This is a genomic window from Lelliottia jeotgali (assembly GCF_977070485.1).
This window is the reverse complement of sequence record NZ_CDRVFO010000006.1, coordinates 281579-338098: the sequence shown is the minus strand read 5'-3', so window position 1 is coordinate 338098 and position 56520 is coordinate 281579. Positions and strand designations below refer to the sequence as shown.

Genomic DNA, 56520 nt, shown 5'->3' with positions numbered 1-56520 from the left:
CAGCGCTCAACGCGCTGATTCGCCCGATCGACTTTCCTTTCGCCGCGCCACGCCTGGAGTATTGCCATGCTGACCTTTCTCGGCTTTGCCATGGTCATCACCTTCATGTACCTGATCATGACCAAGCGCCTGTCGGCCTTGATCGCGCTGATCCTGGTACCGATCCTGTTCGCCCTGTTCGGTGGTTTTTCCGCCAAGATCGGCCCGATGATGCTCGAAGGCATCAGCAAGCTCGCCCCCACCGGCGTCATGCTGATGTTCGCCATCCTTTACTTCGCCCTGATGATCGACTCCGGCCTGTTCGACCCGGCGGTGCGCAAGATCCTCAAGCTGGTCAAGGGCGACCCGCTGAAAGTCTCGGTCGGTACCGCCGTGCTGGCCCTGGTGGTCTCGCTGGACGGTGACGGCGCCACCACCTACATGATCTGCTGCGCCGCCATGCTGCCTCTGTACAGCCGCCTGGGCATGAGCCCGCGGATCATGGCCGGCCTGATCATACTCGCCGGTGGGGTAATGAACATGACCCCATGGGGCGGCCCCACTGCCCGCGCAGCCAGTGCCCTGCACGTAGACCCTTCGGACATTTTCGTACCGATGATCCCGGCCATGGTCTTCGGCGTGCTGGCGATCCTGGCCATCGCCTACATGTACGGCAAGCGTGAACGTGCCCGCCTGGGTGAACTGCACCTGCCTACCGACGACATCGATCACAGCGAAATCACCGTGTCGCAGTTCCCCGACGCACGCCGGCCGAAGCTTCTGTGGTTCAACGGTGCGCTCACCGCTGCGCTGATGGCTGCGCTGATCGCAGGCCTGCTGCCACTGCCGGTGCTGTTCATGATCGCCTTCAGCATCGCCATGATCGTCAACTACCCTTGCCTTCAGCAGCAGAAGGACCGTATTGCCGCCCACGCAGGCAGCGTACTCGCCGTGACCGGGCTGATCTTCGCTGCCGGTATCTTCACCGGCATCCTGTCGGGCACCGGCATGGTCGAGGCCATGTCCAAAAGCTTGCTGGCGGTCATTCCCGAAGCACTGGGCCCTTACCTGGCGGTGATCACCGCGATCGTAAGCATGCCGTTCACCTTCTTCATGTCCAACGACGCCTTCTATTACGGGGTGCTGCCGGTGCTGGCCGAAGCGGCCAGCCACTACGGCATCAGCCCGGTGGAAATGGCCCGCGCTTCGATCGTCGGCCAACCGGTACACCTGCTGAGCCCGCTGGTACCCTCGACCTACCTGCTGGTGGCGCTGGCAGGCATCGAATTCGGTGATCATCAGCGCTTCACCCTCAAGTGGGCAGTACTGGTGTGCATGTGCATAATGCTCGCCGCACTGCTGATGGGCATTTTTCCGCTGTTCAGCAGTCTGTAAATAAACGCCTGTCACCGCAACGCGAAGTGTCCCGTGCAGGGGCGCTTCGCCACTATCGCTCGAAGGAATATTCATGGAATGGCTGACCAGCCCGGAAATCTGGGTTGCCTTTTTCACCCTCACTGCGCTTGAGATCGTTCTCGGTATCGACAACATCATCATGATCTCGATTCTGGTCAGCCGCATGCCTAAGCACATGCAGGCGCGCACCAGAATCTTCGGCCTGGCCCTGGCCATGGTCACCCGCATTTTGCTGTTGCTGTCGATCACCTGGGTCATGCGCCTGACTGCCGACCTGTTCGTGGTATTTGGCCAGGGCATCTCGGGCCGCGACCTGATTCTGTTCTTTGGCGGCCTGTTCCTGCTGTGGAAAAGCTCGCAGGAGATCTACCACGGCCTGGAAGGCGAGGACGAAAGCGGTGACGAGCCCAAGGGCAAGGGCGGCACGTTCCTCTTCACCATCATTCAGATCGCCATCATCGACATCGTCTTCTCCCTGGACTCGGTGATCACTGCTGTAGGCATGGTTTCGCATGTGCCGGTGATGGTCGCCGCAATCATCGTGGCAGTACTGGTGATGATGTTGTGCGCCGGTGCAATCAGCAACTTCATCGACAAACACCCTTCGCTGAAGATGCTTGCGCTTTCGTTCCTGATCGTTGTAGGCACCGTGCTGATCGCCGAATCTTTCGATGTGCACGTGCCCAAAGGCTACGTCTACTTCGCCATGGCGTTCTCCCTGGGGGTGGAGGCCATCAACATCCGCATGCGCACGGCCATGGCGCGCAAGCGTGGCAAGGAGCAAGACGCAGTGAAATTGCGCAAGGACATTCCGGGTCAGTAAGCACCGCGAACTCAGTATTCGAGGGCCCTCATCAGGGCCCTTTTTCATGCCTTGGATTTCATGACAGACAGGTTTCAAATGCTGGCCGAGCATGCCAAGCTGGCGATAGGTCCGCAAAACAACTAAAGCTTGAGTAAGCACTGGATAAAAACACCCACCCCCGGGCCAGGCTTACCGCTTCACCCATTGGCTCCGCCTTTGGAGCCCGGATAAGAGGGGGGCTACACCATGCTGACCCTGCTCAACCTGCTTTCCGCCGTCGCGTTGCTGGTATGGGGCACGCACATCGTCCGTACCGGCATCCTGAGAGTGTTCGGCTCCAACCTGCGCCGGGTCCTGAGCCAGAACATGAACCGGCGACCATTTGCGTTCATCGCCGGTATCTTGGTCACGGCCGTGGTACAGAGCAGCAACGCCACCGCCATGCTGGTGACGTCATTCGTGGGTCAGGGCCTTATGGCAATGACCCCGGCACTGGCAATCATGCTCGGTGCCGATGTCGGTACCGCGCTGATGGCCAGGGTGCTTACCCTGGACCTTTCATGGCTTTCGCCGTTGCTGATATTCCTGGGCGTGATCTTTTTTCTGTCGCGCAAGCAGACGCGCGCGGGCCAGCTGGGCCGGGTAGGCATCGGCCTGGGCCTGATCATTCTGGCGCTGGAACTGATCGTTCAGGCGGCCACCCCGATCACCCAGGCTCAAGGTGTGAAAGTACTGTTCGCCTCATTGACCGGAGACATCCTGCTCGATGCGTTGGTTGGCGCAGTGTTCGCCATGGTTTCGTACTCCAGCCTGGCGGCAGTGCTGCTGACCGCCACCTTGGCCGGCGCTGAACTGATCAGCCTGCCAGTGGCCATCGGCCTGGTGGTCGGCGCCAACATCGGCAGCGGGCTGCTGGCCTTTCTCAGCACCAGCATGCAGAACCCCGCGGGCCGGCGAGTAGCCTTGGGCAGCCTGTTGTACAAGCTGATCGGCCTGGTGCTGATCATCCCGGTGCTGAATCCGCTGGTGGCGTGGATGGACTCGCTGAGCTTCAGCCCCCAGGAGCTGGTGATCGGCTTCCACCTGCTTTACAACACACTGCGGTGTCTGGTCCTGCTGCCCACCGTCAAGCCCATGGGGCGCCTGTGCAACTGCTTGTTGCCGGAGCGCGAGAACGGCAACGGCCAAGTACGCCCACGCCACCTGGACGCCTCGGCACTCACCACACCCAGCCTTGCCCTAGCCAATGCTGCCCGCGAAACGTTGCGCCTGGGCGATATCGTCGACAGCCTGCTCGAGGCCATGCTCAACGCCCTGCGCGGCACTCAGACCGCCCTCCCACAGCAGGTCCGTGCCCTGGGCGAAGATGCCGAAGCGCTGTACAGCGCCATCAAACTGTACCTGGCCCAAATGCCCCGGGAGGACCTCAGCGATCAGGACAACAGGCGCTGGGCCGAAATCATCGAGCTGGCGATCAACCTCAAGCTGGCCTGTGACCTGGTCGAACGCATGCTGCGCAAGGTCCAACAGCAGAAGACCAGCCAACGCCGGGAGTTTTCCCAGGTCGGCCTGCAAGAACTGACCGGCCTACAAGAGCAATTGCTGACCAACCTGCGCCTGGGCCTTTCGGTATTTCTCAGCGCCGACCCGGAAAGCGCACGCTTGCTGTTGCGGGAAAAACGCCGCTTCCGAGCCCAGGAAAGGCGCCTGGCCCATGCCCATGTCAGCCGCTTGCAACGCAAGGTGGTGCAAAGTATCGAGACCAGTTCGCTACACTTGGAGCTGATCGCTGACATGAAGCGGTTGAACTCTTTGTTCTGCAGCAGTGCCTATGTGGTACTGGGTGGCTCGGACACCGGCGGGCTATTGCTCGACAGCGTGCCGGACGAAGCCCGCCTACCCTGATCTCGCCTACCTGGAGACCCAAGCTCGCCCATGCGTTGCCTGACCTTCGTTTGCCTGCTGATCTGTAGCCTGCACTCATTCGCCCTCGACCGTTCGCGGGTCGAGGGCTACCTGCTGCCCAACGGTCTGCAGGTTGTCCTTAAATCCGGCTACGAACGCGATCATGTGGCGATCCGCCTGGTGGTGGGTGTGGGCCTGGACGACTTCGACTGCGAGCAGAAAGAGTTGCCGCACCTGCTCGAGCACTTGCTGTTCAGCGGCATCGACGAGACCGGTGAGGGCGGCTTGGAAGAGCGCCTGCAGGCTTTGGGCGGCGAATGGAATGCCTTCACCAGCAGCGCCGACACCACCTTCGTCATCGAGGCCCCCGCGCGCAACCAGCGCAAAGTGCTCGACCTGCTGCTGGCGGTACTGCGCGACACCCGCATCGACGCCAAGGCGCTGGCCACGGCCAAGCGCATCATCGAACGTGAAGACGGCGGCCACTACGGCCACCTGCAACGCTGGCTCGACCGCCAGGACATCGGCCATCCGGCCAGCGATCAGTTGGCAACCGAGCTGGGCCTCAAATGCCCGGAACGCTCCAACCTCGATGACATGACACTAGAGCAGGTTCAGGCCCTGCGTGATCGCTGGTACGCCGCCAACAACATGACCTTGATCATGGTTGGCGGTCTCGATCGGCTACTGCCGGCCTACCTGGAGCGCACCTACGGCGAGCTGCCGGCCACCGAGCCGCAGGAGCGGCGCAATCTGGAAAGCATCAGCCAGCAGGCCGAACAGCGACGCGACCTGACCCGTGGTTTTCTGGGCGACAGCGTCAAACTGCACTGGCTGTTCATCGAGCCGGTACTGGACAACGACCACCAGTCGACACTCGACCTGCTCTCACGCTATCTGGACTGGGCCCTGTACGACCAGTTGCGCCTGCGTAACGGCCTGTCCTATGGGCCTTCGGCACAACGCGAAAGCTTTGGTGACAGTGGCCTGCTCAGCCTGAACGCTGACCTTGAGCGCGGCGACGTCGACAAGGCGGTCAAGGTGATGCAGGAACTGTTCGACCACTTGCGCGAGGATGGCCTTGATCCGGATACATTCGCCCGTATCAAGGAGGCCGCCGTCGCCAAGGAAAGCTGGAGTACCCAGGGCAATAGCGCGCTGGCCGATTATTACTGGGGGGCACTCAACGCCTACAGCAACGGGCGGTTTGCCGACCCGGCCCGGCAGCTACGACAGGTCAGCCTGGAGCAGGCCAACGAGGCACTGAAGGCATTGCTCAAGGATGAAGGTTATCTGCGTATCGAGAAGCCTTTGCTTGGATATGACGAGCTGTATGGGCTGATTGCGCTGTTACTGGGGGTGATCCTGGCTGCCGGGCTGCTGCGGCGCCGGCGTACTTCACCCCAACCACCGAGCGGTGCTACACGGCAGCGGTGATTCGGCGGTATCCTTTCGCCAGTACCGGCCTCTTCGCGGGTTTACCCGCGACGGCGCGGCACAGTCACCCTACCACTCTGTTGTATACCCATGCCCCCTATTCCCCGTATCGTCCAGCGCGTCATCGAACTGCTCAAACGCTACCCCGGCATCATCGCGCTCGGCGGTTTCCTCTCAGGTATCGGCAGCTTCATTCTGGTCGACCGCCAAGCCAGCCTGGCCAGCTGGGTAGCCATTCTCATGCTGGTCAGCTGGATCTGGCTGATGCTGGAGAACACCCTGACAGGCCTGTTCGCCCGCACCTTCAAACGGGAAATTCCTCAGCCGCTGCTGCGCTACGCGACGCAGATGATCCACCAGGAAAGCCTGTTCTTCGTACTGCCGTTCTTTTTCATCACCACCACCTGGAACAGTGGCCAATTGGTGTTCACCGGCCTGCTCGGTGCCGCCGGGCTGGTCTCGATCGTCGACCCGCTGTACTACAAGTGGCTCGCACCGCGGCGCTGGCTGTTCATGGCGCTGCACACCCTCACCCTGTTCGCCGCGCTGTTGACGGCACTGCCGATCATCCTGCACCTGACCACTGCGCAAAGCTTCAAGCTGGCACTGATTGCCGCCATGGTGCTGTCGTTCCCGAGCCTGGCCAGCAGTTTCCCGATCAACACTTGGCGCCGTGGCGTGGCGCTGGTACTGATGACCCTGGCGGTGGGCGGGGGCGGTTGGTTACTGCGCTCGTGGGTCCCACCGGCCACCCTGTGGATGACCGAAGTGGCGGTCAGCACTGAGGTATTGAACCGCCAGCCCGGTGAATCGCTGGATGAAGTTGCCGCCAGCCGCATTCGCAGCAGTGGCCTGTATGCCTACACCGCTATCAACGCACCGCGCGGCCTCAACGAGCGCATCTACCATGTGTGGCAGAAGGACGGCAAGGAAGTGGACCGTATCGCCCTGGATATCCATGGCGGGCGCAAGGAGGGCTACCGTGCGTGGACCCACAAGCAGAACTTCCCGCCAAACCCCGCAGGTAAATGGCAGGTGCGCGTGCTGACCGAAGATGGCCAAGTGATCGGTGTGCTGCGCTTCAAGGTGGTAGACGACGCGCCGGCGAAGTAAGCGCTCCTGGGGGCCGGCTTGCCGGCGATTGGGCCGCAACGCGGCCCCACAATACTCAGCACATTCTCAACAAACCCCGCCATGCCTGCTGCGCTATGATCAGTCTCTACGCCTGTCAGATGCATGGAGCCTATGACTACCCCCAGCGCCACCCTGGATACCAGTAGCCAACCGCCCTGCCTGCGCATTGCCGGTGACTGGACCCTGGCCCACTACGCCAGCCTCAAGCGCGACAGCGAACGCCTGCGTACCCAATACGACGCCGACGCCGTAGCCGATCTCAGCCAACTGGGCCAGCTCGATACCGCCGGCGCCTCGCTACTGGCTGAGCTGCTGGGCTCTGAGCGCCTGTCGCACTGCACTCAAGAGCTGCCCGATGCCAGCCGCGCCCTGCTCAAGAACGTCTACTGCTCGGTTCAAGACTACTGCATCCCGGTAAAGGAACCCGAGCGCCATGTCCTGATCCTGCTGCTGGAGCGCATCGGCCGCGCGGTCAATACATTGTGGCAAGACACCCTGCAGTTGCTCGGCTTCATCGGCCTGATCCTCGAGACCCTGCTGCGCCGGGCCTTGCAACCGCATCGCTGGCGCCTCACCCCGGTTGTCTCGCATATCGAGCAGACCGGCCTGGACGCAGCGCCTATCGTCGCATTGCTGACGTTTCTGGTGGGCGCGGTGGTCGCCTTCCTCGGGGCGACCGTGCTGGCCGATTTCGGCGCAACCGTATTCACCGTCGACCTGGTGGCGTTCTCGTTCCTGCGCGAATTTGCCGTATTGCTGACCGCCATCCTGATGGCCGGCCGCACAGCCAGTGCCTTCACTGCGCAGATCGGCTCGATGAAGGCCAACGAAGAAATCGACGCCATCCGTACCCTGGGCCTGAACCCGATCGAACTGCTGGTCGTACCCCGGGTCTTGGCACTGCTGATCTCACTGCCGCTGCTGACCTTCGTCGCGATGATCTGCGGCATCGTCGGCGGTGCTGTGGTCTGCGCGCTTTCACTGGATATTTCGCCGGCCATGTTCCTCTCGCTGCTGCAAAGCGATATTGGCGTGCAGCACTTTCTCGTCGGCTTGGCCAAGGCCCCCTTCTTTGCCTTCCTGATCGCGGCCATTGGCTGCCTGGAAGGCTTCAAGGTCAGCGGCAGCGCTGAGTCGGTAGGCGCCCACACCACCTCCAGCGTGGTTCAGTCGATCTTCGTGGTCATCGTGCTCGATGCAGTGGCTGCGCTGTTCTGCATGGAGATGGGCTGGTGAGTGCCCCGGAAGCAGTGATCCAGGCGCGGGGCATCTGCAACCGCTTCGGCAGCCAGAGCGTGCACGAGAACCTCGATCTGGACCTTTACCGTGGTGAAATCCTGGCCGTGGTTGGCGGATCGGGTAGCGGCAAGTCGGTGCTGCTGCGCAGCATCATTGGGCTAAGGCTGCCGAACGAAGGCCAGATCAAGGTGTTTGGCCAGAACCTGGCCGGCCTGCATGAAGAGCAACGCTCATTGGTCGAACGACGCTTTGGCGTGTTGTTCCAGAAGGGTGCGCTGTTCTCCTCGCTGACCGTCACCGAGAACGTCGCGTTACCACTGATCGAGCATGCAGGCCTGTCGCGCGCCGATGCAGAACATCTGGCCGGGGTGAAGCTAGCCTTGGCCGGCCTGCCGATTTCAGCCGCAGACAAGTACCCCTCTTCACTGTCTGGCGGCATGATCAAGCGCGCCGCACTTGCCCGCGCACTGGCCCTGGACCCGGACATCCTGTTCCTTGACGAACCCACTGCCGGCCTCGACCCGATCGGCGCCGCCGCCTTCGACCAACTGATCCTCACCCTGCGCGACGCCTTGGGCCTGAGCGTGTTCCTCATCACCCACGATCTGGACACGCTCTACACCATCACTGACCGCATTGCGGTGCTGTCGCAGAAGAAAGTGCTGGTGGCAGGCCCGCTGGCCCAAGTCGAACAGACCAACGACCCGTGGATTCACGATTACTTTCACGGCCCACGCGGGCGGGCGGCTGAACAGGCCGCCAACCGTGCCGGGCAGGAGCGCTGAACGATGGAAACCCGAGCTCATCACGTCCTCATCGGCCTGGTCACCGTGCTGGTGGTGGCCGGTGCCATGCTGTTTGGCCTGTGGCTGACCAAGTCCAGCGTCGACGACGCCTTCAAGGACTACGAAGTGATCTTCAACGAAGCCGTGTCCGGGCTGTCCCGCGGCAGCCCCGTGCAATACAACGGCATCAAGGTCGGTGACGTGACCAGCCTGCGCCTGGACCCCAAGGATCCGCGCCGGGTGCTGGCCCGGGTTCGTCTGAGCGGCGATACGCCGGTCAAGGAAGACACCCAGGCGAAACTGACCCTCGCCGGCGTCACTGGCAACTCATTCATCCAGCTCAGCGGCGGCACTCCGAAAAGCCCAGAGCTCAAGGGCAAGGACGGCAAGTTGCCAGTGATAATCGCCTCGCCCTCCCCCATCTCGCAGCTACTCAATGACAGCAGCGACCTGGTCACCAACATCAACCTGCTGCTGCACAATGCGAACCAGATGTTCTCGGAAAACAATATCGACCGCCTGAGCAACACCCTGGCCAATCTGGAACAGACCACCAGTGCGTTCGCCAACCACAAAGGCGGCATTTCCCAGGCCATAGAGCAGCTGGCCCAGGTCGGCAAACAGGCCAACGCCACGCTGGCCGAAACCCAAGCGCTGATGCGCAATGCCAACAGCCTGCTCGGCACCCAGGGCAAACAGGCCATCGGCAGCGCCGAGCAGGCCATGCAATCGCTGGCCGCCAGCACTGCGACCATCAACAGCCTGCTCAATGACAACCGCCAGTCCATCGACGACGGCGCGCAAGGCCTCAACCAGCTGACACCGGCCATCCGCGAACTGCGTGAAACCCTCAACTCACTCAAGGGCATTTCCCGACGCCTGGAAGCCGACCCGAGCGGCTACCTGCTTGGCCGCGACAATAACAAGGAGTTCCAGCCATGAAGCTGTCGCTGCGCCTGCTGGCCTTGACGGCCGCGCTGAGCCTGTCTGCCGCCTGCTCGATCCTGCCCCAGAGCGAGCCTGTGGATATCTACCGGCTACCGGTCAACCAAGCCAGCCACAGCGCGACCCCGGTGCCATGGTCGTTACGCTTGAACAAGCCGCTGGCAAGCGAAGTGCTGGCCGGGCCACGCATCGCTGTGATCCCCAAGGGCGACGTGGTCAGCAGCTACAAAGGCGCCCGCTGGAGCGACCCGGTGCCGTTGCTGTTACGCAACCGCCTGCTCGATGGCTTCCAGCGCGACGGGCGTGTACAGCGTCTGAGCGCCGACGACAGCAACCTACAGGCCGACTATGAACTGGCCGGTGAACTGCAGGCGTTTCAGAGCGAGTACCGGCCAACCGGTACGGTGGAGGTAGTGATCCGCTATGACGCGCGTCTGGTTCAGGGGCGCAGCCAGCGAATCCTTGCCAGCAAGCGTTTCGAGGTGCGTCAGCCGCTGGTAGATACGCAGGTTTCGGCCGTGGTGGCCGGCTTCGGCGTGGCCAACGATCAACTCGCCGCGCAGGTGGTGAACTGGACCGTGGCGCAAAGTGCTCAGGCTCAGGCAAAGAACCAGTAGCAGACCAGGATGGCAGCAATGACACCGGACAGTTCGGCCAGCAAGGCGCACCCTACTGCATGGCGTACGCGCTGGATGCCGACAGCACCGAAATATACCGCCAGCACGTAGAACGTGGTTTCGGTGCTGCCCTGAACGGTAGCGGCTACAAGTGCCGGGAAACTGTCCACACCATGGGTCTGCATGGTCTCGATCAGCATCGCCCGCGCCGCACTGCCGGAGAACGGCTTGACCAATGCGGTCGGCAGGCCCTCGACGAAGCGGGTGTCCATACCCATCCAACTCACCGCGTGACGAATGCCATCCAATGCCAGCTCAAGGGCCCCGGAGGCGCGCAGGACACCAACGGCCACCAGCATGGCCACCAGGTAGGGCAGCAGGCTCTTGGCCACGTCGAACCCTTCCTTGGCGCCTTCGACAAAGGCTTCATACACCTTCACCCGCTTCAGCGCACCGATTACCAGGAACAGCATGATCACACCAAACAGCGTGAGGTTGCCGAGGACAGACGACAGGCTGGCGAGCGCAGCAGCCGACAGGGTACCGAGGAAAGCCATGAAGCCGCCCAGCAGCAGAGCACCCGGGATCATATAGGCCAGCACCACAGGGTCCCACAGGCGCAAGCGCTGCATCACCGCCACCGATAGCAGACCGACCAGGGTCGAAACGCTGGTCGCCAGGAGGATCGGCAGGAACACCAGGGTCGGGTCAGTAGCGCCCTGCTGGGCGCGGTACATGAAGATGGTCACCGGCAGCAGAGTCAGCGATGAGGCATTGAGCACCAGAAACAGGATCTGCGCGTTGCTCGCGGTGGTGCTGCTGGGGTTGAGCTCCTGCAGGGCGCGCATGGCTTTCAGGCCGATCGGAGTAGCGGCGTTGTCCAGGCCCAGACCGTTGGCAGCAAAGTTCATGGTGATGAGGCCCAGTGCCGGGTGGCCGGGCGGCACTTGCGGCATCAGCCGGGCGAACAGCGGGCCGAGCACTTTGGCCAGCCATTCCACGATACCGGCCTTTTCCGCGATCTTGAGGAAACCCAGCCAGAGGGTAAGGGTGCCGAACAGCAGGATCATGACCTCGACCGACAGCTTGGCCATGGCGAAGATGCTCTCGACCATCGCGGCGAAAATGCCGGCATTGCCGCCGACCAGCCATTGGGCCAGGGCCGATACGGCCGCCACCAGGAAAAAGCCAAGCCAAAGGCCATTGAGCATCCGTGTGTTCCCCCAGAAAAGTGCCTGAATGATAACGCACCAACGGCTGCTTTAGCCTGCTCTGGCCATTTCGCCGGTTCGCCGGCGATATGATCCCTACACATAGCAAAAAGCCCCGAATGAATCGGGGCTCAATGTTCAACGCGTCAGGTTCAGCGCTTGGCGGTCTCGCCAACCAGCGCCGCTTCCTTCTTGTCCGCAATCAGCGAGGCGTAGTACTGCTCGCCCTTGGCGGCGTCGTACATGCCTTCCCAACGAGCGATCACCAGGGCAGCCAAGGCATTGCCGACCACGTTCAGAGCGGTACGCGCCATGTCCATGATCCGGTCGACACCCGCGATGAAGGCCAGGCCTTCCAGCGGAATGCCTACGCTGCCCAAAGTTGCCAGCAGGACCACGAACGATACGCCCGGCACACCGGCAATACCCTTGGAGGTCACCATCAGGGTCAGCACCAGCAGCAATTGCTGGCTCCAGGACAGGTCAATGCCGTACAGCTGGGCGATGAAGATCGCCGCGATGCTCTGGTACAGGGTCGAGCCGTCGAGGTTGAACGAGTAACCGGTCGGTACCACGAACGAGCAGATCGACTTCGGTGCACCGTACTTTTCCATCTTCTCGATGACGCGCGGCAGCACGGTCTCGGAGCTGGAAGTGGAGTAAGCCAGGATCAGCTCATCTTTCATGATGCGCATGATCTTGATTACCGAGAAGCCGAACAGGCGGGCTACAAGGCCCAGCACCATGAAGGCGAAGAAGGCGATGGCGAAGTACACCAGCAGCACCAGCTTGGCCAGAGGCAGCAGCGAGCTGAAGCCGAAGTTGGCGACCGTCACGGCGATCAGTGCGAATACGCCGATCGGGGCGTAGTTCATGATCATGTGGGTGACCTTGAACATGGTCTCCGACACGCCCTGGAACGTACGCACCAGTGGTTCACGCAGGTCTGCCTGCAGGCTCGACAGGCCCAGGCCGAAGAGCACCGAGAAGAAGATGATCGGCAGCATCTCGCCACGCATCAGCGCCGCGAAGATGTTCGACGGGATCAGGTTCAGCAGGGTCTCGATGAACGCATGCTCATGCTGCACCTCGGCGGCGGTCGCCTGGTACTTGGAGATGTCCACGGTGCCCAGGGTGCTCATGTCGATGCCGGCGCCCGGGTGGAACAGATTTGCCAGGACCAGGCCGACAACGATGGCGATGGTCGTCACCACCTCGAAGTAGATGATGGTCTTCAGGCCGATGCTGCCCAGTTTCTTCGCGTCGCCAACCCCGGCGATGCCCACGATCAGCGACGAAATCACGATCGGGACGACGATCATCTTGATCAGGCGAATGAAGATGTCACCGGCGGGCTGGAGAACGTTGCTGATCCACCATGCCTTTTCTGCACTGAAATGATTCAGTAGCGCGCCGATTGCAACGCCCAGGACCAGACCGATGACGATCTGCCAGGCGAGGCTCAGTTTTGCCTTCTTCATGTCTTTACCCTTTGTTCTAGTGATCACGGGCACCGACCGGAAAAGCACGTAACAGAGCCGTTGGCAACGTCACGGGCATCGTACAGCTTCCGTCCGGAGGCCTCATGTAAGGACACCGCAAGCGAGCGACAGGGCGCTCGGGCCAGCGAAAAGGCGGCAACTATTGCGATGGGCAAGGACGAAATCTAATGCCGGAAGCGCATGCCCCATACCGATTCGGCATACAGCAATGCGTCAAAATGGGGCATACGCAAGTCATTGATTTATAACGTTCGGAAACCCGAACAAGACCAAACCGCCAGATCTCGGCTGATTTGGCAGTATGCAGAAGAAGGAATTGATGGCCTGTTCGACAATCCGAATGGCCGAAATGACACTTAGCCACGACAGGGCTGGACGAAAAAAAATTGATGTGCGGTCAAGACAAAATGTGTCTCAGCAAGAAAAAGCTGAAAGCAAGACGTGGAAACGAAGATGGCATCTCGGAAGCCAGGCCAGGTTTCTGTGGAAAAAACACTCCCTGACCTGAACCTCCGATATTGCCTTGCCTGACCCGGCCCATTGCTGGAGGTACTCCCTGTACCCCTAGGCCACTCCGATCCTGCAACAATCAGAACAGCCCGGCCCCTTGGTCATGTGCAGCCCCTCCTCGGGGCGGCGCATCATAGAAGCGAGAACTATAGAAAGGTTCCGCGTCTATTACGTGACAGTGCGCGACCTATCGTCCGTGACACTCAGTACCAGTTCGGGTCACGCTTGAGCTGCTCCTTCAGCATCGCCTGCATGCCTTCGTCCGGCTCACCCAGCCAACGATACTGCGCATGGCGGGTTGGAGCCTTGTCACTCGGCAGGCCCTCGGGTACCTCAACCAGCATCCCGTAGGCGTCATCCTTGTCCCAGCTGAACGCTACGATCAGGCGTTTATAGGTGCATTTGTCCTTCGATTCACACAGCGGGCCGACCAGGTATTTATCACCATCCTCGGTCACTGCGGACATCTGCTCCTGCGCACTGCCCGTAAGGTTCATCACCCAGTCGGGCAGGCGTTCCTCGCCTTTGATCGCGTCCTGCCAGGTTTCCCGGTACTCAGGGTCAGAGCCGAGCAAGTTGTCGGCGCTGACCTGGCCATCATTGGCCGCCATCGCCGCTGCGCTACCACCCAACAGCAGAGCGGCAGCTACGGCGTTGCAAAGCTTCCTGCTCATCTTCAACCTCGACCACGTCCAAAGAAGAAGGAGGCTACGAACAGGACCAGGAAGACAATGAACAGGATCTTCGCGATACCCGTGGCAGCGCCGGCGATACCACCGAAGCCGAGTACGGCGGCGACAATGGCGATGATGAGGAAAGTGATAGCCCAACTCAGCATGATGCTTCTCCTTTCTTTTTCTGAAATCGATCCGGTCGGTGTCGAAACCGCAGCGCCTTAGAACACCCAGCGTTGCTGGGGCACGACTTTTTCAACTGTGGCCGGCGAGGGGTTGGCCGAAGGCAGCTTTTGGGCTGCCCTCACCAATGTGTTGGCACGTGTCGCCTGGATCTGCGCCAGCAGCGCAGTCTGCGCCGCAACCTGTTCAGTGAGTCGCGCGGTCTGCCAGCTGTAGTAAAAAAGGCCTGCGGCCAAAGCCAGCAGCAACGCCATACCCAATATCAGGAACTGGCGCAGTGGCAGTGCGGCGATCTGCGAACGGTTGACGGATTGGCGGTTCATGCCGGCTTCTCCTGCTGTAATTTTTCTATTCAAACCTGAACAGGTAATTGCAGCCTGCGTGCCAGCCGTTCGATTTCTAATAATTCTTTATAAATCAGTCACTTAGGCAATCATATGATTGGGCCTGAGGACGTATCCTGCACGATGCCCGCCTTAGCGTCGTGCGTATTGCACGATTCATCCTTCAACCTTGGTCGCCACCTTGAGCAGATCGGCATCCACCCCACGTACCCCAATGATTTGCCGCGCGATCTCAACGGCGATGGTTTTCTGCTCGCTGCTGACCACCTCACCCGACAGCCGCACCATGCCGCCCTCACTGGCCACCTTGATGTTCAGGCCATCAAGGTTGCGGCTGAAACGGAAGCTGTTCTGGATCTTGTCGATCACCCAACTGTCACTTGGCTGCGGCCCGGTGGACACGCCCACTGGCGTTTCGCGAGCCTGGGCCATGGCTGCGGAATCCAGACTGACCAGGTTGTTGACCAGATGCACACCGTCAGTGGTCCGCGCCACCACCCCAGCCAGTTCCTTGGCTTCAGCGCTGTCGACCTTGCCGCGCAGGGTGATCACACCTTCACTGCTCTGTACCTCGATAGGCGCCTTCTGCGTCGTACGGCTCCACAGCAGACGCGCACGGATGACGGCAGCCAGGGTGGCATCCTCAAGACGCTGAGCGTAAGCCCGCAATTCGAGCGGGCGCTCGACCAGACCGGCGTTGACCTGCAACTGGTTATCGACCTGCTCGATGCCTCGAGTCGCCTGTGCGACGTGTTCGGCCAGCTGACGCTCAACCTCATTCTCGACCTCACCCGTCAGGCGTGCCCGCTTTCCATCCACCTCGACCTCAATGCGAAACGGGTTGAGCATGCGATTGAGCGCCAGCGCCGTCTGTAGGGAGCCCTCCAGGCGTGCATCCTGAACAGGGTCGGCAAACGCTGGGATGCAAATGGACAACAGGCTGGCCGTCAACACAACCATTCGAGTGGTAAAAGGCATGACCGCACTCCTTCTGTAGGCTAAATCCACAAATCGTCGCAACCAATGTGCCACCTCAATGCTCTAAGGCAAGCATTGAGATATCGCGGGTTCACGGCATTCTTTGGCCATTGGCTAGCATGCATAGGACAGAATCCTTCAGAATTGACCATGCAACTTGCCCGATTTTTCCCACACTAAATGAAGATCTTTCCCAAAGGAGCGCTGGAAATGGAATCAGCCCAGGACAACCAAGGCCGTATTCTGCTTGTGGATGACGAGTCCGCGATCCTGCGCACCTTCCGCTACTGCCTCGAAGATGAGGGCTACAGCGTGGCCACAGCCAACAGTGCCGCGCAGGCCGAAGCCTTGCTCCAGCGCCAGGTGTTCGACCTGTGCTTCCTCGACCTGCGTCTGGGTGAAGACAACGGCCTGGACGTGCTGGCACAGATGCGCATCCAGGCACCGTGGATGCGGGTGGTGATCGTCACTGCGCATTCGGCCATCGACACTGCGGTCGATGCGATCCAGGCCGGCGCAGCCGACTACCTGGTCAAACCCTGCAGCCCGGACCAGTTGCGTCTGGCTACCGCCAAACAGCTGGAAGTCCGCCAATTGTCGGCACGCCTGGAGGCGCTCGAAGGTGAAGTGCGCAAGCCCAAGGACGGCCTGGACTCGCATAGCCCGGCAATGATGGCCGTGCTGGAAACCGCACGTCAGGTGGCAACCACCGACGCCAACATCCTCATTCTTGGCGAATCAGGGACCGGCAAGGGCGAACTGGCACGCGCCATTCACAGCTGGAGCAAGCGTGCACGCAAGGCCTGCGTCACCATCAACTGCCCGTCGCTGAACGCCGAGCTGATGGAGAGCGAGTTGTTCGGCCACACCCGCGGCGCATTCACTGGCGCCAGTGAAAGCACACTCGGCCGCGTCAACCAAGCCGATGGCGGCACGCTGTTCCTCGACGAGATCGGCGATTTCCCCCTGACATTGCAACCCAAGCTACTGCGTTTCATCCAGGATAAAGAGTATGAGCGGGTAGGCGACCCAGTCACCCGACGCGCCGATGTGCGCATCCTCGCGGCGACCAACCTGAACCTGGAAGAAATGGTCCGCGAAAGCCGCTTCCGTGAAGACCTGCTCTACCGCCTGAACGTCATCACCCTGCACCTGCCGCCCCTGCGCGAGCGCAGTGAGGACATCCTTACCCTGGCCGATCGCTTCCTCGCCCGTTTCGTCAAGGAATACGCGCGTCCTGCCCGCGGCTTCAGCGACGAAGCCCGCGCCGCACTGCTCAATTACCGCTGGCCGGGAAATATTCGCGAACTGCGCAACGTGGTCGAGCGCGCCAGCATCATCTGCCCACAGGAGCGCGTGGAAATCATCCATCTGGGTATGGGCGAGCAACCTGCCGGCAGCGCTCCCCGGGTCGGTGCGGCCCTGAGCCTGGATGAACTGGAGCGTGCCCACATTGGCGCCGTGCTGGCAGCCAGTGACACTCTGGACCAGGCCGCCAAGACCTTGGGTATCGATGCCTCGACCCTGTACCGCAAGCGTAAGCAGTACAACCTATGAGATGGCCAATGAAGCTGCGTACGCGCCTCTTCCTCAGCATTTCAGCGCTGATCACAGTCGCTCTGCTGGGGCTGATGCTAGGCTTGGTCAGCGTCTTGCAAATGACTGCCTCGCAGCAAGCGTCGGTGCGCAATACCACCCATGTTCTGGAAATAGGCTTGAAGCTACGGCAGAACCTGGGCGAGCAACTGATGCTCATCCTCGATGCGCAAACTTCGCCTCAGAGCCTGCGAGCGCTGCAAGAGAATTTCCAGGACCTACTTGACCAAGGGCTCGCCCAAGGCGGTGAACGTACCGGCTTCAGCAAGGCCAGCAGCAACTATCAAACCTTCCTGAGTGCCTATCGCCAAAGCCCTGCACCGGCAAACAGCATGGGTGCCGACCAGCCACTGGGCGCCGCGTTCAACCAAGTGCGCACCGATCTGATCGATTCGCACAAGCTTGCCATCGATTACATCACTCGCAGCGAACAACTGTCCCGCGACCGCGCTTTACTGGTCAGTGGTGTACTCGGCCTGACGGGCTTGGTGGTGCTGATGCTCGGCTTCTTTACCGCTCACAACATCGCCCGCCGCTTCGGGCAACCCATCGAAGCCCTGGCCAAAGCTGCAGATCAACTCGGCCAAGGTAACTTCGATGTCACGTTACCCGTCAGTCAAGCCATAGAAGTCAACCAGCTGACCCGCCGCTTCGGGCTGATGGCCGAGGCGCTGCGCAAGCACCAGGAAACCAACGTCGATGAACTGCTGGCCGGCCAACAACGCCTGCAGGCTGTGCTCGACAGCATCGACGATGGCCTGCTGATCATCGACCGCCAAGGCCACCTGGAGCATCTCAACCCGGTCGCCCAGCGCCAGCTCGGCTGGAGCAACAACCGCCTGGGCAGCCCCTTGGCAGAGGCACTGCAGCGCCCAGAGCTGGAGCAACAGCTGCGCCAGGTGCTGCGCGGAGGTAGCCTGGACCGCCCACCTGAGGACCTGAGTATCGAGGTTGATGAAGAATCACGCCTGCTGTCCTACAGCCTGACCCCGGTCAGCCACCCGCAAGGACCGATTCTCGGTGCCGTGATGGTGCTGCACGATGTGACCGAGCAGCGCGCTTTCGAGCGTGTGCGTAGTGAGTTCGTACTACGCGCCTCCCACGAACTGCGTACGCCGGTCACCGGCATGCACATGGCCTTCGGCCTGCTGCGAGAGCGCGTGAAGTTTCCACCGCAGGCGCGTGAGAATGACCTGTTGGAGACCATCGGCGAGGAAATGCAACGCCTGACCCAGCTTATCAACGACCTGTTGAATTTCTCTCGCTACCAGAGCGGGCTGCAAAAACTCGAACTCGCCCCCTGCGCCATCGACGAACTGCTCGAACGTGCCCAGGTACGGTTCAGCGAGCAGGCATCAGTCAAGCAGATCGAGCTGATCAAGGCGCTGGAACCACCGCTGCCTCGGATCCAGGCCGACATCGCCCAACTGGATCGCGTGCTCGACAACCTGCTGCACAACGCCATTCGGCATACCGGCAGCGGGGGGCGAATCCGTCTACATGCGCGACGCCACGCAGAACGCGTCATCATCAGTGTCGAGGACAATGGCGAAGGCATTGCCTACGGACAGCAGGGGCGGATTTTCGAACCCTTTGTACAGGTCGGGCGCAAGAAGGGCGGGGCCGGGCTGGGCCTGGCATTGTGCAAGGAAATCGTGCAATTGCACGGCGGCCGCATGGGCGTCTTCTCCCGGCCTGGGCAAGGGACCCAGTTCTACATGGCTCTTCCGGTCTGAGTTCTTGACCTGCAAAGGTCGTTGAGGACAACGCCTTGCCGGCCACCGCAAGTACGTTCAAGGTTCATCATCTATCCGCGGCCTCCGGACCTGCCGCCCTCGCGTCACCAACTCGACGAACTGCCGGGCATTAAGCGGATGGGCGAACAGCCAGCCCTGGCCATAATTGACGCCCTCACTGTTGAGCAACACCGCCTGGGCCTCGCACTCTATGCCTTCGGCTATCACCCGTAGATGAAGGTCATGGGCCATGCGAATGATATGAGGCGCCACCCCACTGCTGGCGGCGTCATGCCCGAGCGCGTCGATGAAGGCCTTGTCGATTTTCAGGCAGTCCACCGGCAAGGTCTGCAGATAAGCCAGGCTGCAGTAGCCAGTACCGAAGTCATCGATCAATACCTGATGCCCCACCGCACGAAGCGCCTGCAGGTTGTCACGGGCCACCACCACATCGATCAGTCCCCGCTCGGTAACCTCGAAGGCAATCTGGCTGGCAGCCACCCTGTGCAGTGCCAGCAACCGTGCCGCCACCCGGCCAATGCGCGGGACCATCACATCACAGGCGGCCAGGTTCACCGAGATGTAAAGGTTGCGGTGCGAACGCAGCAACTGGCCAAGTTGCTCAAGCACCCGTTGCAGCACGAAATCAGTGATCTGGCGAATCTGCCCGGTATTTTCGGCCAGCGGAATGAACAGGTCCGGGCTGGTAAGGGTCCCGTCAGGGCGCCGCCAGCGTACCAGCGCCTCAGCGCCCACGCAGCGGCGGCTGTCGAGCTCGATGATCGGCTGATAGAGCACCTGCAGTTCACCGCGGCGTAAAGCGTTCTGCAACTCTGAGCTCATGGAACGCCTTTGCAGGATCAGCTGCAGTACCAGCCAGCCGATACAACAGGCAGCCAGAACACTACCGGGGAACAGCAGCCAGAGCATGCCGTTCATCCTCAATGGCAGGCTGGCACGCGGTGCGATCAGCACAAGCTGGTAATCGGGCGATTTGGTCAGCATGCGATAGACAAGGCGGTCGTGCAGCTCGAACAACGAATTGCCGCTGGGTGGCGGCCAATGCTCAGCTGGCGGCCAGACTTGTGGCGGCCCCAGTACTGGTATCGCTCTGGTGCCATTGTCCAGCACCACCAACAGGCTTCCTCCGGGCGGCAGGTCAACCACGTCGGTCAAATGCCCGCGCGACGTCGAGACCAGGAAGTTGCCCCGTGCAAGCATCAACGCCGCAAGGTTTTCGTTGGGTTCGGTGGTGGTATTGAGCCAATAGCTGTAGGTCGGGCCCTGGATGTCCGGAGCCCGCGTGGGCACGAAAGCCCGTGCCCCGCCGCGGTTGGAGCAGGCGACATTGACGTCTACGTATGCCGCCTCATAAATGAAACGCGAGCCCAGCCCAACTTGCTGCAACAACGCCAGCATCGCCGGGTTGCAGCCGCGCAAAGGCTGCGCCTGCAGGTCATCGACCCCTTCACGCAGTTGACCGAAAACTTGCTCGAGGCGATCAAGAAAACGCTCGCCCTGAGCATTCATCTGCGCACTCTCGCTCTGCTTCATCTGCTGCGGCGCAATACCGATACTAGCAGTCAGCAACACCGCAGCGCTGGCCAACGCTGCCAGGGAGGCCAGCATCCAGGGACGGTAAAAAAATTGGCGCAACGCAGTTATCAGAGCCGACATGGGCAGCATCCAGTTGATATACAGGGTATAGCAACTGAATGGCGTGTTGGCTTGGCCGTTTGGCGGAGCCCAAGGGTGCGCGGAGGATCAGCGCATCCGGTTGAGTACTTGAAGCATGGCAGCTGTCTGCGCATCGGGCATGCCGTCGAAGCGCTGTGGCCGGAAACGCATCTGGAACGCCGCAATGACATGGCGGGTAGCGACATCGAGCTGCCCGGTCTGTTCGATGGCGTAGCCGAAGCGCGCCAGCTCTTGCTGGTACCAACCTATGCTCGGCGGATTGACGTTGAAATACGCCTGCTGGCGCGCCACGGCATTAGGCTCTGGCCAAACCCCAAGCCCAGCATCGGCCAGACGCTTCCATGGGAACAGCGGCCCCGGGTCCAGTTTGCGCAAGGGTGCGATATCACTGTGGCCAATGATATGGCGAGGGTCGATGTTGTTACGTTTGACGATATCCGTGAGCAGCGCGATCAGAGACTGAATTTGCGCTTCGCTGTAGGGGTACCAGACTCGCCCGTTGGGCGTGGTGTCAAAGCCTGGGTTGACGATCTCGATGCCGATCGAGCTCGAGTTCAACCAGGTTCGCCCCTGCCATTGGCTGTCCCCGGCATGCCAGGCACGACGGCTTTCATCGACCAGTTGGTAAACCGTGGCTGGGCCATCTCCGATCAAGTAGTGGCTGCTGACCTCGCCATGGGTAAGCAGTGCCAGCGAACGCTCCAGCGAGGCATTGGTGTAATGCAGCACAACGAACTGGATGCGGTTGTCATGGTTGGCCGAGGGATGGCTGCGGTCGATACGCAGGCCGGTCGAACAACCGGCCAGAACGATCAGCAAAAATGCAGTGAGCAACGCTTTCATGGAAGAAGCCAGGGTGATTAGCCAGTGACGCGTTAGCATAACGTATGCGCACCCGGCTCACCCGCTCAGCTTTGTTCCACCCGATTACGGCCCAGGTCCTTGGCCCGGTACAGCGCCGCATCAGCACGCTTTAGCACCTGATCACCGCGCTCACCCGAGCGGAATGCGCTCAAACCGATGGAGGCGGTGATAACCACCCGTTCGCCCTTGAAATGGAACGGACACGCTTCGATCGCGGCACGCAGCACCTCGGCCACTTGCGCAGCTACGGTGGGTGACGTCTGCGCCAGCAACAGTACGAACTCCTCGCCACCGAAACGGGCGATGAAATCGCGCGGCCGCAAGCGCTTGCGCAACTGGTCAGCGACGATCTTCAGTACCTTGTCGCCCGCCAGATGGCCATAGCTGTCATTGATGCGCTTGAAATGGTCCAGGTCGAGAATCGCCATCGCCAAGTGGCCGCCGTTCTCCTGCCAGGCCTGCATTTCGCGCTCTACCTGCTCGCTCCAGGCCGCGCGATTGGGCAGCCCGGTCAGCGGGTCGATCAATGCCTTCTGCCGCGTTTCCTCAAGGTGTTCGCGGTAGCCGAGGGCCTCCTGCTCCATGTTCGCGACGCGCTCGGCTAAGCCCTGAAGGCGCCCGGCCAGCTCCTGTTCGCGACGGTCACGCTCATGCTGATGCTCATCCATTGTGACCAGCAGCCCTTCCAGGCGGTTCTCGAGAATGTGCTTGAGGCTGTCCACATCGACCGCCCCTTGCACGCTGCTTTGCAGGCCATCGACCTGTTCACGCAGCTGGCTGTCAAGCTCGCGTGCAGCAGAACTGTTGTCGGCATGACCGGCACTGGCTTCATGAAGGTGGCTCTGGAAGCTCTCGAGACGCTCATTGAGCTGCTGCAGGTAAGTCTCGAATTCGTGCTGCCCGCTGTCGGTGATCGCCAGCATGAGCACGGCCAGGTCATCGAGCACCGGGATCAGCTCATACCAGTTCAGCCCCCGTGCCACGCGCTCGCGCATTTCCAGTGCCTGGGCTTTGTGGCGTTCGGGTAGGCTGAGGTCATCGAGCAGGCCGATCAGGGTTTGCTCGATATGCGCGGCAACCTGACTGTAAGGCGGCTCGACTGCATCAGGGAGTGAATAGGGTCCGTCTTCGCCGAAGGTTTCTTCCAGGGGCTTGAGCGCTTGTGGCTCATCGACCTGTATTGGCAGCTCGGTTCGAGCGCCCTCGATGCGCTGCGGTTGCTCAGCACAGACGGGTGCAACCTCGACCGGCTCCTGTGCGTGCGGCTCAGGCTCGCCTGGAACGGGCGGTGCGGCAACAGGCGTTTCAGGCACCACAGGCACTGGGTTATGAACCTCAGGTGCTACCAACGGCTGCAGCTCGTCGATATCCCGGGGTGGTAGATCCACCAGCACCGGACCGTCCGGCAATGGCTGCAGTTCAGGCGCAGCGATTGCAGAAGGGGCCGCCGGCTCTAAAGAGTTGTCACCCCGCGGTTCGCTCTCGCGGTTGCCGAACAAGCGCTGCAAAAAGCCCGGCCTGGCATCCTCATCCGGCCTGTTCAACGATGACAGCGCCCGCCCCTGCAACCCGCTCAGCTCTCCGAGCAGCGGCGGCAACTCGCGCGACTGGCTGACGCCGCCGTCGAGTTTCTTCGCCAGTTTCTTGAGCGATCGCGATACATCACCAGACAACGGCAGGCCTTGCAGCTGCGTCACGAGCGCGGTCAGCGCATCGCTGACCTGGTTCATGCGGGTTTCGCGGCGTTGCTCGGAGTCGAGCACGGCCTTTTCAAGACGGGGGATCAACCCGGCAAGCCCGGCATCCATATTGTCGCTGCGAATGACCTCACGCATTTCCTTCATGCATTGGTCCACCGCCTTGTCGCTGCCTTCAGCGGCCAGGGTACTGCGCACCAGGCCTCGACGCAGCAGGTCAAGCCGCGCTGCCCATCGCCGCTCCAGCTTTTCCTGCTGTTCGATGCTTTTAAGGTATTTTTCTTTCCAGCGCTCGGCTTCTTCGGTCATGCCTGGATCCGCAACGGGTGATGCATCGGTGGGCTATGGTTACACGCTGTCGGCGCACGGCTGGAACTCTTGAGTGCTCCAATAGCCTTTTGCTGATCTAGCTCAGGGCCGGAAGCGTATCCACAGTCAATGCATCAGGCAATCGGATCTCTACTGCGACCGGAAGATGATCGGAAATAGGTTGGGCCAGCACCTCGACCCGCTCCAGGGTCAGGCTAGGGCTGAGCAGGATGTGGTCCAGGCACCGCTGCGGGCGCCAGCTGGGAAAGGTGGCTTCGACCTGAGGTGCAATCAGGCCCAGATCACGCAATGGAGAATGGTCGAGCAGGTCGTTGGCATGGGTGTTCATGTCGCCCATCAGGACCTGATGGCGGTATCCACCGATCAGTTCACGGATGTAGGCAAGCTGGCGAGCGCGGGTCCTGGCACCAAGCGCAAGATGCATCATGACCACGATCAGCGCGTCCTCGCCTTCACCGAAGCGCACCAGGATCGCACCGCGGCCGGAGGGACCGGGCAGAGGGTGATCTTCCAGCAGATGCGGCTTGAGGCGGCTGAGTACGCCATTGCTGTGCTGGGCGAAATGCCCAAGGTTGCGGTTGAGCTGTTGGTACCAGTAAGGGAAGCCCCCCAACTGGGCCAGGTGCTCCACCTGATTGACGTAACCAGAACGAAGGCTGCCGCCATCTACTTCCTGCAAGGCCACCAGGTCGAAATCATTGAGCAGGTCGCCGATTTTCTGCAGATTGCCGGCGCGCCCGGTGTGCGGCAGCAGATGCTGCCAGCTGCGGGTCAGGTAGTGCCGATAGCGCTCGGTACTGATGCCGACCTGGATATTGAAGCTGAGCAGCCGCAGGCGACCATCTTCCGGCAGGCCATTGGCCTGCAGATGATGCTCGTTGACCTGCGGCTGGTGCAGGCCAACCCCTCGCGCGGTTCTGAAGCGGGGCATGGGTTCGCCGCTTACTTAGCGGCGCGCTCCTTGTCGATCAACTGGTCGGCGACATTCAGCACACCTTCCGGACCTTGAGCTGTGCCGAGGTCAAAACGGTACTTGCCATTGACCACCATGCTAGGTACGCCAGTGATTTCGTACTTTTTCGCCAGCTCCTTGGCCTGGTTGACCTGGCCCTTGATGGCGAACGAGTTGAAGGTGGCGAGGAACTTGTCCTTGTCGACGCCCTGGGTGGCGAGGAAGTCAGCCATGTCCTGGGGATCGGTCAGGCGCTTGCGCTGGTTCTGAATGGCATCGAACACCGCCGCGTGAACCTTGTGCTCGACGCCCATGGCTTCGAGGGTCAGGAACATTTGGCCGTGGGCGTCCCATGCACCGCCGAACATCGCAGGCACGCGTTTGAAGTTGACGTCCTTCGGCAGTTTTTCAACCCAAGGGTTGATCACCGGCTCGAAGTGATAGCAATGAGGGCAGCCGTACCAGAACAGCTCGACCACTTCGATCTTGCCGGGAACGGACACCGGAACAGGGTTGCTCAGCTCGAGGTACTCCTTGCCGGCCGTGACAGGCTCCGCAGCCTGAACGGCGGACATACCGAATACGCTGGCGGCGACCAGCGCAGCGCTGAGAATCAGTTTACGCATGCTTTACTCCTGAGCAGTCTTTGGTCGCCTCGACACGACCTGTGTTGAGACAGGTCGGGAAGGGCCCGAGTTCTGTAGTGTACCGGCTGCGGACTGAAAAAAGGGCGGTCCGCGCCGCCCTTTCATCTTTAGCGTTGCAGCATTAACCGAATGTTAATGCGCAGATATCTCAGTGAAGGCCCTGGATATAACTGGCCAACGCTTCGATATCATGGTTGCTCAGCTTGCCGGCTATGGTCCGCATGGTCATGGCATCACCATCATTGGTGCGGTTGCCTTCGCGGAAGTCGGTGAGCTGCTTGGTCACGTACTGCGAATGCTGGCCACCCAGGTGCGGAAAGCCCGCCAGCGCGATGCCTGCGCCATTGGGCGAGTGGCACCCGGTGCAGGCAGGCATGCCTTTTTCAAGATCGCCGCCATTGAACAGCGCCCGGCCACGCTCGACCAACTTGGGGTCGGCGGCACCGACGCTGCCTTTCTGGCTGGCGAAGTAGGCGGCGATGTCGGCCAGGTCCTGGTCGTTGAAGTTGGCCAGCATGCCGGTCATCTCCAGTACGGTACGCTTGCCGGACTTTATGTCATGCAACTGTTTTTCGAGATAGCGCTGGCCCTGGCCGGCCAGTTTCGGAAAATTGGGCGCCAGGCTATTGCCGTCGGGGTTGTGGCAGGCACCACAGATGGCGGTCTTGGCCTGGCCGGCGGCGGCATCGCCTTTGACAGGTTCTGCAGCAGTGGCCGCACCTGCGACACCCATGGTCAACAGCAGACTCACGACTAGTTTGTTCATCAGCTAATCCAACACGGCTAAGGGTGAAATGTTATGTATCGGGACTGCCGCTCATCCAAAGGATGACCAAACGGTAGTCCTCGGCACTGCAGTCCATGCACAATCCACGCGGCGGCATAGCCTTGAAACCCTGAGTCACATGCGCCATGAGTACCTCCATGCCTTGCGCCAGCCTTGGCTCCCAGGCTGCCCGGTCACCCTTCTTGGGCGCCTGTGGCAACTGCCCGGCGTGACAGGCCGCACACGTGCGGTTGTACAACGCCTCGGGATCCTGTGTAGCCTGTGCGCTGAAAAACGGCAGGAACATACCGACAGCTAGCAGCCATTTCGCCATGCGGAACGACCTGACAGGGTTGGGGGACGCGCTGCGTTCTGATGCGCGAGCTATTGTTCGACACCCCATGCCCGTTCTCCTTCGCTGGGAGAATGAGCACACAAATACTGGGGCATTATATACTTCCGCCATCCAAACGGAAACGACACCGCTTGCCGGCCTAGGCTTTGGCAACACCCACATCGGATATCCCATGCAAGTCAAGAACCCCATCCTCGGCCTCTGCCAGAAAGCCACATTCGCCCTCAGCGCTGCCAAGGTCGAACAATGCCCGGACGACCAGGGTTACGAGGTGGCTTTCGCCGGCCGTTCCAACGCCGGCAAATCCAGCGCCCTCAATACCCTGACTCATGCCAGCCTGGCGCGAACCTCGAAAACTCCAGGGCGCACCCAGCTGTTGAATTTCTTCAGTCTGGACGATGAACGGCGTTTGGTCGACCTGCCAGGTTACGGATATGCAAAAGTCCCGATCCCGCTCAAGCAGCATTGGCAGCGTCACCTGGAGGCCTACTTGGGCAGCCGCGAATGCCTGCGCGGCGTCATCCTGATGATGGATGTGCGCCACCCGATGACCGACTTCGACAAGATGATGCTCGACTGGGCCCGGGCAAGCGGCATGCCGATGCACATCCTGCTGACCAAGGCCGACAAGCTGACCCACGGCGCAGGCAAGAACACCCTGCTCAAGGTGCAGTCGGAAATCCGCAAAGGTTGGGGGGATGGCGTGACCATCCAGCTGTTCTCGGCACCCAAGCGTCTGGGGCTGGAAGAGGCCTACAAGGTGCTGGCGGGCTGGATGGAGCTGGAAGACAAGCCGGTAGCCTGAAGCGACGTCATCGCCGGCAAGTCGGCTTCCCACCCTGTGGGGGCCGCCTTTTGCCGATGGTGCCGCCATCGTCACCCCAATTTTCGGGCAAAAAAAACCCCGGACTTCGTATGGGGAGGGGGAAGTTCGGGGTCCAAGTCCGGACCGCTAGGGCGGGGTCCAGATATCTGCCAACACTTAACACAACATAGGAGCATCGAAGGGCTTCACCAGCCATTCAGTTACTCTGAGTTCCGCTTCACCGCTTTAGTTCCACAGCCCTCAAAACTATTTGCGATAGTTTCATGAAACCGTAGCACTAATGGCATCGAGCCATGCCAGGATCCGCGTCGCTGCAACCCGGATCCTACACAGGTTTCCCTGCTCAATCAGTGAGCTTCGTCCCAATTCGAACCAATGCCGACCTCGACCAGCAGCGGTACATCCAGTTGCGCGGCCTTGCTCATGTGCCCGCGAATTTCATCTTTCACCTGCTCGACCAGGTCTTCGCGCACTTCAAGCACCAATTCGTCGTGTACCTGCAAGATCACACGAGCATCAAGGCCGCTTTCGCTCAGCCAGTTGTCCACATTGACCATTGCCCGTTTGATGATGTCGGCGGCGGTACCCTGCATCGGTGCGTTGATCGCCGTGCGCTCGGCGCCCTTGCGTAGGGCCGGATTCTTGGCGTTGATGTCCGGCAGGTAAAGCCTGCGGCCGAACAAGGTCTCGACGAAGCCTTGCTCGGCAGCCTGGGCGCGGGTGCGTTCCATGTAGGCCAGTACGCCTGGGTAACGGGCGAAATAGCGGTCGATGTAATCCTGCGACTGCTTGCGGTCTACACCGATCTGCTTGGCCAGGCCGAATGCGCTCATACCGTAGATCAGGCCAAAGTTGATGGCTTTCGCGCTACGACGCTGATCGGTGGTGACTGCTTCCAGAGCTACGCCAAAAACTTCCGCAGCCGTGGCACGGTGCACATCCAGGTTATTGCGGAAGGCGTGCAGCAGGCCTTCGTCCTTGGCCAGGTGGGCCATGATGCGCAGTTCGATCTGCGAATAGTCCGCCGCCAGCAGCTTGTAGCCCGGGCTGGCGATGAACGCCTGGCGGATACGCCGGCCTTCGGCGGTACGGATAGGAATATTCTGCAGGTTCGGGTCGCTGGACGACAGGCGCCCAGTGGCGGCCACGGCCTGCTGGTAAGACGTGTGGATACGCCCGGTTCGCGGGTTGATCTGCCCCGGCAACTTGTCGGTGTACGTGCTCTTGAGCTTGCTCAGGCTGCGGTACTGCATCAGTACCTCCGGCAACGGATAACCTTGCTCGGCCAACTCGTCCAGTACTGCTTCGGCCGTGGATGGCTGGCCCTTGGCGGTCTTGCTCAGCACCGGCATGCCGAGCTTGTCGTAGAGGATCGAGCCGAGCTGTTTGGGCGAGCCGAGGTTGAATTCCTCACCCGCCAGCTCATAAGCCCGACGCTCGAGATCGGCCATTTTCACGCCCAGCTCACCGCTCTGTATCTGTAACAAAGCAGCATCAACCAGCGCGCCCTGGCGCTCGATCTTGGCCAGCACCGGCACAAGCGGCATCTCGATATCCATCAGCACCGGCAGCACGCTCGGTGTCTGCGCAAGGCGGGTCTGCAGCGCCTGATGCAGGCGCAGGGTAATGTCGGCATCTTCGGCAGCGTAAGGGCCAGCCTTATCCAGGTGGATCTGGTTGAAGGTCAGCTGTTTGGCGCCTTTGCCGGCGATGTCTTCGAAAGCGATGGTGGCGTGGTCGAGATACTTCTGCGCCAGGCTGTCCATATCATGACGGGTCGCAGTGGAGTTGAGCACATACGATTCAAGCATGGTGTCATAGGCAACGCCCTGCATCTGGATCGCCGGCGAGCCATTGGCAAGGATGTTGATATCGTACTTGGCGTTCTGCCCAACCTTTTCCTTGGCCGGGTCTTGCAGAAGCGGTTTCAATGCCAGCAACACGGCTTCGCGATCCAGTTGCACCGGCGCGCCTTCATAGTCGTGTGCCAACGGTACGTAAGCCGCTTCATGGGGTTCGACAGCGAAGGACAGGCCGACCAGCTGTGCCTTTTGCGCATCGAGGCTGGTGGTCTCGGTATCGAAAGCGAACAGCGGTGCCTGACGCAGCTTTTCCAGCCAGGCATCGAAGCGAGCCTGATCAAGGATGGTTTCGTATTTGGGCTCGACCTTGGCCGCAGGCGCCTCCAGTGGCGCAACTTCATCGCCAGCCCTGGCTGCGTCCCGCTGAACGTCGGCGATCCAGCTCTTGAATTCCATCTCGGTGTAAAGTGCCAGCAGCGCTTCACGGTCCGGCTCGCCGCACACCAGTGCGTCCACTTCGATATCCAGCGGCACATCGACTTTGATGGTCGCCAGTTCGTAGGACAAAAACGCCGCGTCACGGTGTTCTTCGAGCTTGGCCGGCAGGGTCTTGGCGCCACGAATCGCCAGTGCCGGCACCTTGTCCAGGTTGGCGTACAGGTCGCTGAGGCCGCCGCCGATACCGGTCAGCAGCCCTACTGCGGTTTTTTCACCGACCCCAGGTACGCCTGGGATGTTGTCGACCTTGTCGCCCATCAGGGCGAGGAAATCGATGATGTGCTCCGGGCCGACGCCGAACTTCTCATGCACGCCTGCCACATCCAGCACACTGCCAGTCATGGTGTTGACCAGGGTAACGTGGCCGTCTACCAGCTGCGCCATATCCTTGTCACCGGTCGAGATGATCACTGGCCGCCCCTTTGCCGCACTGCTACGCGCCAGCGTGCCGATCACGTCATCGGCCTCAACCCCCTCGACGCACAGCAGCGGGTAACCCAGAGCCTTGACGCTGGCATGCAGCGGTTCCACCTGCACCCGCAGGTCGTCCGGCATGCTGGGGCGGTTGGCCTTGTACTCGGCGAACATGGCATCGCGGAAGGTACCGCCCTTGGCATCAAACACCACGGCGAACAGGCTGTCGGGGTATTGCTTGCGCAGGCTCTTGAGCATGTTCAACACACCCTTGACCGCGCCGGTGGGCATGCCCTTGGAAGTGGTCAGCGGCGGCAGCGCGTGGAAGGCGCGGTAAAGGTAAGAGGAACCGTCCACCAGGACGAGGGGCGCTTGGCTCATGAGCAGAATCAACCTTTTCGGCGGGTCCGGAGCTAGAATAGCCGGATCAATGACGACAAAGGGACAAGGTTATCATGCGTACACTCAATCGCCTGTTACTGCTCAGCCTGTTGGCAACCATGCCAGTCGTCACCCTGGCGGCGGACGACGCCCCCTCGGCAGATCCCGAGGTGACCATTCGCACGGAAGGCGATAAAACCATCCAGGAATACCGGCAGAACGGCTTCCTGTATGCGATCAAGATCACGCCGAAAAACGGCAAGCCTTATTTTCTGGTACGCGCCGATGGCTCTGATGGCAATTTCATTCGTTCCGACCAACCGGACATGCTGATTCCGTCCTGGAAGATCTTCGAGTGGTAATCTGACGCGTACCGTTCACATCAACCTGGCACTTCCCGGCGGAAGTGCCCGTATGGGCATTCTTTCATCATGTCAGTCTTCACCCCCGTGACCCGGCCTGAGCTGGAAACCTTTCTGGCGCCGTATCAGCTGGGCCGTCTGCTCGATTTCCAGGGCATTGCCGCCGGCACCGAAAACAGCAATTTCTTCGTCAGCCTCGAACAGGGGGAGTTCGTCCTGACGCTGATCGAGCGCGGCCCCAGCGAGGACATGCCGTTCTTCATCGAACTGCTCGACACGCTGCACGCCGCCGATATGCCGGTGCCTTACGCCATACGTGACCGTGACGGCAATGGCCTGCGCGAGCTGTGCGGCAAGCCGGCACTGCTGCAGCCAAGGCTGTCGGGCAAGCACATCAAGGCGCCGAACAACCAGCACTGCGCCCAGGTAGGTGAGCTGCTGGCGCACATCCACCTGGCCACCCGCGAGCACGTCATCGAGCGCAAGACCGATCGCGGCCTGGACTGGATGCTCGCCAGCGGTGCCGAGCTGATGCCGCGCCTCACGGCAGAACAGGTTGCCCTGTTGCAGCCGGCGCTGGACGAAATCATCGCGCACAAAGCGCAGATCCTGGCATTGCCGCGGGCCAACCTGCATGCCGACCTGTTCCGCGACAACGTGATGTTCGAAGGCACCCACCTGACCGGCGTGATCGACTTCTACAATGCCTGCTCGGGGCCGATGCTGTACGACATCGCCATCACCGTGAATGACTGGTGCCTGGATGAAACCGGCGCGATCGATATGCCTCGTGCCCAAGCCCTGCTGGCGGCCTATGCTGCGCTACGGCCATTCACAGCAGCCGAGGCCGAGCTCTGGCCGCAGATGTTGCGGGTCGGGTGCGTGCGCTTCTGGCTGTCGCGTTTGATCGCGGCCGAGTCGTTTGCCGGGATGGATGTGATGATCCATGACCCGAGCGAGTTCGAGGTGCGTCTGGCGCAGCGCCAGCAAGTGGCTTTGCACCTGCCGTTCGCGCTCTGACCGAAGCGCCACCGCTCTCTGCAGGAGCGGCCTTGTGTCGCGAAAGGGCTGCGCAGCAGCCCCAGACATATCTGCGGCAGCGCGATATCCGGGGCCGCTTTGCGGCCCTTTCGCGACACAAGGCCGCTCCTACATCGCCTATGCAAATGGCTTAAAGCTGCTCCAGGCACCCTGCCAGCTCATCGCCCAGCTTTTCCAGCAAACGCTCGTAGCCCTTGGCATTCACTGGCTCATTCCCGCCCAACGCATCCAGCTCAGCCAACCGCACCGGCAGGCCGGCCGTCAGCGTCTCAGCCAAGCGCGGTCGCAGCGGCGGCTCACTGAACACGCAGGTCTTGCCCGCTTCCTGCAGACGCTTGCGCATGGCCGCGACATGCTGCGCGCCCGGCTGCACTTCGGCCGCCACGCTGAACACACCCGCGTGCTTGAGCCCATAAGCAGACTCGAAGTAGTCAAACGCTTCGTGGAACACGAAGTAAGGCTTGTCGGCAATACCCGCCAGCCGGGCCTTGATGCGTGCATCCAGGCCATCGAGGCGTTCAGAGAAGGCCTTCAGGTTGCTCTGATAGCGCGCAGCATTGGCAGGGTCCGCAGACGCCAGGTCCGCCGCCATCTTCGCCGCAATCACCCGGGCGTTAACTGACGACAACCACAAATGCGCGTCCAGGCTGCCCGGACGATGATCGTGGTCATGATCGTCATGCGCTTCTTCATCGTGTGAATGGCTGTCCTCGCCAAAGTGGCGCAACTGCATGCCCGGCAGCGACTGAACAGCCACGACAGGTTTGCTGCGGCTGCCCAACACCCGCGGCAGGAAGCCTTCCATGTCGGGGCCGATCCAGTACAGCAGATCGGCATCGCCGACGCGGCGCACGTCGGACGGGCGCAGGGCATAGTGGTGCGGCGAGGCGCCAGGAGGCAGCAGCACCTCGGGGCTGCCAACCCCGTCCTGCACAGCGGCGGCAATCTGCTGCAACGGTTTGATACTGGTCAGCACACGCACGTCGGCTTGCGCCGAGCAGGCGATAAAAGCGACAAAAAGCACAAGCAATCGGGACACGATGAATACTCGACTCGGCAGAAACAGGTAACATAATAACGTCTCTATCCAGAACCGTCGCTGCTCATGTCCATCACGCCGCTGGCCCACCGTCCCCACGATCACTCTCACTGCGTGCACAGCGCCCTGACCGAGGCCGAGGTGCTGTGCACCCGCCAGGGCCTGCGCCTGACTGCACTGCGCCGGCGTGTGCTGGAGCTGGTGTGGCAGAGCCACAAGCCGCTGGGCGCCTACGACATCCTCGCCGTGCTCAGCGAACAGGATGGCCGGCGTGCTGCGCCACCGACCGTTTATCGGGCGCTGGACTTCCTGCTGGAAAACGGCCTGGTACACCGCATCGCCTCACTCAACGCCTTCATCGGTTGCAGCCACCCCGAGCACGCGCACCAGGGCCAGTTCCTGATCTGCCGCGAATGCCACGTCGCCATCGAACTGGAGCAGGACAGCATCAGCGATGCGATCCTCACCAGCGCCAAAGGCGTGGGTTTCAGCGTGGAAACGCAGACGGTGGAAATAGTCGGCCTGTGCGGTAATTGCCGGGGCGCGGCATGAGCGACGCACTGATCCGCCTGGAGCAGGTCGGCGTTACGTTCGGCGGCGAAGCCGTGCTCGACAGCATCGACCTGTCGGTGGCACCCAGCCAGATCGTCACCCTGATCGGCCCCAACGGCGCAGGTAAGACCACCTTGGTACGAGCTGTGCTCGGGCTGCTCAAGCCGCACCGCGGTACAGTCTGGCGCAAGCCGAAGCTGCGTATCGGCTACATGCCGCAAAAAATCCAGGTGGACGCCACGCTGCCGTTGTCCGTGCTGCGCTTTCTGCGCCTGGTACCCGGTGTTGACCGGCAGGCAGCGTTGTCGGCACTGCAGGAAGTGGGCGCCGAACAGGTCATCGACAGCCCGATCCAGACGATTTCCGGCGGCGAGATGCAACGCGTGCTACTGGCCAGAGCGCTGTTGCGCGAGCCCCAGCTGCTGGTACTGGATGAGCCGGTACAAGGCGTCGACGTGGTCGGCCAGACCGAGCTGTATAACCTGATCACTCGCCTGCGCGACCGCCATGGTTGCGGCGTATTGATGGTCTCGCACGATCTGCACCTGGTGATGAGCGCCACCGACCAGGTGGTCTGCCTCAATCGGCATGTGTGCTGCTCCGGCCACCCCGAGCAGGTCAGCAACGACCCCGCCTTCGTCGAACTGTTCGGCCAGAACGCACCAAGCCTGGCCGTCTATCACCACCACCATGATCACAGCCACGACCTGCATGGCTCGGTGGTCGCCCCTGGCACCCATGTTCACGGAGACCACTGCAAGCATGGCTGATTTTCTTCTTTACGCCCTGCTCGCGGGTCTTTCCCTGGCGCTGGTGGCTGGCCCGCTGGGCTCCTTCGTGGTGTGGCGGCGCATGGCCTATTTCGGCGATACCTTGTCCCACGCAGCGCTGCTGGGCGTGGCCATGGGCTTCGTGCTGGACGTCAGCCCGGCGCTGGCGGTAACCGTGGGGTGCCTGTTGCTGGCGTTGCTGCTGGTGACCCTGCAGCAACGCCAGCCGTTGGCGTCCGACACGCTGCTCGGCATCCTCGCGCCCAGCACCTTGTCGTTGGGCCTGGTGGTGCTGAGCTTCATGCACGACGTACGCATCGACCTGATGGCCTACCTGTTTGGCGACTTGCTGGCCATCAGTACCACTGATCTGGCCTGGATCCTGGGCGGCAGTGCGCTGGTACTGCTGCTGCTTGCAGTCCTTTGGCGACCGTTGCTGGCGGTTACCGTCCACGAAGAGCTGGCCATGGTTGAAGGTCTGCCAGTCGCTGGCTTGCGCCTGGCGCTGATGCTGCTGATTGCTGTGGTCATCGCCGTTGCCATGAAGATCGTCGGCGTGCTGTTGATCACCTCTCTGCTGATCATCCCTGCCGCTGCGGCACAGCGCCATGCGCGCTCGCCGGAGCAGATGGCAGTGGGGGCCAGCCTGCTGGGCGTCGCGGCCGTCTGCGGCGGCCTGGCCATGTCCTGGTTCAAGGACACCCCAGCCGGCCCATCGATCGTGGTCTGCGCGGCAGTGCTATTCTTGCTGAGCCTGGCTCTGCCCAAACGTTGAAAAGCGGGATGCCCCATGGCACACCCTGCAACCTTTTCGCAGGTAAAGGGTCTGTAAGACTTGTTTTCGAGCGTGCGCACCTGGGTGTAGACTTGCTCGCTTTTTGCGCAAATAGAGAGTCGCAGGAATGAAGCCGTTCGCATCCCGTTATCTGCTTGTTGCCGTGTTTTCCCTGTTCCTGGCCGCTTGTTCAAGCGCGCCGGTCGAGCAGACCGGTGCACCTGCCCAAGCCGATGCCTGGCAGCAGCTGCAGCAAAGTATCAACAGCAATGAGTTGGCCACGGCCGAAGATCAGCTTGCCTTGTTGCAGGCTCAATCGCCCGACGATGGCCGCCTGGAACAGTACCAGCGGCAGCTGGCTGAGGCTTACCTCAAACGCAGCCAGATCGTCCTTCAGAAGGGTGACGTCAACGCTGCCGCCACAGCGCTGGCACGTGCCCGCGCACTGATGCCGCAGGCACCTGCCGTGACTGGCGGTGACGCAGTCTCGCAGGCACGCAAGGCTGAGCTGGAAAAAGCCGAGGCTGCCTTGAAGGCTGCCGAGGCCAAGCCCAAGGCGCGTGTGATTGACCCAACCGCGCCTAGCACGGTCATTGCACTGAAGACCACGGACATCAGTGCCATGCGCCGGCAGCTCGATGAAATTGCCACTGATGTGGTGAATTATCAGTGCGAAGTGGTGTTTCAGGTACCTCGCACCGAAGATGCGCCTTGGTTGAAGACCTTGCTAGAAAAGCGGGTTCTGAAGATCGACAGCAGCTTTGAACTTGAGCAAAAACACGAGATTCAGCGTAAGTTGCCCGCTCAGGTGGTATTGGTACCGCATCAGCGTTGATATTTCTGGAGCCCATCGCCGGCAGCCGGCGATGGGCTCCAAAAGCAGCGTCTCACGCAGGGATCGCTTCTGCAGCCGCCTCCCGCTCCCAGACCCGATGCCCTTCCACGGCTTTGACGAAGGCATCCACCGCTTTCTGATCATCCCCAAGCAACAAGCCTTTGTCCTCCTTCAGGCCCAAGCTACCCAGCAACGCTTTGGCCTCTTTGGCCAACACGATCGCCTTCAAATGCTTGTAACCCTCGAGCAGGAAGTGCTTGGCCACACCACTGCCGCTCAAGGCATCGATTGAAGCCTTACCTCCCGGCACCACTATCCCGTCGAACATGATCGACGGCATACCTTCGATCGAAGCATCTACCGGCAATTGCTTGCCATCGGCGCTCTTCACCGGCGCCGAGGATGGCCCAAGCAGCATGGGCCGCGCGCTTTGTGCTTCAAGCGCCTTGACCAGCCTGTCGACGCTCGCGGCGTCCACGCCATCGGCGACCACAACGGCAATCTTGCGCCCCTTGATGCCCACATCTCCGGGGTGGTTCATCTGGCTCAAAGCCTTGGACTGCGCAAGCTTGCTACCTTTGACCTGAACCGTGCCCTGCTTGGGCGCCGGCAAGCCGAGGTTGGCCGCCACTGCCGCTGCCAGCTTCAGGTCGATATTGGCCAGAATCTCATTGACCTCACGCGCGCGGATTTCTTCGCGCTCCACCTTGCCCAATTCGAAGCTGTAGGCCTTGATGATGTGCTGCTGCTCGGTCGGGCTCATGCTCTGGAAGAACAGCCGCGCCTGCGAGAAATGATCGCCGAACGACTCGCTGCGCTGGCGGATCTTGTGTGCCTCGATGCGCTCCTGATAGCTCTCGAAGCCACCATCCTGCGCCGCCGGCGGCGTTTCCCGCGGCCAGCCGCCATCGATCGAGTTGGGTTCGTAGGAAGCACGGCCCTTGTCGATGGTCATGCGGTGCATGGCGTCACGCTGGCCACTGTGGTTCGGCGCTACCGGCCGATTGATCGGGATCTCGTGGAAGTTTGGGCCGCCCAGGCGGCTGATCTGTGTGTCGGTATAGGAGAACAGGCGGCCCTGTAGCAGTGGGTCGTTGCTGAAATCGATGCCCGGCACGATATGGCCAGGGCAGAAAGCGACCTGCTCGGTCTCGGCGAAGAAGTTGTCCGGGTTGCGGTTGAGCACCATCTTGCCGAGCGGCGTCACCGGTACCAGCTCCTCGGGGATCAGTTTGGTCGGGTCGAGCAGGTCGAAATCAAACTTGTGCTCATCGGCCTCCGGAACGATCTGCACACCCAGTTCCCACTCGGGGTAATCGCCCGTCTCGATCGCGTCCCACAGATCACGGCGATGGTAGTCGGTGTCCTTGCCTGCCAGCTTCTGGGCTTCGTCCCACAGTACCGAATGCACGCCTTGCCGTGGCTTCCAGTGGAATTTGACGAAGCTGGCCACACCTTGGGCATTGATCAGGCGGAAAGTATGCACGCCAAAGCCTTCCATCATCCGCAGGCTCCGCGGGATGGCGCGGTCGGACATGGCCCAGATGACCATGTGCGCCGACTCAGGTACCAGCGAGACAAAATCCCAGAACGTGTCGTGGGCTGAGCCGCCAGTGGGCATCTCATTATGCGGTTCAGGTTTGACCGCATGCACGAAGTCGGGAAACTTGATGGCATCCTGGATGAAAAACACCGGCATGTTGTTGCCAACCAAGTCAAAATTGCCTTCATCGGTATAGAACTTCACAGCAAAGCCACGCACGTCGCGCACCGTGTCACCCGACCCGCGCGGGCCTTGCACGGTGGAGAAGCGCACAAAGACCGGGGTTGTCTTTTCAGGGTCCTGAAGGAAACCGGCCTTGGTCAGTTCGCTATGGTTGCCGTAACTCTGAAAGTAGCCGTGGGCACCGGTACCTCGGGCGTGGACGATCCGCTCGGGAATGCGCTCGTGGTCGAAGTGGGTGATCTTCTCGCGCATGATGAAGTCTTCGAGCAGCGATGGCCCACGAGCACCAGCCTTCAGGCTGTTCTGGTTGTCGGCTATCTTCACACCCTGGTTGGTACGCAGGGCCTGGCCAGTGGCATCGCTGCGAAACGCCTCCAGGCTCTGCAGCTTGGCGTTGGTGTTGGCGCGGTCGGGGGTCTGCGTGCCGGCGGCCTCACTGTGCTTGGGCGCGTCCGTTTTCTTGCTGGTCATGGTCGGCTCTCCTCATCAGTCTTCAGGCTTGCCCTCTCAGGGCTCGTTCAAGTAGTGACTAGAGGGCTTTGGCGAGCGTTCAATCGGGATTACCAGTTGTCGCGTTATGCCTGATGGATTGGTCCATTACGAAATAAATGCTAAGAACAACTATTGGAAAAGGCTAAAATGCGCCACCCCAGCCAACCGCTGACCCAAATTCCATGCGCCCCACAAGGTTCGCTACGTGATCGAGTTCCAACATGTACACAAGACCTACCGCGTCGCCGGTAGGGAAATCCCCGCTCTGAACCCAACCAGCCTGACCATCGAAGACGGCCAGGTGTTCGGCCTGATCGGCCATTCCGGCGCAGGCAAAAGCACCATGCTGCGCCTGATCAACCGGCTGGAAGAGCCCTCTGGTGGCAAGATCATCGTCGACGGCGAAGACGTTACCGCCTTCAACGCCAACCAGCTGCGCGGCTTCCGCCAGCAAGTCGGGATGATCTTCCAGCACTTCAACCTGCTGGCCTCCAAGACCGTCGCCGACAATGTCGCCCTGCCGCTGGCTCTGGCGGGCGAGCTGTCGCGGGCCGAAATCGACAAACGCGTCACCGAGCTGCTGGCCCGCGTGGGCCTGTCGGACCACGCCAAAAAGTACCCGGCGCAGCTCTCCGGCGGCCAGAAGCAGCGCGTCGGCATCGCCCGTGCCCTGTCGACCAACCCGAAGATCCTGCTGTGCGACGAGGCCACCAGCGCCCTCGACCCGCAAACCACCGCATCGGTGCTGCAGTTGCTGGCCGAGATCAACCGTGAGCTGAAGCTGACCATCGTGCTGATCACCCACGAGATGGACGTGATCCGCCGGGTCTGCGACCGCGTCGCGGTGATGGACGCCGGCCATATCGTCGAGCAAGGCTCGGTAGCAGACGTGTTCCTCCACCCGCAGCACCCCACCACCAAACGATTTGTCCAGGAAGACGAGCAGGTCGATGAAGGCGAGCAGCGCGACGATTTTGCCCACGTCCCGGGCCGCATCGTGCGCCTGACCTTCCAGGGCGACGCCACCTATGCGCCGCTGCTGGGCACCGTGGCCCGCGAAACCGGGGTGGACTACAGCATCCTCGCCGGGCGTATCGACCGCATCAAGGATGTGCCCTATGGGCAGCTGACCCTGGCCGTCACTGGCGGCGACATGGAAGCGGCGTTCGACCGCTTCACGGCAGCTGACGTACATATGGAGGTACTGCGTTGATGGACGCCCTGAATTTCTTCACCAACGTCGACTGGGCCGAAATCTGGCTGGCCACCATCGACACCATGATCATGCTGTTCGGTTCGCTGTTCTTCACCGTGCTGCTGGGCCTGCCACTGGGCGTGCTGCTGTTCCTCTGCGGGCCGAAGCAGATGTTCGAACAGCGGGGCGTGTATGCGCTGCTGTCGCTGGTGGTCAACATTCTGCGCTCGCTGCCGTTCATCATCCTGTTGATCGTGATGATCCCGATCACTGTGCTGATCACCGGTACCTCGCTGGGCGTTGCCGGCGCCATTCCGCCGCTGGTGGTAGGTGCCACGCCGTTCTTCGCCCGCTTGGTGGAAACCGCCCTGCGTGAAGTGGACCGCGGCATCATCGAGGCCACCCAGTCGATGGGTGCCACCACCCGCCAGATCATCACCAGTGCGCTGTTGCCGGAGGCCCGCCCGGGCATCTTCGCAGCCATTACCGTCACCGCCATCACCTTAGTCTCGTACACCGCCATGGCCGGCGTGGTCGGCGCTGGCGGCCTGGGCGACCTGGCCATCCGCTTCGGCTACCAGCGTTTCCAGACCGATGTAATGGTGGTCACCGTGGTACTGCTGCTGGTTCTGGTTCAAGTACTGCAGAGCGTGGGCGACAAACTGGTCGTGCATTTTTCCCGTAAGTAACCCCAATGGGGTCGGCCCGGCCGACCCGTTCGGGGGCCGTCGCGGCCCTCACAAGGAGTGATTCATGAAGAAGCTGCTTGCTGTCGCTGCCGCTGTCGCGGCGTTCTCGGCCCACGCCGGTGACCTGACTGTCGCCGCCACCCCGGTGCCGCACGCCGAAATTCTCAACTTCGTCAAACCGCAGCTGGAAAAAGAGGGTGTAAACCTGAAGGTGAAAGAGTTCACCGACTATATCCAGCCGAACGTACAAGTCGCAGAGAAGCGCCTTGATGCCAACTTCTTCCAGCACCAGCCGTACCTGGATGAGTTCAACAAGGCCAAGGGCACCAACCTGGTCAGCGTTGCCGGCGTGCACATCGAGCCGCTGGGCGTCTATTCGGCCAAGATCAAGAAGCTCGACGAACTGCCTTCCGGTGCCACCGTGGTCATCCCCAACGACGCCACCAACGGCGGCCGTGCCTTGCTGCTGCTGGACAAGGCCGGCGTAATCAAGCTCAAGGACAACAGCAATATCCTGTCGACCGTGAAGGACGTTGTCGCGAACCCGAAGAACGTGAAGTTCCGTGAGCTCGAAGCGGCCACCATCCCGCGTGTTCTGACCCAGGTCGATGCTGCCCTGATCAACACCAACTACGCGCTGGAAGCCAAACTGAACCCTGAAAAAGACGCGCTGGCCATCGAAGGCAGCGACTCACCGTACGTGAACATCCTTGTTGCCCGCCCGGACAACAAGGACTCGCAAGACATGAAGAAACTGGCGGCTGCCCTGCATTCGCCTGAGGTGAAGCAGTTCATCACCGAGAAGTACAAAGGCGCTGTAGTGCCGGCGTTCTGATCAGAAATCTCCGGGCCGCTTTGCGGCCCCAGGATTTCATCAGCATGCAAAAACCGTTGGCCTGCTTTGCAGGCCTTTGGCGACACCAGGCCGCCCCTACCTCCAGGCCTTGCGCAAGCGCATCAACGCCTCAGCAATCTCTCCCTCTGGCACTGCCGCAAACCCAAGCACCAACCCCGCGCGTTTATCCACAGGCACTTCGCTGTCCTCAAGCCAGTAACTGCTAAGCGGATTCACCTCCACACCCACCGCTTCGGCCTTGGCTATCAAGTCCTGCTCGCGTGCAAAGTTATCCACATCGACTTTCACATGCAGCCCAGCTGCCACATCCGGCATCCCCGCCAGCCCAGAAACATCCACAGGCCACCCGGCCTTCAGCACATTACGCCGGCTCAGCGCCGCACGGCGCATGCGGCGTATATGCCTCTGAAAATGCCCCTGGGCCATGAACTCGGCCATCACGCACTGGGTTCCCACCTCGGAATGCCGCACTGCCAGCGCCCTGCCCTGGCTGAAAGCCTGCACCAACCGCGCCGGCAGTACCAAGTAGCCAAGGCGCAGCGCTGGGAAAGCGATCTTGCCAAAGGTACCGACGTACAGCACCCGCCCTTGCCGGTCCAAAGCCGCCAACGGCGCCAGCGGTGCTCCGTTGTAACGGTACTCACCGTCATAGTCATCTTCGATGATCCAGCCATCCTGGCGCTCGGCCCAGGCCAGCAACGCCAAGCGCCGGGCCAGGCTCATGGTCACCCCAGTCGGGTACTGATGCGCTGGGGTGACGTAAACCAAGCGACAGTCGCCAGCGAGTGCAAGCCTGGTGCAGTCGAGGCCTTCTTCATCTACCGGCACACCCCTCACCCGCCCGCCCGCTACTGCAAACGCGTGCCCGGCAGCACGATACCCGGGATTTTCCACAGCCACCTCATCCCCGGGCTGCAACAACAACTGTGCACAAAGGCTAATTGCCTCCTGCGCACCACTGGTGATCACAATTTGTCCAGCCGTGCACGACATACCCCTCGACCGACGTAGATACGCAGCGATCAATTCACGCAGTAACGGCTCGCCCGCCGGGTCGCCATAGCCAAGGTGCGCTGGATCGGGATTTCGCCAGAAGCCCGCTTGCAGCTTGGCCCAGACCTCAAAGGGGAACAGATCGAAGGCTGGAACACCTACCCGAAATGCCCGTGGCGGGCCAACTTTTGGGGATGGCAGATGGTTACTTTTCAGACGCTCCAAACGCTCACTGGAACGCCCACATCTGGATAAATCATCAGTGCTTTCTGAGCATTTTGTGGATAACCCTGTTGATAAGCCATGGGATAACCCTGTGGACAGTTGTGTGGATAGTTTCGGCAGATGGCAAACATAAGTGCCATCTCCTACCCGGCTTTCTATGTAGCCTTCGGCATACAGTTGGTCATAGGCACGCACCACGCTGTTGCGCGAGAGCCCGAGCATACCCGCCAAGTCTCGTGTCGCCGGCAGGCGCGTGCCGCTGCTCAAGCGCCCATCCAGCACGCGAGCGCGCAGCGCTTGATAGAGCTGTTGACTCAGCCCTCGGCGCTGGTCGAGGACGATCCCGGCGGGATCGAATGGCAATACCAAAGGGCGCTCGCTCATCGCATTGGACCTATCAAAATCACTGTCAATGGCTCTTAACCTGAACCAATAGCCTGCCTACGATGAAGCCAATCGACAAGGATCCGCACATGTACAACAGCAAACCGCATCAGGAACACAACCTTGAGCGCCTGCATCAACAGATGCGCGAGACCCGCCTGGCCCTGCTCGTCACCCACGGCGAGCAAGGTCTGCTGGCCAGTCACATACCAGTGTTGATCGATACCAGCGAAGGTGACTTGGGCACCGTTTACGGGCATCTGGCCCGTGCCAACCATCAGTGGCAGGCCTTGGAGCAAGGTGTAGAAGCCTTGTTGGTATTCGCCGGCCCTGACGCTTATGTCAGCCCCGGCTATTACCCGAGCAAGCTCGACAACCCCAAGGTTGTGCCCACCTGGAACTACTTGGCGGTGCATGCCTACGGTGCCGCTGAAGTGGTACAGGGCGGCCCCGACCTGCTGGATATCGTCAGCCGCCTGACCGACCTGCACGAGCAAGGACGCGGCGCCCCATGGAAAGTCGCCGATGCACCCAGCGATTACATCGAAGGCATGCTCCGCGCCATCGTCGGCTTCCGTCTGCCCATCGCACGTCTGCAGGGGGCACGCAAACTCAGCCAGAACCGCTCGGCGCAGGACATCGAAGGCGTACGCCAAGGCTTGGCCAGCAGTACCGACACACTAAACAATCACCTGGCGGCGCAGATGCGCACGCTCTGAAGGAATAGCCCCATGCCCGACGTCATCCTGCGCCCTGTCAGCGTCAACGACCACGCCGCGTGGCTGCCCCTGTGGCAGGCCTACCTGCGCTTTTATCAAACCGAACTGGCCGATGAAGTCAGCGCCGTGACATGGCAACGCATCCTCGACTCGCAGGAGCCGACCCATTCGGCGCTGGCCTGGATCGACGGCAAGGCGGTAGGCATGGTCAACTGGATCTATCATCGAACCAACTGGAGCATTGGTAACGCCTGCTACCTGCAGGATCTGTACGTTGACGGTAAGCAGCGCGGCCTGGGCGTTGGCCGGCAGCTGATCGAACTGGTCAACGCCAGTGCCAAAGCGGCCGGCTGTTGCAAGGTGCACTGGCTGACACATGAAACCAACGCTACCGCCATCGGCTTGTACGAGCAGGTCGCCGAGCGACCCGGCTTCATCCAATTTCGCCAAACGCTCTGAGACGGGAGCTACGCATGATTCAACCAAGTAACTGGCAACCTGCAGCCCTGCCCCAGGCCGAACCGCTTGAAGGGCGTTTCGTCCGCCTGGAGAAGCTCGATCCGGCGGGTCATGCGGACGATCTCTGGGAGGTGCTGCAAGGTCCGCACTCTGATCCCGCACTGTGGGACTACCTGCCGTACGGCCCGTTTGCCGAGCGCGGTCCGTTCGATCAATGGCTTGCAGTAAATGCCGCCAGCCGCGATCCGCTTTTTTACAGCGTCATCGACCGCAGCAGCGGCCAGGTACAAGGCATTCTAAGCCTGATGTCGATCGTGCCTGCCCATGGTCGCATCGAGATCGGCCATGTTGCCTTTGGCGCACCCATGCAACGCTCCCCCAAGAGCACCGAGGCGGTATACCTGCTGGGCAAGCTTGGTTTTGAACTGGGTAATCGCCGACTGGAATGGAAGTGCAACAACGCCAATGCCCGCTCCAAGCGCGCAGCGGAGCGCTTTGGCTTCATCTACGAAGGTGTGTTCCGCAATCACATGGTGATCAAGGGCCAGAATCGCGACACGGCCTGGTACTCGATTACCGATGAAGAATGGCCTGCAGTGGCCGCCGCTTTCGAGCGCTGGCTGAATGCCGACAACCAGCGCCCCGAAGGTCAATCGAAAACGCTGGAAGCCTGCCGGGAGCAGGGCTGATGCTCAGCTCAGGTTACGCTTGAGTTCAGCGATGTGCTCTGGCCCGATGCCACAGCATCCGCCGAGCAGGCTGGCGCCGCGCTGGCGCCAATCCTGGGCCCAGCTCAAGTAACCCGGCGGGTCAAGGTCTTTGCGCAGCTCATCCAGGCCATCGTTGGCGGTGGCGTCCTTGGGTTGCGGCGGGAAGGCGTTAGCGTAGGCGCCGATAGCGATATCCACACCCAGGCGCTCGAACACTTCGCGCGCAGCGTCGATGGCAGCTCCGATCACTTCCGGTTGGCTGCAGTTGAACAGCATGGCTTTGACGCCCAGCGTTGCTACTGCTTCGGCAGCGGCGGTCACACTTTCACCAGAACGCAGCTGCGGTACGTCGCCGACCTCTTCATCCTGCAAAGTGAACGACACCCACAACGGCTTGCCATCTGCTGGCAACTGGCCGGCAACTGCCTGCACTTCTGCGATCGCACTCTGAGTCTCGGCCAGCCACAGATCGACATACGGTGCCAGGCCCACCACCAATGGGAGCAACACCTCAGACACGCGCTGTGGCTCGAACAGGTCAGGGCGGTAGGAGCCGAACAGCGGTGGCAATGAGCCGGCGACTCGCACTGGCCGCGGGCTGGCATCCGCCGCAGTACGCGCCAGCTGACCAGCGGTGGCGGCCAAGGCGAAGCCTTCATCAGCGAAGCGGTCTTCACCGATATGGAACGGCACCACTGCATAACTGTTGCTGGTGATCACCGCAGCACCGGCTTCGATATAGGCCGCATGCACCGCCACTACGGCTTCCGGAGCTTCGCTCAGTGCAAGCGCCGACCACTCCGGCTGGCGGAACGGCGCGCCTCGGCGCTGCAGCTCCCGACCCATACCGCCATCAAGAATTTCCAACGTCCGCTCGCCCATATAACTTCCACTTATATTGATATGAATAATATTCACTGGTGGCTTTAAACTTATAACTATTAAATATCGAAATCTGATTTTTTAACAACTTTTTCCAGGTGTCTTCATGCGTTTGCCTTCCTTGCTTTGCGCAGGCCTTCTGGCCTTTAGCGCCACCTCTGCAGCCTTTGCCGGTGCCACACTGGACCGCGTCGAGTCGCGCAAGGAAGTCGTCAACGTACTGATGGAGAGCTACCCGCCGTTCTCCTTCCTCAATGAACAGAACCAGCTCGATGGTTTTGACGTCGATGTGGCCAAGGCGGTCGCGGCTAAGCTCGGCGTAAAGCTTCGACTGGAAACACCATCCTGGGATGTCATTGCTGCAGGCCGCTGGAGTGGTCGCTACGACCTGTGTATCTGTTCGATGACGCCGAGCAAGGCCCGCGCCGAGGTGTTCGACTTCCCGGTGGAGTACTACGCCTCACCTGCGGTGATCGTGGTCAACGCCAAGGATGAGCGGATTCACGCGGCCAAGGACCTCGACGGTCTCAAGGTTGGCCTGACCAGCGCTTCCAGCTATGAGAGCTACCTGAACAAGAACCTGGTAATCGAAGGCGCGGAAGACCAGAAGATCGAGTACCCCTTCGACTTCGTCCAGATAGCCCCCTATGACACCGACAACGTCGCCTTCCAGGACCTCGGCCTGGGTGCAGGCGTGCGCCTGGATGCGATCCTGACCAACTTGGTGACCGCGCAGCCACGCCTGGCCCAGGACAAGCGCTTCAAACTGGCAGGGGCGCCGCTTTACGAAGAGCCCAACTCAGTCGCCATCGAGAAAGGCGATCCAGAGTGGGACGCCAAGCTGCGCCAGGTTTTCGCCGAGCTGAAGGCCGATGGCACGCTGGCCAAGCTGTCGCAGAAATGGATCGGCGCCGACATCAGTAAATGAGCGCCCATCAACCTGCACCCAAGCCCGTCGTCGCCGCGACGGGTTCACGCCTGTTCGGCTTTCGCACCCGCCTGTACCTGACGTGGCTAGTGTTGCTGTTGCTGTTCGTGGGCTTCTTTCTCAGCTTTGATCTGAAATTCTCGATCATCGTCGAGAAGTTCCCCAACCTGGCAGGCTTCAAGCTCGGCCCCAATGGCTTCCTGCAGGGCGCTGCGCTGACCCTGTTCCTGTGCTTGTGCTCTATGGTGGTGTCGGTGCTGTTGGGCTTTGCCGCCGCCCTGGCACGGTTGTCGAAGAGTGCGCTGCTGTTCGGCGTGGCCAGCTTCTACACCTCGTTTTTCCGCGGCACGCCGCTGCTGATCCAGATCCTGTTGATCTACCTCGGCTTGCCCCAAGTGGGCCTGGTGCCAGGTGCAATCGCAGCGGGCATCATCGCCCTGTCGCTCAATTATGGCGCTTACCTGAGCGAAATCTTCCGAGCCGGCATCATTGGCGTTGCCGTGGGCCAGCGCCAGGCAGCGCTCGCCCTGGGCATGCGCCCGGTGGCGATCTTCTGGCACATCACCCTGCCCCAGGCCATGCGCACCATCATCCCGCCGAGCGCCAACCAGTTCATCTCGATGCTCAAGGACTCGTCGCTGATTTCGGTGATGGGTGTCTGGGAAGTCATGTTCCTGGCCCAGTCGTATGGGCGCTCAAGCTATCGCTACCTAGAGATGCTGACGACAGCTGCGGTGATCTACTGGGTGCTCTCGATCCTGCTCGAACTGGCCCAGGCCAGGCTGGAGCGGCATTTTGGCAAGGGCTATCAGCGCTAGGTCCAGCGGAACCGAGGGGGTATTTGAGCTGTGGCGCCCTTGAGAACGAGCGCCACCCGCATCGCAAGGGGCCTGACAACCACCCAAAAAAAGGGGAGCATCCGCTCCCCAGAGGTTAACCGCTTGTAGATGAGGGCTTATGTCAGCCCTCGATCTCGATAAGGATCTCACCCGGAGTCACGCGATCGCCCTTGGCCACGTGGATGGCCACGACCTTGCCGGCGATGGCCGCCTGCACTTCGGTTTCCATCTTCATTGCTTCGGTGATCAGCACTGCCTGGCCAGCCTTGACTGTGTCGCCTTCCTTGACCAGTACATCGACGATGTTGCCCGGCATGGTGGTGCTGACGTGGCCTGGCGCACTGGCCTGCTTGCGCTTGCTGCTGCCACCGCCAACAAACTCGTTGAGGGGCTCGAACACCACTTCTTCTGGCATGCCGTCGATCGACAGGTAGAAGTGGCGCTTGCCTTCGGCCTTGACGCCCACACCGGTGATGTCGACGCGGTAGGTTTCACCGTGCACGTCGATTACGAACTCGGTTGGCACACCTTCACCACCCGGGGCGGCGACTGCACCGGCTTCCGGGATCGGCAGCAGCGCTTCGGGGGTCAGGGTGCCGGCTTCACGCTCTTCGAGGAACTTACGGCCAATGTCCGGGAACATGGCGAAGGTGAGCACATCTTCCTCGCTGTGCGCCAAGGCGCCGATGTCGGCACGCAGTTTGGTCATTTCCGGCTTGAGAAGATCGGCCGGGCGCACATCGATCACGTCTTCGCTGCCGATCGCCTGGCGGCGCAGTTGCTCATTGACCACGCCCGGCGCCTTGCCGTAACCGCCTTGCAGGTAAAGCTTCACTTCGTTGGTGATGGTCTTGTAGCGTTCGCCGGCCAGTACGTTAAAGAACGCCTGGGTACCGACGATCTGCGAGGTCGGGGTCACCAGAGGTGGGAAGCCAAGGTCTTCTCGCACCCGCGGGATCTCGGCCAGCACCTCGTTCATGCGGTTGAGCGCGCCCTGTTCCTTGAGCTGGTTGGCAAGGTTGGAAATCATCCCGCCTGGCACCTGGTTGACCTGTACGCGGGTGTCCACCGCAGTGAACTCGCTTTCGAACTGGTGGTACTTTTTGCGCACGGCATAGAAGTACAGGCCGATTTCCTGCAGCAGTTCCAGGTCCAGACCGGTGTCGAACTCGCTGCCCTTGAGCGCGGCTACCATCGACTCGGTACCCGGGTGGCTGGTCCCCCAGGCAAAGCTGGAGATGGCGGTGTCGATATGGTCAGCACCGTTTTCCACAGCCTTGAGCTGGCACATGGCGGCCAGGCCGGCAGTATCGTGGGAATGGATGAACACAGGCAGCGACTGCTCGGCCTTCAGCGCCTTGACCAGCTCGCCGGTGGCATACGGGGTCAAAAGGCCAGCCATGTCCTTGATCGCCACCGAGTCGCAACCCATGGCTTCCATCTGCTTAGCCTGGTTCACGAAGGCTTCGATGGTGTGCACCGGGCTGGTGGTGTAAGCGATGGTACCTTGGGCGTGCTTACCGGCAGCCTTCACCGCCTCGATGGCCACGCGCAGGTTACGCACATCGTTCATTGCGTCGAAGATACGGAACACGTCGATGCCATTGACCGCCGCCTTGGCCACGAACGCCTTGACCACGTCATCGCTGTAGTGGCGGTAGCCCAGCAGGTTCTGCCCGCGCAGAAGCATCTGCAGGCGGGTGTTGGGCAGCGCATTGCGCAGTTTACGCAGGCGCTCCCACGGGTCTTCCTTGAGGAAGCGCACGCAGGCATCGAAAGTGGCGCCGCCCCAGACTTCCAGCGACCAGTAGCCGACCTTGTCGAGCTTGTCGCAGATCGGCAGCATGTCTTCGGTACGCATGCGGGTAGCCAGCAGGGACTGGTGGGCGTCACGCAGGATTGTGTCGGTAACAAAGATCTTCTTGGACATTCTTATCTCCTCATGGCGACAAGCTTCAAGCTACGAGCCGCAAGAAAAAGCCGATTCGCTTCAACTTGCAGCGGGTCGCTCACAGCTTGCAGCTGCATTCATAGGCCTGCGTGGGCGGCGATGGCGGCGGCGATGGCCAGGGCCAGCTCTTCGGGTTTGCGCTTGATCGAGTAGTTGGTCAGTTCAGGGTGGCTTTCGACGAAGCTGGTGTTGAACTGGCCGCTACGGAATTCTGGGTTGCGCAGGATTTCCTGGTAGTACGCGGCAGTGGTCTTCACCCCTTGCACGCGCATGTCGTCCAGGGCCCGTAGGCCACGGTCCATGGCTTCTTCCCAGGTCAACGCCCACACCACCAGTTTCAGGCACATGGAGTCATAGAACGGTGGGATGGTGTAACCGGTGTAGATCGCTGTATCGGTGCGCACACCCGGGCCGCCGGGGGCGTAGTAACGGGTGATCTTGCCGAAACTGGGCAGGAAGTTGTTCTTCGGGTCTTCAGCGTTGATGCGGAACTGCAACGCGTAGCCGCGGTGCTGAATGTCTTCCTGCTTGACTGACAGCGGCAGGCCCGAGGCGATGCGGATCTGCTCGCGGACCACGTCGATACCGGTAATTTCTTCGGTGATGGTGTGCTCGACCTGCACGCGAGTATTCATTTCCATGAAGTACACCTCGCCATCGGCGAGCAGGAACTCCACAGTACCGGCGTTCTCGTAGTTCACAGCCTTGGCTGCCCGGACCGCCAGGTCACCGATATAGGCACGCTGTTCGGGAGTGAGTTGGGGGCTTGGGGCAATTTCGATGAGCTTCTGGTTGCGGCGCTGGATCGAGCAATCACGCTCGAACAGGTGCACCACATTGCCGAAGCTGTCGCCCAGGATCTGCGCCTCGATGTGCTTGGGGTTGACGATACACTTTTCCAGGAACACTTCCGCTGAACCGAAGGCCTTGGTAGCTTCGGAGATGACACGGGGGAAGTTCTGCTCCAGCTCTTCACGGCTGTTGCAACGGCGAATGCCCCGGCCGCCACCGCCGGAGGTGGCCTTGAGCATCACCGGGTAACCGATACGCTCGCCTTCGCTAAGGGCTTCGTGGATGTCGGCAACGTTGCCTTCGGTACCTGGGGTAACGGGCACCCCGGCCTGAATCATGGTGCGGCGCGCTTCTGTCTTGTCGCCCATTCGGCGAATGACCTCAGCGGCAGGGCCGATGAACTTGATACCGCGCTCGGCGCAGATCTCTGCTAGCTCCGCGTTTTCCGACAGGAAACCGTAGCCCGGGTGCAGGGCATCACAGCCGGTTTCCACAGCAAGATTCACCAGCTTGCGCGGGTTCAGGTAGCCAGCCAGCGGCTCGGCACCAATGCTGTAGGCCTCGTCAGCGCGCTTGACGTGCAAGGCGTGGCGGTCGGCGTCGGAATAGATCGCGACAGAGCGAATGCCCATCTCGGCGCAGGCACGCACGATGCGGACTGCGATTTCACCCCGGTTGGCGATCAGGATTTTTTTTATCACTGGAGTCTTCCCAAAGCCGTAGGAACAGTCGAGCCGGTTCTACCGGTCGGCGCGTGACCAAGCGTCGCTGGCCAGTCGCATATTCACCCTAGCGCTGTAGGTCGATAAACAAAAATCAATATTTGTTAGAGCCTGTATTAGCAAAAGCTTATAGTTAGGTAACAAGGTTTTACCGGAGCTTAGAATAAAAATGCGTAAGTCCTTGATGCGTATGACTTTGCGTCAGTTGCAGGTCTTCAATGAAGTGTGCGATTTGCGCTCATACAGCCGCGCCGCTGAGGAGATGGCCCTAACGCAACCCGCCGTTAGTCTACAAATTCGTCAGCTGGAAGAGCTGGTAGGGCAACCGCTGTTCGAATACGTCGGCAAGAAGCTCTACTTGACCGAAGCCGCCGAGGCCCTGCAACGCGCCAGCCGGGACATTTTCGGACGCCTGGAAAGCCTCGACATGCAGCTTTCCGACATGCAGGGCTCACTGCAAGGGCAACTGAAACTGGCGATCGAATCCAGCGCCAAATACTTCGTCCCACACCTGTTCGCCGCCTTCAAGCAACGTCACCCGGAGGTCAATCTGACCCTTACCGTGGTCAACCGCGCCCAAGCGATTCGACGCCTTTCCGACAACCGCGACGACCTGATCATCATGTCCATGGTGCCGCAGGACATGGGCCTGGAGTTTCTGCCGTTTCTCAACAACCCGATCATCGCCGTGGCGCCGCCGGACCATGCTTTGTGCAAACTCGAGCAGTTGCGCCTGCAGGACCTGGAGCCTCATACACTGCTGGTTCGTGAACAGGGTTCAGGGACGCGCAAAGCCTGCGAGGAGTACTTCAAGGACAAGCGTGTGCACTTCACCCAGACGCTGGAGGTAGCGTCAGCCGATGCCCAGCGCGAATGCGTCATCGCCGGCCTTGGCATTGCCTTGCTGACCCGCCATGCAGTGAACATGGAGCTGGCCATGGGCGTGCTCAAGGAATTGCCGGTGGAAGAACTGCCGCTGTACCGCAGCTGGTGTGTGGTGCAGGCCAAGGCCAAGCGGCAGTCACCGGTAGCCTTGGCCTTTCTGGCATTCATCCGCAGCGAACGTGCGTTGATCAGCGGGCTTGTTGAGCGCTTTTCGGGGAAGTTGCCGCTGAAGTCTGCCACACCGTGAGGGCTTGCAGCTCCGGGTAGTCCGCAAGGTCGCGCAGCAGTTGTCGTTGGTCGCAGTAGCTTTCGATCGCACGGCGGTACTCCATGCGGCGCTGATCTTTTTCCTGCTGTTTGCGGGCCTTGGCGCTAGGTAGGTAAGAGCCATCGAAATCACGAGCCATGCCTGTCTCCCTGATCGAGTGCGGGGAGTTTCAGACTGGCTTGAGTGCTTTACCGTTTTGCTGAGGATTGGTGACAAATCGATGAAATTTGCAAATTCTTCCCCAATTGCCGATCAGTCATCCATCGCCTTGATCGACTTGGGCGACAAACGCAGGCTGCGCAAGCTGCGCTTCACACTCTTGAGGTGATTGACCAGGCTCGGCCCACGGGCCATGGCCACGCCCATGGCCAGCACATCGATCACTACCAGGTGGGCGATACGCGAGGTCAGCGGGGTGTAGATTTCAGTGTCTTCGTGCACATCGATCGCCAGGTTGACGGTCGAAAGCTCGGCCAGTGGGGTCTGGCTGGGGCACAGGGTGATAAGGTTGGCGCCGCTCTCACGCACCAGGTTAGCGGTGATCAAAAGGTCCTTGGAACGCCCGGACTGGGAAATGCACACAGCCACGTCACCCGGCTTGAGGGTTACAGCCGACATGGCCTGCATATGCGGGTCGGAGTAAGCGGCGGCACTGAGCAACAGGCGGAAAAACTTGTGCTGCGCGTCTGCAGCAACCGCGCCGGATGCACCAAAGCCATAAAACTCCACACGTTGCGCCTGCGCCATTGCACTCACCGCCTGCTGCAATGCGTGCGGGTCGAGGTGCTCACGCACTTCCATCAGGGTGTGCAAGGTCGTGTCGAAAATCTTCAGGCTGTAATCGGCAACCGAGTCATCCTCATGGATGGCGAACTGCCCGAAGCTGGCGCCTGCAGCCAGGCTCTGCGCCAGCTTGAGCTTGAGGTCCTGAAAACCTGAACAGCCGATCGCCCGGCAGAACCGCACGATGGTCGGCTCGCTGATACCCACGCTGTGTGCAAGGTCCGCCATCGAGCTGTGCATGACGGCAGCCGGGTCCAGCAGCACGTGGTCGGCCACTTTGAGTTCCGATTTGCGCAGCAGGTGGCGCGATTGGGCGATATGTTGCAACAGATTCACGGGCTGGACTCGGTTATGATCGGCTGGCCGGGATGTAGCTTTTTTGTAGTTATACTACATGGACGCCAACCCGCCCAGTTAAACGAACGTGGAGAGTGGTGGTTTGACTATTCCTTGCGACATTCTGGTGTTCGGCGGCACTGGCGATCTGGCCCTGCACAAACTGCTGCCGGCGCTCTATCACCTGTATCGCGAGGCACGTTTGAACATTGCCGTGCGCATCATTGCCCTGGCCCGACGCAACCTGTCGCGCAACGAGTATCTGAAGCTCGCCGAACGCCATTGCCGAGCGCAGATCGCCCGGAGTGACTTCGACGAAGAGGTGTGGCAACGCTTTAGTGCGCGCCTGGACTACTTTCCCATGGACGCCGCGCAAAGTGCCGATTTCGGGCGCCTGGCGCGCTACCTCGGCGAGCCTGGCGGGCTGACCCGCATCTATTACCTGGCCACCGCGCCCAATCTGTTCGTGCCGATTGCCAACCACCTGCGGGTGGCGGGGCTGGCCGACCAAGAGGCGCGCATCGTGCTGGAGAAGCCGATCGGCCATTCGCTGGAGTCGGCCACCGCCATCAACGAAGCGATCGGCACGGTGTTCGAGGAATCGCAGGTGTTTCGCATAGATCACTACCTTGGCAAGGAGACCGTGCAGAATCTCATGGCCCTGCGCTTCGCCAACGCGTTGCTGGAGCCGGTGTGGCGCAACGGGCAGGTCGATCATGTGCAGATCAGCGTCTGTGAAACCCTCGGTGTAGAGAACAGAGGGGCCTACTATGACCGGTCCGGGGCCACACGCGACATGCTGCAGAACCACCTGCTGCAGTTGCTGTGCCTGGTAGCCATGGAGCCGCCCGCGCAGTTCGAGGCCGAGGCGGTACGCGACGAGAAGGTCAAGATTCTGCGCGCCCTCAAGCCAATTACCGGCCAGGACGTTCAGGACAAGACCGTGCGCGGTCAGTACGGTGCCGGGCACATCGGCGGCCAGGAAGTGCCTGCCTACTACTTCGAAAAGGACGTGGACAATGACAGCGACACCGAAACATTCGTCGCCGTCCACGCCCACATCGACAATTGGCGCTGGGCTGGCGTGCCTTTCTATCTGCGCACCGGCAAACGCATGGCACGACGCTCGTCGCAGATCGTCATCCAGTTCAAGCCCGTCCCCCACGAGCTGTTCAACGGTGGCCAGGTCAACCAGCTATTGATCCGGCTACAGCCCGATGAGCGCATCAGCTTGCGCATGATGACCAAAAGCCCCGGCAAGGGCATGCGCCTGGAGCCGGTGGACCTGGACCTCAACCTGGCGCAGGTGTTCGGCCAGACGCGTCGCTGGGAGGCCTATGAACGTCTGCTGCTGGACGTACTGGAGGGTGATTCGACGCTGTTCATGCGCCGTGACGAGGTGGAAGCCGCCTGGGCCTGGATCGACCCGATCATCAAAGGCTGGGAAGAGCATTTCCAGGCCCCTCGTCACTATGCCGCCGGCAGCAGTGGCCCCGAGCAGGCCAACAGCCTGCTGGCCCGGCATGGAAGTCACTGGCACAGCTGAAATACTGCCCGATCCCATTGACTCCTGGCAGGAGAGAGAGTGGCGCTGCGCCTTGTGGTGCAGTTCTCAATTGCCAAGGAATACATCATGAACGAAATCGAAAACCTGTATGCATACAACGAGAAAGTGCCCGGCGAGCCGGTCTACTTCGAAGTTCAGGGGTCAGTGCAAGTTGCTCACCCGGGGATCGAACCCGTACTGGTTGAACCCCAGAAGCGACACAGGGGGGGATGGGAAGTCCTCGAACTGAAACTCGTCGACAACGGCTGTCCGGCGCTTTCAGTCATCACCGAGAAGCGCGTTTCTTACCGGCGTGAGGGCGGGACTATGTGGAAAGCTCTGGAAATCGTGCAGGCTGACGGTTCGCAAATAGTTCAAATCGGGGAAAGGACAGCCATCGACTGAGCTTGTGATGCCAGGGTACCGCCGTGCGGTACCCTGGCATTCGGAATACAGGGAGCGCCCTGAGTAATCACGGGCAGGTGAATATTTATACAGTAGACGTTTGCCCCATGACCGGCCTACCCCTAGAATGGCCGCATGCACACAGATGACCTCTCACTCCTGCTGAATTCCTTGAACGATGCCCAACGCCAGGCCGTCGCGGCCACGCTCGGGCGTCAGCTGGTGCTTGCTGGCGCCGGTTCCGGTAAAACCCGCGTGCTGGTGCATCGCATCGCCTGGCTGATCCAGGTCGAGCAGGCCTCACCGCACTCGATCCTGTCGGTGACCTTCACCAACAAGGCTGCCGCCGAAATGCGCCAGCGTATCGAGCAATTGCTGGGCATCAACCCGGCCGGCATGTGGGTGGGGACCTTCCACGGTCTGGCGCATCGGTTGTTGCGCGCCCACTGGCAGGAAGCGCGCCTGGTACAGAATTTCCAGATCCTCGACAGTGATGACCAGCAGCGCCTGGTCAAGCGGGTGATCCGTGAGCTTGGTCTCGACGAGCAGCGCTGGCCCGCGCGCCAGGCACAGTGGTTCATCAACGGGCAGAAGGACGAAGGCCTGCGCCCGCAGCATATCCAGGCCAGCGGCGACCTGTTCCTGGGGACCATGCGTAGCATCTATGAAGCCTACGAGCAGGCCTGCGAACGCGCGGGAGTGATCGACTTCTCCGAACTCCTGCTGCGTGCCTTGGACCTGTGGCGCGACCACCCGGGCCTGCTCGAACACTACCAGCGGCGCTTCCGCCACCTGCTGGTGGACGAGTTCCAGGACACCAACGCCGTACAGTACGCCTGGCTGCGCCTGCTGGCTGGCAAGGGCGGCGGAAGCCTGATGGCCGTAGGCGACGACGACCAGTCGATTTACGGCTGGCGCGGCGCCAAGATTGAAAATATTCACCAGTACACGGCTGACTTCCCTGACGCCGAGATGATCCGCCTGGAGCAGAACTACCGCTCCACCGGCGGCATCCTCAAAGCCGCCAACGCGCTGATCGCAAACAACAGCGGGCGCTTGGGCAAAGAGCTTTGGACCGATCTGGGCGAGGGCGAGCCTTTGACCCTTTATGCGGCTTACAACGAGCATGACGAAGCGCGCTACGTGGTCGAGACCATTGAAAGCCTGATCAAGCAAGGCAATTCGCGCAGCGACATCGCCATCCTGTATCGCTCCAACGCCCAGTCGCGGGTGCTGGAAGAAGCCCTGCTGCGCGAGCGTATTCCCTACCGCATCTATGGTGGCCAGCGCTTCTTCGAACGCGCCGAGATCAAGAACGCCATGGCTTACCTGCGCTTGATAGAAGGCCGTGGCAACGACGCCGCCCTCGAACGGGTCATCAATGTGCCACCGCGTGGCATTGGCGAGAAAACTGTCGAGGCCATTCGTGAACATGCCCGCCACAGTCAACTGTCGATGTGGGGGGCCATGTGCCAACTGCTCGCCGCCAAGGCACTCAAAGGCCGGGCAGCCAGTGCGCTGGGCGCTTTCATCGAGCTGATCGAGAGCCTGGCTGGCAAAGTCGCGGACATGCCCCTGCATACCATGACGCAGACAGTCGTCGAGCAGTCCGGACTGATCATCTATCACCAGGAAGAAAAGGGTGAAAAGGGTCAGGCACGGGTAGAAAACCTTGAGGAACTGGTCAGCGCAGCACGAAACTTCGAAACCACTGACGATGACGCCGACCTTTCGCCGCTGTCGGCCTTCCTCGGTCATGCTTCGCTTGAAGCCGGCGAGGCCCAGGCTGACGAGCACGAAGACAGCATTCAGCTGATGACGTTGCATAGCGCCAAGGGCCTGGAATTCCCCTACGTCTTCCTGGTGGGCATGGAAGAAGGCCTGTTCCCGCACAAGATGAGCCTGGAAGAGCCAGGCCGCCTGGAAGAAGAGCGCCGACTGGCGTACGTGGGCATTACCCGTGCCATGCGCCAGCTATTCATGACCTATGCCGAAACGCGTCGCCTGTATGGCAGTGAAACCTACAATAAGGTGTCACGATTCGTACGGGAAATTCCGCCAGGCCTGGTTCAGGAAGTGCGTCTTTCGAACAGCGTCAGCCGCCCGTTCGGCGGCGCCAAGAGCACCAGCGCCAG

The 56520-nt window shown here is 61.0% G+C and carries 52 protein-coding genes (1 of these 52 running past the window's edge); 30 read left to right on the top strand and 22 right to left on the bottom strand.

Features of this window, described 5'->3' with window-relative positions; all coding sequences use genetic code 11:
• The first annotated feature begins 66 nt into the window (after positions 1–66).
• The 9 genes from ACW4TB_RS12000 to ACW4TB_RS11960 all read left to right on the top strand — a co-directional run bounded on the left by ACW4TB_RS12000 (position 67) and on the right by ACW4TB_RS11960 (position 10262).
• Entirely contained in the window at positions 67–1374 is a 1308-nt protein-coding gene (locus ACW4TB_RS12000) for a CitMHS family transporter (RefSeq protein ID WP_012316833.1), read from the top strand.
• 67 nt (positions 1375–1441) lie between these two features.
• Positions 1442–2218: a TerC family protein gene (locus ACW4TB_RS11995; RefSeq protein ID WP_455842981.1), complete on the top strand. Its 777-nt coding sequence runs from the start codon at positions 1442–1444 to the stop codon at positions 2216–2218.
• 228 nt (positions 2219–2446) lie between these two features.
• Entirely contained in the window at positions 2447–4105 is a 1659-nt protein-coding gene (locus tag ACW4TB_RS11990; RefSeq protein WP_279932351.1) for a Na/Pi cotransporter family protein, read from the top strand.
• 30 nt (positions 4106–4135) lie between these two features.
• The gene (locus ACW4TB_RS11985; protein ID WP_279932353.1) at positions 4136–5542 is read left to right on the top strand and encodes a M16 family metallopeptidase; all 1407 of its coding nucleotides are present in this window, start codon (positions 4136–4138) and stop codon (positions 5540–5542) included.
• Between the two features lie 90 nt (positions 5543–5632).
• Positions 5633–6655, top strand: coding sequence for a DUF5924 family protein (locus ACW4TB_RS11980; protein WP_012316837.1), 1023 nt, complete (start codon positions 5633–5635; stop codon positions 6653–6655).
• Positions 6656–6778: 123 nt separating this feature from the next.
• Positions 6779–7912, top strand: a complete 1134-nt coding sequence (locus tag ACW4TB_RS11975; RefSeq protein WP_012316838.1) for an ABC transporter permease — start codon at positions 6779–6781, stop codon at positions 7910–7912.
• Positions 7909–8700, top strand: coding sequence for an ABC transporter ATP-binding protein (locus ACW4TB_RS11970; protein ID WP_012316839.1), 792 nt, complete (start codon positions 7909–7911; stop codon positions 8698–8700). The genes ACW4TB_RS11975 and ACW4TB_RS11970 overlap by 4 nt, the downstream gene beginning before the upstream one ends.
• Positions 8701–8703: 3 nt before the next feature.
• The gene (locus tag ACW4TB_RS11965; protein ID WP_046786725.1) at positions 8704–9642 is read left to right on the top strand and encodes an MlaD family protein; all 939 of its coding nucleotides are present in this window, start codon (positions 8704–8706) and stop codon (positions 9640–9642) included.
• Positions 9639–10262, top strand: coding sequence for an ABC-type transport auxiliary lipoprotein family protein (locus tag ACW4TB_RS11960; RefSeq protein ID WP_012316841.1), 624 nt, complete (start codon positions 9639–9641; stop codon positions 10260–10262). Before ACW4TB_RS11965 ends, ACW4TB_RS11960 begins: the two co-directional genes overlap by 4 nt.
• Here the strand turns inward: ACW4TB_RS11960 and ACW4TB_RS11955 are convergent.
• The 6 genes from ACW4TB_RS11955 to ACW4TB_RS11930 all read right to left on the bottom strand — a co-directional run bounded on the left by ACW4TB_RS11955 (position 10244) and on the right by ACW4TB_RS11930 (position 15664).
• Positions 10244–11473 carry a nucleoside recognition domain-containing protein gene (locus tag ACW4TB_RS11955; protein ID WP_012316842.1) on the bottom strand — a complete coding sequence of 410 codons (1230 nt, stop codon included), beginning with the start codon at positions 11471–11473 and terminating at the stop codon, positions 10244–10246. The genes ACW4TB_RS11960 and ACW4TB_RS11955 overlap by 19 nt on opposite strands.
• Positions 11474–11625: 152 nt before the next feature.
• A complete protein-coding gene (gene gltP, locus ACW4TB_RS11950; RefSeq protein WP_012316843.1) occupies positions 11626–12954 on the bottom strand; it encodes a glutamate/aspartate:proton symporter GltP in 1329 nt (442 codons plus the stop codon).
• A 734-nt stretch (positions 12955–13688) separates the two neighbouring features.
• Positions 13689–14159 carry an inhibitor of vertebrate lysozyme family protein gene (locus tag ACW4TB_RS11945; RefSeq protein WP_012316844.1) on the bottom strand — a complete coding sequence of 157 codons (471 nt, stop codon included), beginning with the start codon at positions 14157–14159 and terminating at the stop codon, positions 13689–13691.
• Positions 14160–14161: 2 nt separating this feature from the next.
• Positions 14162–14323, bottom strand: coding sequence for a DUF1328 domain-containing protein (locus ACW4TB_RS11940; RefSeq protein WP_003252966.1), 162 nt, complete (start codon positions 14321–14323; stop codon positions 14162–14164).
• Positions 14324–14380: 57 nt separating this feature from the next.
• Entirely contained in the window at positions 14381–14665 is a 285-nt protein-coding gene (locus ACW4TB_RS11935; protein WP_012316845.1) for a hypothetical protein, read from the bottom strand.
• Between the two features lie 177 nt (positions 14666–14842).
• The gene (locus tag ACW4TB_RS11930) at positions 14843–15664 is read right to left on the bottom strand and encodes a BON domain-containing protein (protein WP_279932360.1); all 822 of its coding nucleotides are present in this window, start codon (positions 15662–15664) and stop codon (positions 14843–14845) included.
• Between the two features lie 210 nt (positions 15665–15874).
• Between ACW4TB_RS11930 and algB the strand changes: the two genes are divergently transcribed.
• Both algB and ACW4TB_RS11920 read left to right on the top strand, forming a co-directional pair.
• Positions 15875–17221 (top strand): sigma-54-dependent response regulator transcription factor AlgB, encoded by a 1347-nt coding sequence (algB, locus tag ACW4TB_RS11925; RefSeq protein WP_012316847.1) that lies wholly within the window; start codon positions 15875–15877, stop codon positions 17219–17221.
• A gap of 8 nt (positions 17222–17229) precedes the next feature.
• Positions 17230–18996: a KinB sensor domain-containing domain gene (locus tag ACW4TB_RS11920; RefSeq protein WP_455842975.1), complete on the top strand. Its 1767-nt coding sequence runs from the start codon at positions 17230–17232 to the stop codon at positions 18994–18996.
• A gap of 57 nt (positions 18997–19053) precedes the next feature.
• Here ACW4TB_RS11920 and ACW4TB_RS11915 read toward each other — a convergent pair whose 3' ends face one another.
• The 7 genes from ACW4TB_RS11915 to ACW4TB_RS11885 form a co-directional block, all read right to left on the bottom strand.
• Positions 19054–20673, bottom strand: a complete 1620-nt coding sequence (locus ACW4TB_RS11915) for an EAL domain-containing protein (RefSeq protein WP_455828326.1) — start codon at positions 20671–20673, stop codon at positions 19054–19056.
• 87 nt (positions 20674–20760) lie between these two features.
• A complete protein-coding gene (locus ACW4TB_RS11910; protein WP_455828327.1) occupies positions 20761–21537 on the bottom strand; it encodes an N-acetylmuramoyl-L-alanine amidase in 777 nt (258 codons plus the stop codon).
• Between the two features lie 65 nt (positions 21538–21602).
• Positions 21603–23564: a GGDEF domain-containing protein gene (locus ACW4TB_RS11905; protein ID WP_254466869.1), complete on the bottom strand. Its 1962-nt coding sequence runs from the start codon at positions 23562–23564 to the stop codon at positions 21603–21605.
• A gap of 97 nt (positions 23565–23661) precedes the next feature.
• Positions 23662–24516, bottom strand: coding sequence for an endonuclease/exonuclease/phosphatase family protein (locus ACW4TB_RS11900; protein WP_012316852.1), 855 nt, complete (start codon positions 24514–24516; stop codon positions 23662–23664).
• 11 nt (positions 24517–24527) lie between these two features.
• Positions 24528–25163, bottom strand: coding sequence for a thiol:disulfide interchange protein DsbA (dsbA, locus tag ACW4TB_RS11895; RefSeq protein ID WP_012316853.1), 636 nt, complete (start codon positions 25161–25163; stop codon positions 24528–24530).
• Between the two features lie 169 nt (positions 25164–25332).
• Positions 25333–25950, bottom strand: a complete 618-nt coding sequence (locus ACW4TB_RS11890) for a c-type cytochrome (RefSeq protein ID WP_012316854.1) — start codon at positions 25948–25950, stop codon at positions 25333–25335.
• Positions 25951–25981: 31 nt separating this feature from the next.
• Positions 25982–26284 (bottom strand): c-type cytochrome, encoded by a 303-nt coding sequence (locus tag ACW4TB_RS11885; protein ID WP_012316855.1) that lies wholly within the window; start codon positions 26282–26284, stop codon positions 25982–25984.
• A gap of 193 nt (positions 26285–26477) precedes the next feature.
• Between ACW4TB_RS11885 and yihA the strand changes: the two genes are divergently transcribed.
• Positions 26478–27110 carry a ribosome biogenesis GTP-binding protein YihA/YsxC gene (gene yihA / locus ACW4TB_RS11880; protein ID WP_012316856.1) on the top strand — a complete coding sequence of 211 codons (633 nt, stop codon included), beginning with the start codon at positions 26478–26480 and terminating at the stop codon, positions 27108–27110.
• Positions 27111–27478: 368 nt separating this feature from the next.
• On the opposite strand, the gene polA is transcribed toward yihA, so the two are convergent.
• Entirely contained in the window at positions 27479–30235 is a 2757-nt protein-coding gene (gene polA / locus ACW4TB_RS11875) for a DNA polymerase I (protein WP_455842980.1), read from the bottom strand.
• A 65-nt stretch (positions 30236–30300) separates the two neighbouring features.
• Between polA and ACW4TB_RS11870 the strand changes: the two genes are divergently transcribed.
• Both ACW4TB_RS11870 and ACW4TB_RS11865 read left to right on the top strand, forming a co-directional pair.
• The gene (locus ACW4TB_RS11870) at positions 30301–30588 is read left to right on the top strand and encodes a DUF2782 domain-containing protein (RefSeq protein ID WP_012316858.1); all 288 of its coding nucleotides are present in this window, start codon (positions 30301–30303) and stop codon (positions 30586–30588) included.
• A 69-nt stretch (positions 30589–30657) separates the two neighbouring features.
• On the top strand, positions 30658–31608 hold the full coding sequence (locus tag ACW4TB_RS11865) for a homoserine kinase (RefSeq protein WP_012316859.1): 951 nt from the start codon (positions 30658–30660) through the stop codon (positions 31606–31608).
• A 151-nt stretch (positions 31609–31759) separates the two neighbouring features.
• Here the strand turns inward: ACW4TB_RS11865 and ACW4TB_RS11860 are convergent, their stop codons facing one another.
• Positions 31760–32668: a zinc ABC transporter substrate-binding protein gene (locus tag ACW4TB_RS11860; protein WP_279932374.1), complete on the bottom strand. Its 909-nt coding sequence runs from the start codon at positions 32666–32668 to the stop codon at positions 31760–31762.
• Between the two features lie 66 nt (positions 32669–32734).
• Here ACW4TB_RS11860 and zur point away from each other — a divergent pair, with 66 nt between their 5' ends.
• The 4 genes from zur (at position 32735) to ACW4TB_RS11840 (ending at position 35600) form a co-directional block, all read left to right on the top strand.
• Positions 32735–33220 carry a zinc uptake transcriptional repressor Zur gene (gene zur, locus ACW4TB_RS11855; RefSeq protein ID WP_012316861.1) on the top strand — a complete coding sequence of 162 codons (486 nt, stop codon included), beginning with the start codon at positions 32735–32737 and terminating at the stop codon, positions 33218–33220.
• A complete protein-coding gene (gene znuC, locus ACW4TB_RS11850) occupies positions 33217–33990 on the top strand; it encodes a zinc ABC transporter ATP-binding protein ZnuC (RefSeq protein WP_012316862.1) in 774 nt (257 codons plus the stop codon). The genes zur and znuC overlap by 4 nt, the downstream gene beginning before the upstream one ends.
• Positions 33983–34765, top strand: a complete 783-nt coding sequence (znuB, locus tag ACW4TB_RS11845; protein WP_012316863.1) for a zinc ABC transporter permease subunit ZnuB — start codon at positions 33983–33985, stop codon at positions 34763–34765. The genes znuC and znuB overlap by 8 nt, the downstream gene beginning before the upstream one ends.
• A gap of 127 nt (positions 34766–34892) precedes the next feature.
• On the top strand, positions 34893–35600 hold the full coding sequence (locus ACW4TB_RS11840) for a PA5502 family lipoprotein (protein ID WP_012316864.1): 708 nt from the start codon (positions 34893–34895) through the stop codon (positions 35598–35600).
• Positions 35601–35652: 52 nt separating this feature from the next.
• On the opposite strand, the gene katE is transcribed toward ACW4TB_RS11840, so the two are convergent.
• A complete protein-coding gene (gene katE, locus ACW4TB_RS11835; protein WP_279932378.1) occupies positions 35653–37797 on the bottom strand; it encodes a catalase HPII in 2145 nt (714 codons plus the stop codon).
• 226 nt (positions 37798–38023) lie between these two features.
• Here katE and ACW4TB_RS11830 point away from each other — a divergent pair, with 226 nt between their 5' ends.
• From ACW4TB_RS11830 to ACW4TB_RS11820, 3 genes are all read left to right on the top strand, one after another.
• A complete protein-coding gene (locus ACW4TB_RS11830; RefSeq protein ID WP_012316866.1) occupies positions 38024–39031 on the top strand; it encodes a methionine ABC transporter ATP-binding protein in 1008 nt (335 codons plus the stop codon).
• Positions 39028–39702, top strand: coding sequence for a methionine ABC transporter permease (locus tag ACW4TB_RS11825; protein WP_455842974.1), 675 nt, complete (start codon positions 39028–39030; stop codon positions 39700–39702). The genes ACW4TB_RS11830 and ACW4TB_RS11825 overlap by 4 nt, the downstream gene beginning before the upstream one ends.
• Positions 39703–39766: 64 nt before the next feature.
• Positions 39767–40537, top strand: coding sequence for a MetQ/NlpA family ABC transporter substrate-binding protein (locus ACW4TB_RS11820; protein WP_012316868.1), 771 nt, complete (start codon positions 39767–39769; stop codon positions 40535–40537).
• 96 nt (positions 40538–40633) lie between these two features.
• On the opposite strand, the gene pdxR is transcribed toward ACW4TB_RS11820, so the two are convergent.
• Positions 40634–42160, bottom strand: coding sequence for a MocR-like pyridoxine biosynthesis transcription factor PdxR (pdxR, locus tag ACW4TB_RS11815; RefSeq protein WP_012316869.1), 1527 nt, complete (start codon positions 42158–42160; stop codon positions 40634–40636).
• Between the two features lie 89 nt (positions 42161–42249).
• On the opposite strand from pdxR, the gene ACW4TB_RS11810 reads away from it, so the two are divergent.
• From ACW4TB_RS11810 to ACW4TB_RS11800, 3 genes are read left to right on the top strand one after another with little or no spacing between them, the layout of a single operon-like run.
• The gene (locus ACW4TB_RS11810) at positions 42250–42879 is read left to right on the top strand and encodes an FMN-binding negative transcriptional regulator (protein WP_012316870.1); all 630 of its coding nucleotides are present in this window, start codon (positions 42250–42252) and stop codon (positions 42877–42879) included.
• Positions 42880–42891: 12 nt separating this feature from the next.
• Positions 42892–43338: a GNAT family N-acetyltransferase gene (locus ACW4TB_RS11805; RefSeq protein ID WP_012316871.1), complete on the top strand. Its 447-nt coding sequence runs from the start codon at positions 42892–42894 to the stop codon at positions 43336–43338.
• Between the two features lie 14 nt (positions 43339–43352).
• Positions 43353–44027, top strand: coding sequence for a GNAT family N-acetyltransferase (locus ACW4TB_RS11800; RefSeq protein ID WP_254466875.1), 675 nt, complete (start codon positions 43353–43355; stop codon positions 44025–44027).
• 3 nt (positions 44028–44030) lie between these two features.
• On the opposite strand, the gene ACW4TB_RS11795 is transcribed toward ACW4TB_RS11800, so the two are convergent.
• Positions 44031–44930 (bottom strand): homocysteine S-methyltransferase family protein, encoded by a 900-nt coding sequence (locus tag ACW4TB_RS11795; RefSeq protein ID WP_254466876.1) that lies wholly within the window; start codon positions 44928–44930, stop codon positions 44031–44033.
• Positions 44931–45036: 106 nt separating this feature from the next.
• On the opposite strand from ACW4TB_RS11795, the gene ACW4TB_RS11790 reads away from it, so the two are divergent.
• Together ACW4TB_RS11790 and ACW4TB_RS11785 are read left to right on the top strand one after the other, a co-directional pair.
• Positions 45037–45858: an ABC transporter substrate-binding protein gene (locus ACW4TB_RS11790; RefSeq protein ID WP_012316874.1), complete on the top strand. Its 822-nt coding sequence runs from the start codon at positions 45037–45039 to the stop codon at positions 45856–45858.
• The gene (locus ACW4TB_RS11785) at positions 45855–46676 is read left to right on the top strand and encodes an amino acid ABC transporter permease (RefSeq protein WP_279932385.1); all 822 of its coding nucleotides are present in this window, start codon (positions 45855–45857) and stop codon (positions 46674–46676) included. The genes ACW4TB_RS11790 and ACW4TB_RS11785 overlap by 4 nt, the downstream gene beginning before the upstream one ends.
• A 142-nt stretch (positions 46677–46818) precedes the next feature.
• Here ACW4TB_RS11785 and oadA read toward each other — a convergent pair whose 3' ends face one another.
• Both oadA and ACW4TB_RS11775 read right to left on the bottom strand, forming a co-directional pair.
• Positions 46819–48627, bottom strand: a complete 1809-nt coding sequence (gene oadA, locus ACW4TB_RS11780; protein ID WP_012316876.1) for a sodium-extruding oxaloacetate decarboxylase subunit alpha — start codon at positions 48625–48627, stop codon at positions 46819–46821.
• Between the two features lie 98 nt (positions 48628–48725).
• Entirely contained in the window at positions 48726–50141 is a 1416-nt protein-coding gene (locus ACW4TB_RS11775) for an acetyl-CoA carboxylase biotin carboxylase subunit (protein WP_012316877.1), read from the bottom strand.
• Positions 50142–50331: 190 nt separating this feature from the next.
• Between ACW4TB_RS11775 and ACW4TB_RS11770 the strand changes: the two genes are divergently transcribed.
• Complete coding sequence (locus ACW4TB_RS11770; RefSeq protein ID WP_012316878.1) at positions 50332–51294, top strand: LysR family transcriptional regulator; 963 nt, start codon at positions 50332–50334, stop codon at positions 51292–51294.
• On the opposite strand, the gene ACW4TB_RS11765 is transcribed toward ACW4TB_RS11770, so the two are convergent.
• Positions 51236–51454, bottom strand: coding sequence for a PA3496 family putative envelope integrity protein (locus tag ACW4TB_RS11765; RefSeq protein ID WP_080516505.1), 219 nt, complete (start codon positions 51452–51454; stop codon positions 51236–51238). The genes ACW4TB_RS11770 and ACW4TB_RS11765 overlap by 59 nt on opposite strands.
• Positions 51455–51567: 113 nt before the next feature.
• A complete protein-coding gene (gene hexR / locus ACW4TB_RS11760) occupies positions 51568–52434 on the bottom strand; it encodes a transcriptional regulator HexR (protein ID WP_012316879.1) in 867 nt (288 codons plus the stop codon).
• 103 nt (positions 52435–52537) lie between these two features.
• On the opposite strand from hexR, the gene zwf reads away from it, so the two are divergent.
• The 3 genes from zwf to uvrD all read left to right on the top strand — a co-directional run.
• On the top strand, positions 52538–53980 hold the full coding sequence (gene zwf, locus ACW4TB_RS11755; protein WP_012316880.1) for a glucose-6-phosphate dehydrogenase: 1443 nt from the start codon (positions 52538–52540) through the stop codon (positions 53978–53980).
• Between the two features lie 87 nt (positions 53981–54067).
• Positions 54068–54385 (top strand): hypothetical protein, encoded by a 318-nt coding sequence (locus ACW4TB_RS11750; protein WP_042112142.1) that lies wholly within the window; start codon positions 54068–54070, stop codon positions 54383–54385.
• 135 nt (positions 54386–54520) lie between these two features.
• Positions 54521–56520, top strand: the 5' portion of a protein-coding gene (gene uvrD / locus ACW4TB_RS11745) for a DNA helicase II (protein WP_012316882.1). Its footprint extends 190 nt past the window's final position; only the first 2000 of its 2190 coding nucleotides appear in the window; its start codon is at positions 54521–54523; its stop codon lies beyond the right edge, outside the window.

Excerpts from the sequence above, each read along its gene's own strand:
- ACW4TB_RS12000 (WP_012316833.1), top strand. The coding sequence starts at position 67 with ATGCTGACCTTTCTCGGCTTTGCCATGGTCATCACCTTCATGTACCTG.
- ACW4TB_RS11990 (WP_279932351.1), top strand. The coding sequence starts at position 2,447 with ATGCTGACCCTGCTCAACCTGCTTTCCGCCGTCGCGTTGCTGGTATGG.
- ACW4TB_RS11985 (WP_279932353.1), top strand. The coding sequence starts at position 4,136 with ATGCGTTGCCTGACCTTCGTTTGCCTGCTGATCTGTAGCCTGCACTCA.
- ACW4TB_RS11980 (WP_012316837.1), top strand. The coding sequence starts at position 5,633 with ATGCCCCCTATTCCCCGTATCGTCCAGCGCGTCATCGAACTGCTCAAA.
- ACW4TB_RS11975 (WP_012316838.1), top strand. The coding sequence starts at position 6,779 with ATGGAGCCTATGACTACCCCCAGCGCCACCCTGGATACCAGTAGCCAA.
- ACW4TB_RS11965 (WP_046786725.1), top strand. The coding sequence starts at position 8,704 with ATGGAAACCCGAGCTCATCACGTCCTCATCGGCCTGGTCACCGTGCTG.
- ACW4TB_RS11960 (WP_012316841.1), top strand. The coding sequence starts at position 9,639 with ATGAAGCTGTCGCTGCGCCTGCTGGCCTTGACGGCCGCGCTGAGCCTG.
- ACW4TB_RS11955 (WP_012316842.1), bottom strand. The coding sequence starts at position 11,473 with ATGCTCAATGGCCTTTGGCTTGGCTTTTTCCTGGTGGCGGCCGTATCG.
- gltP (WP_012316843.1), bottom strand. The coding sequence starts at position 12,954 with ATGAAGAAGGCAAAACTGAGCCTCGCCTGGCAGATCGTCATCGGTCTG.
- ACW4TB_RS11945 (WP_012316844.1), bottom strand. The coding sequence starts at position 14,159 with ATGAGCAGGAAGCTTTGCAACGCCGTAGCTGCCGCTCTGCTGTTGGGT.
- ACW4TB_RS11940 (WP_003252966.1), bottom strand. The coding sequence starts at position 14,323 with ATGCTGAGTTGGGCTATCACTTTCCTCATCATCGCCATTGTCGCCGCC.
- ACW4TB_RS11935 (WP_012316845.1), bottom strand. The coding sequence starts at position 14,665 with ATGAACCGCCAATCCGTCAACCGTTCGCAGATCGCCGCACTGCCACTG.
- ACW4TB_RS11930 (WP_279932360.1), bottom strand. The coding sequence starts at position 15,664 with ATGCCTTTTACCACTCGAATGGTTGTGTTGACGGCCAGCCTGTTGTCC.
- algB (WP_012316847.1), top strand. The coding sequence starts at position 15,875 with ATGGAATCAGCCCAGGACAACCAAGGCCGTATTCTGCTTGTGGATGAC.
- ACW4TB_RS11920 (WP_455842975.1), top strand. The coding sequence starts at position 17,230 with ATGAAGCTGCGTACGCGCCTCTTCCTCAGCATTTCAGCGCTGATCACA.
- ACW4TB_RS11915 (WP_455828326.1), bottom strand. The coding sequence starts at position 20,673 with ATGTCGGCTCTGATAACTGCGTTGCGCCAATTTTTTTACCGTCCCTGG.
- ACW4TB_RS11910 (WP_455828327.1), bottom strand. The coding sequence starts at position 21,537 with ATGAAAGCGTTGCTCACTGCATTTTTGCTGATCGTTCTGGCCGGTTGT.
- ACW4TB_RS11905 (WP_254466869.1), bottom strand. The coding sequence starts at position 23,564 with ATGACCGAAGAAGCCGAGCGCTGGAAAGAAAAATACCTTAAAAGCATC.
- ACW4TB_RS11900 (WP_012316852.1), bottom strand. The coding sequence starts at position 24,516 with ATGCCCCGCTTCAGAACCGCGCGAGGGGTTGGCCTGCACCAGCCGCAG.
- dsbA (WP_012316853.1), bottom strand. The coding sequence starts at position 25,163 with ATGCGTAAACTGATTCTCAGCGCTGCGCTGGTCGCCGCCAGCGTATTC.
- ACW4TB_RS11890 (WP_012316854.1), bottom strand. The coding sequence starts at position 25,950 with ATGAACAAACTAGTCGTGAGTCTGCTGTTGACCATGGGTGTCGCAGGT.
- ACW4TB_RS11885 (WP_012316855.1), bottom strand. The coding sequence starts at position 26,284 with ATGGCGAAATGGCTGCTAGCTGTCGGTATGTTCCTGCCGTTTTTCAGC.
- yihA (WP_012316856.1), top strand. The coding sequence starts at position 26,478 with ATGCAAGTCAAGAACCCCATCCTCGGCCTCTGCCAGAAAGCCACATTC.
- ACW4TB_RS11870 (WP_012316858.1), top strand. The coding sequence starts at position 30,301 with ATGCGTACACTCAATCGCCTGTTACTGCTCAGCCTGTTGGCAACCATG.
- ACW4TB_RS11865 (WP_012316859.1), top strand. The coding sequence starts at position 30,658 with ATGTCAGTCTTCACCCCCGTGACCCGGCCTGAGCTGGAAACCTTTCTG.
- zur (WP_012316861.1), top strand. The coding sequence starts at position 32,735 with ATGTCCATCACGCCGCTGGCCCACCGTCCCCACGATCACTCTCACTGC.
- znuC (WP_012316862.1), top strand. The coding sequence starts at position 33,217 with ATGAGCGACGCACTGATCCGCCTGGAGCAGGTCGGCGTTACGTTCGGC.
- znuB (WP_012316863.1), top strand. The coding sequence starts at position 33,983 with ATGGCTGATTTTCTTCTTTACGCCCTGCTCGCGGGTCTTTCCCTGGCG.
- ACW4TB_RS11840 (WP_012316864.1), top strand. The coding sequence starts at position 34,893 with ATGAAGCCGTTCGCATCCCGTTATCTGCTTGTTGCCGTGTTTTCCCTG.
- katE (WP_279932378.1), bottom strand. The coding sequence starts at position 37,797 with ATGACCAGCAAGAAAACGGACGCGCCCAAGCACAGTGAGGCCGCCGGC.
- ACW4TB_RS11820 (WP_012316868.1), top strand. The coding sequence starts at position 39,767 with ATGAAGAAGCTGCTTGCTGTCGCTGCCGCTGTCGCGGCGTTCTCGGCC.
- pdxR (WP_012316869.1), bottom strand. The coding sequence starts at position 42,160 with ATGAGCGAGCGCCCTTTGGTATTGCCATTCGATCCCGCCGGGATCGTC.
- ACW4TB_RS11810 (WP_012316870.1), top strand. The coding sequence starts at position 42,250 with ATGTACAACAGCAAACCGCATCAGGAACACAACCTTGAGCGCCTGCAT.
- ACW4TB_RS11805 (WP_012316871.1), top strand. The coding sequence starts at position 42,892 with ATGCCCGACGTCATCCTGCGCCCTGTCAGCGTCAACGACCACGCCGCG.
- ACW4TB_RS11800 (WP_254466875.1), top strand. The coding sequence starts at position 43,353 with ATGATTCAACCAAGTAACTGGCAACCTGCAGCCCTGCCCCAGGCCGAA.
- ACW4TB_RS11795 (WP_254466876.1), bottom strand. The coding sequence starts at position 44,930 with ATGGGCGAGCGGACGTTGGAAATTCTTGATGGCGGTATGGGTCGGGAG.
- ACW4TB_RS11790 (WP_012316874.1), top strand. The coding sequence starts at position 45,037 with ATGCGTTTGCCTTCCTTGCTTTGCGCAGGCCTTCTGGCCTTTAGCGCC.
- ACW4TB_RS11785 (WP_279932385.1), top strand. The coding sequence starts at position 45,855 with ATGAGCGCCCATCAACCTGCACCCAAGCCCGTCGTCGCCGCGACGGGT.
- oadA (WP_012316876.1), bottom strand. The coding sequence starts at position 48,627 with ATGTCCAAGAAGATCTTTGTTACCGACACAATCCTGCGTGACGCCCAC.
- ACW4TB_RS11770 (WP_012316878.1), top strand. The coding sequence starts at position 50,332 with ATGCGTAAGTCCTTGATGCGTATGACTTTGCGTCAGTTGCAGGTCTTC.
- ACW4TB_RS11765 (WP_080516505.1), bottom strand. The coding sequence starts at position 51,454 with ATGGCTCGTGATTTCGATGGCTCTTACCTACCTAGCGCCAAGGCCCGC.
- ACW4TB_RS11750 (WP_042112142.1), top strand. The coding sequence starts at position 54,068 with ATGAACGAAATCGAAAACCTGTATGCATACAACGAGAAAGTGCCCGGC.